This is a genomic window from Streptomyces sp. LUP30 (assembly GCF_001746365.1).
Lineage (GTDB): Bacteria > Actinomycetota > Actinomycetes > Streptomycetales > Streptomycetaceae > Streptomyces.
Genome location: NZ_MJAJ01000012.1, coordinates 57,672 through 113,578, shown reverse-complemented (window position 1 = coordinate 113,578; position 55,907 = coordinate 57,672). Strand labels below are relative to the sequence as shown.

Sequence of the window (55,907 nt, the reverse complement as noted above, 5' to 3'; positions counted from 1 at the left end):
AGCACGTCCGCGCAGAACCGCATCCCGGTGCGCGTGACGTGCCCCTCCTCCGACTGCACGAGGTGCAGCAACGGCAGGAGCGCGGACCGGGAATCGGGGTAGCGGGCGATGATCTCGCGCGCGTCCGCCTCCAGTCGGGCTCGGACGTCGTCCGGGTAGGCGGGTGCGGGCAGCTCGGGCATGCCCAGGCTGACGCCCCGCTCGGAAGAAGAGGTGGTCACCGGTCGACGCCTCCCATCACGGGGTCGATGGACGCGACGGCGACGATGACGTCGGCGACCTGGCCGCCCTCGCACATCGCCGCCATGGCCTGCAGGTTGGTGAAGGACGGGTCCCGGAAGTGGACCCGGTAGGGGCGGGTGCCTCCGTCGGAGACGGCGTGCACCCCCAGTTCGCCCTTGGGCGACTCGACCGCCGCGTACGCCTGTCCCGGCGGCACGCGGAAGCCCTCGGTGACCAGCTTGAAGTGGTGGATCAGGGCCTCCATGGAGGTGCCCATGATCTTCTTGATGTGGTCGAGGGAGTTGCCGAGACCGTCGGGGCCCAGGGCGAGCTGAGCGGGCCAGGCGATCTTCCGGTCGGCGACCATGACCGGGCCGGGCTGGAGCCGGTCCAGGCACTGCTCCACGATCCGCAGCGACTGCCGCATCTCCTCCAGGCGGATGAGGAAGCGGCCGTAGGAGTCGCAGGAGTCCGCGGTCGGGACGTCGAATTCGTACGTCTCGTAGTCGCAGTAGGGCTGTGTCTTGCGCAGGTCGTGAGGCAGGCCGGTGGAGCGCAGGATCGGGCCGGTGGCGCCGAGGGCCATGCAGCCGGCCAGGTCGAGATAGCCGACGTCCTGCATACGGGCCTTGAAGATGGGGTTCCCGGTGGCGAGCTTGTCGTACTCGGGGAGGTTCTTCTTCATCTTCTTCACGAACTCGCGGATCTGGTCCACCGCGCCGGGCGGCAGGTCCTGGGCGAGTCCGCCGGGGCGGATGTACGCGTGGTTCATCCGCAGGCCCGTGATGAGCTCGTAGATGTCGAGAATCATTTCACGATCACGGAATCCGTAGATCATGATCGTGGTGGCGCCGAGCTCCATGCCGCCGGTGGCGATGCACACCAGGTGGGACGACAGCCGGTTCAGCTCCATCAGGAGCACCCGGATGATCTTGGCGCGCTCGGTGATCTGGTCCTCGACGCCCAGGAGCTTCTCGACGGCGAGACAGTAGGCGGTCTCGTTGAAGAAGGACGTCAGGTAGTCCATGCGCGTCACGAACGTGGTGCCCTGGGTCCACGTGCGGTACTCGAGGTTCTTCTCGATGCCGGTGTGGAGGTAGCCGATGCCGCAGCGGGCCTCGGTGACCGTCTCGCCCTCGATCTCCAGGATGAGGCGGAGCACTCCGTGGGTGGAGGGGTGCTGGGGGCCCATGTTGACGACGATGCGCTCGTCGTCGGCGCGGGCCGCGGACTGCACGACCTCGTCCCAGTCGCCACCGGTGACCGTGTATACCGTGCCCTCGGTGGTCTCACGGGCGGACGCCATCGAGGAGGTGGTCCCGGAGGGACTCGATGAGGGGTGGTGGCCGGGCGACGGGTTGGGAGTGCTCATGAGTACGACCTCCGCTGGTCCGGAGCCGGGATCTGGGCGCCCTTGTACTCGACGGGGATGCCGCCGAGGGGGTAGTCCTTGCGCTGCGGATGGCCCGGCCAGTCGTCGGGCATCATGATCCGCGTCAGGGCCGGGTGACCGTCGAAGACGATTCCGAAGAAGTCGTAGGTCTCGCGCTCGTGCCAGTCGTTCGTGGGGTACACGGAGACCAGGGACGGGACGTGCGGCTCGGCGTCCGGGGCGCTGACCTCCAGGCGGATCAGCCGGTTGTGGGTGATCGAGCGCAGGTGGTAGACGGCGTGCAGCTCGCGCCCCTTGTCGTTGGGGTAGTGCACGCCGGAGACGCCGGTGCAGAGTTCGAAGCGCAGGGCCGGGTCGTCGCGCAGGGTGCGGGCGACGCGCAGCAGGTGCTCGCGCTCGACGTGGAACGTGAGCTCGCCGCGGTCGACGACCGTCTTCTCGATCGCGTTCTCCGGGAGCAGGCCCTGCTCCTCCAGCGCGCCCTCGAGTTCGTCGGCGACCTCGTCGAACCAGCCGCCGTAGGGGCGGTTCGTGGCGCCGGGAAGCCGGACCGAGCGGACCAGGCCGCCGTAGCCGGAGGTGTCTCCGCCGTTGTCGGCGCCGAACATGCCGCGCTGGACGCGGACCTCCTCCCCGCCCTGGCCGCGCTGGCCGGGGAGGTTGGAGGCGGAGAGGTCCTTCTCGGGGTTCACCCCGTTCGAGGAGCCGTTCGCGCCGTGGGTGCCGTTCGCGTCGCTCACCGCAGCAGCCCCTTCATCTCGATCATGGGCAGGGCCTTGAGCGCCGCTTCCTCCGCCTCGCGGGCCGCCTCCTCGGCGTTCACGCCCAGCTTGGTGTTCTGGATCTTCTGGTGGAGCTTGAGGATCGCGTCCATCAGCATCTCGGGGCGCGGCGGGCAGCCCGGGAGATAGATGTCGACGGGGACGATGTGATCGACGCCCTGGACGATCGCGTAGTTGTTGAACATGCCGCCGGAGGAGGCGCACACGCCCATGGAGATGACCCACTTGGGGTTCGGCATCTGGTCGTAGACCTGCCGCAGCACCGGCGCCATCTTCTGGCTCACCCGGCCTGCCACGATCATCAGGTCCGCCTGGCGGGGCGAACCGCGGAAGACCTCCATGCCGAAGCGGGCCAGGTCGTAGCGGCCCGCGCCGGTGGTCATCATCTCGATGGCGCAGCAGGCGAGGCCGAAGGTGGCGGGGAAGACGGACGCCTTGCGCACCCAGCCCGCGGCCTGCTCGACGGTGGTCAGCAGGAAGCCGCTCGGCAGTTTTTCTTCGAGTCCCATGACTTAAAGGCCCCTCAGTCCCATTCCAGGCCGCCGCGCCGCCATACGTACGCGTACGCCACGAAGACGGTGAGCACGAAGAGCAGCATCTCCACGAGCCCGAAGACACCCAGGGCGTCGAAGGTGACGGCCCAGGGGTAGAGGAAGACGATCTCGATGTCGAAGACGATGAAGAGCATCGCCGTCAGGTAGTACTTGATCGGGAAGCGCCCGCCGCCGGCCGGCGTGGGGGTCGGCTCGATTCCGCACTCATAGGCCTCGAGCTTGGCGCGGTTGTAGCGCTTCGGCCCGATCAGCGTGGCCATGACCACGGAGAAGATCGCAAAGCCTGCTCCGAGGGCTCCCAGTACGAGGATGGGCGCATAAGCGTTCACCGCTCCTCGCTCCTCTCAGTCGGCACTGACTGCTGGCGATGGCGTCGGACTCGATGCCGCCCCACCGCGCCGCCCACTCCGCCCGTCCTGACGAAGATCGCGAACATGTGAAGCAGGTCACAAGCCCAACTGCCTCGCATCCTATGCCCGCCGCTCTGTGATCTGCGACACGGGGTATTACACAAGCTTTGTGATCTCCACCACCTGACGAAGGATCATGAAGTCGTATCAGCAGTGATCTTCATACGCGAAGCGTCAGAGTGATCACAAGAAGTGACATTTTCGCTCGTCATCGCAGGCGACAGGGGGCGTCTCAATATCAAGAGGGTTCCCTTGCATGCAAATTGGAGCTGGACGCGGCGTCCTGGTAGTGACCCGCGTTCACACATCAGAGGGAGCCCCGACTCACGGTGTGGACGCGTGCACGCGTTCACGAGCGGAACGAATGGCACCGCATGCGCGGGACGCCTCCGCTCCGGTAACCGTTCCGTGACCTCCGCCACACCCGTGAGGGCCGCTTAAGAAGCGGGCTTGGCCAACGGTCGTGACCGATGGTAGGCGGCGGGCAATCCGGGCGTAACGACGAAAGCCCATGATCACAGGCTTGATCACCCGCGTCCGCAATGTCCGTTACGGCGTCAATAAAGAACGGCAGAACACGAATTTGCGGCACCCGTTGAACAACTGTGGCGCAGCACACGTTTCTTGTAGGTATGGAGGAGCCCCTGATACCGGTTGTACCCATGTCCCACACCGCTCACATACGCAGCCACCGGAAACCCCGCCGCAGCGCGTCGACGATCGCGATGCGGGCCGGAGTCGCCAGTGGTGTCCTCGGCACGCTGGCCGTCGCCGCAGCAGCAGGCACGGCCAACGCCGCCGAGCCGGTGACGCAGACGCTCGAACTGCCCGTGCTCACCGGTGACCTGGCCGCCCAGGTCGCACAGTCCGCCCAGGCCACACAGCAGGCCGCGGCGAACTACCAGCTGCACGCCGAGCGTGACGCGGCCGCCGCGGCAGCCGCCAAGGAGGCCAACAAGGACCTCGCGCACGCCAAGGCCGAGGCCAAGCAGAAGGCCGAGGCCGCCCGCAGGGCCGCCGCCGAGCGCGCCACGCGCTCCGCCGACCGGACCACGCTGTCCGCCTCGGCGAGCAGCAACACCTTCACCAGCACGAGCAGCTCCCACGCGACCGGTTCGGCCGCGGCTGTCATCGCCTTCGTGAAGGCACAGATCGGCGACGCCTACGTCTCCGGTGGCACCGGCCCCAACTCGTGGGACTGCTCGGGGCTGATGCAGACCGCCTTCAAGCAGGTGGGCATCGACCTGCCGCGCGTCTCGCAGGACCAGTCGACCGCCGGCACCCAGGTCTCCCTGGACAACCTGCAGCCGGGCGACATCCTGTACTGGGGCAGCGCGGGCAGCGCGTACCACGTGGCGGTGTACGTCGGCGACGGCATGTTCGTCGGCGCGCAGAACCCCTCCACCGGTGTGGCGGAGAAGCCGCTGTCCTACGACCCGCCGACCGGCGCGGTCCGGGTGCTCTGACACCCACTCGGCGCGCCCGTGAGGGCGCCGCACACACGCAAGGGCCGCAGCCGCTCGGGGGCAGCGGCCCTTCGGGTTGCCCCCGGCGCGGCCCGGCACGGCCCTCAGCGGGCCCTCAGCGCGCCTGAACGGGCCCGCACGGCCAGGGAGGTGGCCGAGCGGGGGCGAGCCGCCCTGAACCGGGCGGGAGCCCCGAGCCGGATGGGGGCCGCGAGTCGGATGAGGGCCCCGAGTCGGACGTGGCCACGAGTCGGAGGTGGCGCTCCGTCGCGCGCACGAGTTCCGACGCGCCAAGTCGCCGCCGCACCGGGGGCATTCATCCGGACATTCCCCCCTCCATCGGTGCATCGCCTGGGTGACCGGCACATCACGAGAGTGTCCGACATGTCGGATACATCGTCAGTGCGTGGGCAGGGGGCGGGCCGACGGGACGAAGGTCTTCGCACGCCGGGCCGCCGAGCGACGGATCCGCACCGTCCCGGTGGGAGGTCAGGCCTTGGGGGCCACCTTGCTCAGGCCGTTGATGATGCGGTCCATCGCGTCGCCGCCCGTGGGGTCCGTCAGGTTGGCGAGCATCTTCAGGGTGAACTTCATCAGCAGCGGATGGGTCAGACCGCGCTGTGCCGCGATCTTCATGACCTTCGGGTTGCCGATGAGCTTCACGAACGCCCGCCCCAGCGTGTAGTAGCCGCCGTAGGTGTCCGCGAGGATCTGCGGGTAGCGCTGCAGGGCGAGTTCGCGCTGGCCGGGGGTGGCCCGGGCATGGGCCTGAACGATGACGTCGGCGGCGATCTGGCCGGATTCCATGGCGTACGCGATGCCCTCGCCGTTGAAGGGGTTCACCAGGCCGCCGGCGTCGCCGACCAGCAGCAGCCCCTTGGTGTAGTGCGGCTTGCGGTTGAAGGCCATCGGCAGGGCCGCGCCGCGGATCGGGCCGGTCATGTTTTCGGGGGTGTACCCCCAGTCCTCCGGCATGGACGCGCACCAGGCCTTGAGGACCTCGCGCCAGTCGAGTTCCTTGAAGGAGTCGGAGGTGTTCAGCACGCCCAGGCCGACGTTGGACGTTCCGTCGCCCATGCCGAAGATCCAGCCGTAACCGGGCAGCAGCCGGTCCTCACCCGGGCCCCGGCGGTCCCACAGCTCCAGCCAGGACTCCAGATAGTCGTCCTCGTGGCGCGGAGAGGTGAAGTAGGTGCGGACCGCGACGCCCATCGGGCGGTCCTCACGGCGGTGCAGGCCCATCGCGAGGGAGAGGCGGGTGGAGTTGCCGTCGGCGGCCACCACGAGCGGGGCGCGGAAGGTGACTTCGCGCTTCTCCTCCCCCAGCTTGGCGTGCACACCGGTGATACGGCCGGTGCGTTCGTCGAGGATCGGCGCGCCGACGTTGCAGCGCTCGTAGAGGCGGGCGCCGGCCTTCTGGGCCTGCCGGGCGAGCTGCTCGTCGAAGTCGTCGCGCTTGCGGACGAGGCCGTAGTCGGGGAAGGAGGCGAGATCGGGCCAGTCGAGCTGCAACCGCACCCCGCCGCCGATGATCCTCAGGCCCTTGTTGCGCAGCCAGCCGGCTTCCTCGGAGATGTCGATGCCCATGGCCACGAGCTGCTTCGTGGCGCGCGGGGTGAGGCCGTCGCCGCAGACCTTCTCGCGCGGGAACTCGGTCTTCTCGAGGAGGAGTACGTCGAGTCCGGCCTTGGCGAGGTAGTAGGCGGTCGTGGAGCCGGCCGGTCCCGCGCCGACGACGATCACATCGGCGGTGGTCTCGGAGAAGGGCTCGGCGTGGGGCTCGTTCACGGCGGTCACGGCGGGATCTCCCCAAGTTCGGAATCTGCGTGCCGACCGGCACTGGACATGGGCAGTCTATTCAGCAGAAGTGATCACCTGGCTGAAGGGCTGCCCCGTGAACCGAGCTCTGCCCCTGGTACGGCTGCGCGTTCCGACGGACGAGGACGCGGTCGCCTGGCACCGGGTCTTCGACGACCCGGACGTGATGGAGTTCCAGGGGGGCAGATCCGCGGAACTGTCGGTCTACGAGGAGCTCACCGCCCGCCAGCGCCGGCACGACGCCGAACGCGGCTTCTGTCTGTGGACGATGCTGGACCGCGACGACCGGGTGCTCGGCTTCACCGGAGCCCAGCCGTGGCCCTGGGAGTGGGGGCCCCGGGGCGAGATCGAGATCGGATGGCGGCTCGGGCGGCAGCACTGGGGGCACGGCTATGTGACGGCGGCGGCGCAGATGACCCTGGAGCGGGTGCGGGCCGCCGGGGCCCCGGGAGTGGTGGCGATGGTCGACGCGCGCAACGAGCGGTCCATCGCCGTCACACAGCGGCTGGGGATGCGGCTCGCGGAGGTCTTCACCACCCCGGAGCCGGACCGGGAGGGGCGCTGCTACCGGCTCGTCTTGTGACCCTGCGTGGCCGTCGGCTACAGAACGACACCTGACGCTTCCGGACGGCCCCCCGGGCGGTTACCCTGCCAGTACCGCTGGGGGTGACATCTGTGCTCATTCCACCCAAAACACCCGACGTGCGTGTGCCCAGGCTGGTCGGCCTGATGGCCATGGACGCGCGCGAGGCGGCCGCTGCGCAGGGCGTGCTGCTGGCCGCACCGGACCGGCCCGACTTTCGCAACGCGGTCGTCGACCACGTCGTACGGCAGTATCCGCCGCCGGGCGTCGAGGTTCCGCGCGGCGCCGTGGTCACGGTGTGGTTCGACTTCTCCGACGGGGAGGGCGGCGGCGGCGCGGGCGTGCGCGAGCCGCGCGTGCCGAGACCAGGAGGGGGCGGGCTCCAGCGCGAACTGGACCGGTCCCACGACCCTTTCGAGACGATCGTCCGCTGACACGGGACCGGTCGGCCCCGAACCGTGCGGACCGGTCCGCACGGCCCGGACCGCACGGACCGAACCGATCAGTCCCGAACCGATCAGTCCCGGCCCGATCGGGCCGAACCGATCAGGCCGTACCGATCAGGCCTCCTTGAAGCCTCGGTGCAGGGTGACCACGCCGCCTGTCAGGTTGCGCCAGGCGACGTTCGACCAACCGGCCTTGCGCAGATGCTCGGCGAGGGCGGGCTGGTCGGGCCAGGCGCGGATCGACTCGGCCAGGTAGACATAGGCGTCGGGATTGGAGGAGACCGCGCGGGCGACCGGCGGCAGGGCCCGCATCAGGTACTCGGTGTAGACGGTCCGGAAGGGCGCCCAGGTGGGGTGCGAGAACTCGCAGATGACGACCCGGCCGCCGGGCCTGGTCACCCGGTGCATCTCACGCAGCGCCGAGTCGAAGTCCTGCACGTTGCGCAGGCCGAAGGAGATGGTGACGGCGTCGAAGGTGTCGTCCTTGAACGGCAGTCTCGTCGCGTCCCCGGCCGTGAACGGCAGCCAGGTGTGCTTCCTTTTCCCGACCTGGAGCATGCCGAGCGAGAAGTCGCAGGGGACGACGTAGGCGCCGGTCTGCGCGAAGGGGAGCGACGAGGTGGCCGTGCCGGCGGCGAGGTCAAGGACCTTCTGCGCGGGCCGGGCGTCGACCGCCTTGGCGACCTCCTTGCGCCACCTGCGGTCCTGGCCGAGGGACAGCACGTCGTTGGTCACGTCGTACCGTTCCGCCACGCGGTCGAACATCGAGGCGACTTCGTTGGGCTGCTTGTTCAGGGAAGCGCGGGTCACCCGCCCATTGTGGCAGCCCGGCCCCCGCCGGCTCACGGCAGGAGCCTCGGCTTCTTCCGCGCCGCGAGGTCCTCGACCCATCCGCACAGCAGCACGAAGACGCCGATCAGCAGCCAGCCCACGCCGAACAGGAACCACTGGCTGTCCAACGGCAGGTACGTCTCGAACGCGGGGACGTCCCAGAACCGGTCGATCAGCGGCACGGCCAGGATCAGGGCGATCTCGTGCCAGAGGTAGATCGTCACCGCCCGCGCGTTGAAGACGGTCACGATCCGGTTCGTCCGCCTGAACCGCGTGAGCCAGGCGAAGTCGATGCCGAAGTACGCCTTGGCCCACATCAGCGGCATGACGAAGCCGGCGGACCAGAAGGCCTGCGCGAGCGGGTTCTCGTCCAGGTCGTAGGTGCCGGACCCGGCCTGGTGCGTGAAGGCGTACCAGCCGCCGAACCCGATCGCCGCCAGGGACGCGAAGACGACCAGGGCCGGCTTCATCCGCTGCAGGACGCCGTCATGGTGCGCGAAACCGAGCATCCAGCAGAAGAGGTACGTCGACAGGTCCCACAGCGCGGTGCCGACGCGGTTGTCCGGGCCCGCCCACACGAAGGTCAGCACCAGGATCGGCGTGAGGGAGAGTGCCAGGAGGACGGCCGGCGCGAGCCGGAAGAGCCGCAGCAGCAGCGGCGAGAGCAGGACGAACCAGAGGTACGTCCGCAGGTACCAGAGGATCTCCCAGGCCTGCTCGCCCCAGGCGTTGCCCGGCGGGTCGCCCAGCGGCACGACCCAGTAGACGATCTCCCAGCCCGGCATCCAGTCGTGCACCAGCATCGCCAGGACGACGAAGACGCCCCAGAACCAGAACGGCGGCAGGAGCCGGCGCAGGCGGCTCCTGACCACCTTCACGGCCGGCCGCTCCAGGGATTTCGCCATCAGGGTGCCGGCCAGGCCGAACATGATCCCCATGGAGGGGAAGACCATGCCCGCCCAGGCCCAGCCGAAGGTGTGATAGGCGACGACCCTGATCAGGGCGAGGGCGCGAAGGGTGTCGAAGTAGCGGTCACGCTGGGGAGCGGCGGGCCCGACCGGTGGCGCGGCCTCCGTCGTGGGCGGAGGCGCCGTTTCCTCGACGGCGACGGCCTGCCCGTACTCCCTGGGCTCCGCCTGCTCCTGCGGATACGGCTCCTGCGGATACTGCTGGAGCCCGCCGTACTGCTGGGGTTGCCCGTACGGGGATTGCCCGTACGGGGGCTGCCCGTACTGCTGGGGTTGCCCGTACCCCTCGTACCCGTAGGGGTGCTGCGGCTGCTGACGGTACTGATCGCCGTGGCCCTGCTGGTCCCAGCTCATCGGCTCACCCCTGCCGGGGTGCCGACCTCGCCCGTGCGCTTCAGCTTCTGCCAGCGCAGACGGCCCCCGGTGAGGGCGGTGATGCAGGAGTGGATGAGGACGAGGTACATCATCTGGCGGTAGGCCAGCTGCTGCAGCGGCATCATCAGCAGGTAGCGGTACTTCTCGCGGTCCAGGCGGAACGCGTAGGCGGCGCAGCCCAGTTGGATGCCGAGGACCGCCAGCCAGGCCAGCAGGGCCGCCCGGAAGTCGATGAAGATCATCGAGTAGACGGTGAAGACGTCGATGAGCGGGGCGAAGACCGGCGTGACGATCTGGAAGAGCACCACGAGCGGCATGCCCACCCGGCCGAAGCGGCCCGAGGGCCCCTTGTCCGTCAGGGACCCGCGGTGCTTCCACAGCGCCTGCATGGTGCCGTAGGACCAGCGGTAGCGCTGGGACCACAGCTGCTTCAGCGAGCCCGGAGCCTCCGTCCAGGCCCTGGCGTGCTCCTGATAGACGACCTGCCGGCCCGCGCGGTGCATGGCGATGGTGATGTCGGTGTCCTCGGCGAGGGTGTCGTCGCTCATGCCGCCGACCTCCAGAACGGCGTCGCGGCGGAACGCCCCGATCGCGCCGGGGATGGTCGGCATGCAGCGCAGCAGGTCGTACATGCGGCGGTCGAGGTTGAAGCCCATCACGTACTCGATGTGCTGCCAGGCGCCGATGATCGTGTCGCGGTTGCCGACCTTCGCGTTGCCGGCGACCGCGCCGACCTGCGGGTTCGCGAAGGGCTGCACCAGATGGTGCACGGCCTCCGGCTCGAAGACCGTGTCGCCGTCCATCATCACGACGATGTCGTGGCTCGCGCTGCGGACGCCGTTGTTGAGGGCGGCGGGCTTGCCGGCGTTCTCCTGGCGGATGACGCGGACGTTCGTCATGCCGAGGGACGTCGCCGCCGCGCGGGCGATCTCGGAGGTGTCGTCGGTCGAGCCATCGTCCACGACGATGACCTCGATCGGGTGGGTGCTCTTCGCCAGCGACTTCAGGGTGTTGGCGATGCACTCCTTCTCGTTGTACGCCGGGACGATCACGCTCACCGGCCGGGTGATCGTCGGTCCCCAGCTGAAGCGGCGCCTGTTGCGCCGTCTGTGGTGGCGGCGCGCCAGGAGCAGCATCATCCCGAAGCGGCCGAGGACGGCCACGCCGACGACCATCAGTCCCACGGACAGCGTCGGCACGGTCCACTCGGCGAGGGTGACGGCGGCGATGAGGGCCTTGCCCTCGTAGAGGGTCACGCCGGTGGCCTCCCGGTGGGCGGCCTGCAGACGGTCGCCCGTCCCGCCCGTCCCGCCCGTCCCGTCGGGCAGTCCACCGGGCTGCTCCCCCGGCGTCCCCGGCGAGCCGCCAGTCGTCCCCGTCGTGCCGCCGGTCGTCCCTGTAGTGCCGGATGCCGCCGTCGTGCCGCGAGCCGCCGCGTTCTGCTTCTGCAGCACTCCGCTGATGGTGGTGAAGGTGTAGCCCTCGGCCTTCATCTTCTCGATGTACTTCGGCAGCGCCTCGATCGTCTGCGAGCGCTCGCCGCCGGCGTCGTGGAAGAGCACCGACGCGCCCTTGCCGGCCTTCGGCGTGGCCCACTTGACGATCTTCGAGACGCCCGGCCGCTTCCAGTCGTCGCTGTCGGTGTCGACGAAGACGCTGGTGTAGCCGTCCTCGCCGAGCTCCTTGTAGACCGGCCAGCTGTAGTCGTCGATGGCGTCGGTCTCGGAGGAGTACGGGGCCCGGAACAGCGTCGTGGTGATGCCGGCCGCGCCGGCCAGGGCCAGCTGGGTCTGCGTCATCTCGCGCCGGACCCGGGCGGGCGACTGGTAGGAGAGGTCGACGTGGGTGAAGGTGTGGATGCCCACCTCGTCGCCCTGCTGGACCATGTCCTCGACGATGCCCGGATAGCGCGAGACCATCGAGCCGACCAGGAAGAACGTGGCGGGCACGTCGTACTCCCGGAGGATCCGCAGCACTTGAGGGGTCCAGGTCGGGTTCGGGCCGTCGTCGAAGGTCAGCGCGATCGTCTTGTCCGGCACCGAGACGGTGGTGGCCCGGCCGCTGCGGAAGGTCAGGATGGGGCCGCCGTCGAGGACATCGTCGGGGACCTCGCCGGAGGCGGCCCCGGTGCGCACGCGCTGGTCGCCGCCGACCTCGGCGCGCAGATAGCCGTCGAGGAGCATCACGCTGGTGAGCGCGAGCAGAAGCAGCAGGGCGAGGATGACGCGCGGTTTCTGCAGCGCCGCGGCCCTGCCGGCCGCCCGCTCGATGCGGGTCGGGGCGCGGCGGCGGCCGCGGGAGGTGGTGGTCGTCATGGAAGTGGCTGTGCTCCGGTCAGTTGGCGGCCGTGGCGGCGGTCGCCGTCGCAGGCGCGGTCGCGGTCGGGGCCTGGCTGGGTGCCTCGCCGGTGGCGACGCCCGCGGGCGGGGCCCCGGTGGGCCGGGCGGGCGGGGTGCCGGCACGGCCCTGCGGCTGGATTCCGCCGGGGCCGGAGTTCTGGGCGTCGCGCGGGCCCCCGTTGCCGAAAGGCAGCAGCGAGGACGGGGTCAGCGAGGTGCCCCAGCCCATGAACGCGGCGCCGAGGACGGCCGCGTACGCGAGACAGCCGACGCCCAGCAGGAGACCGACCCGGCGCAGCAGCTTCGACCTGCGTCCGGAGTTGTCAACGAACACAGGCCCCTCGGCGGAGCCGTCGTCACGTTTGCGGCCGCGACGGCTGCCGCGAGCGGCGGCACGGCTTTCGATGGCAGGCTCGGATTGCATTCCCCGGATATTAGGGAGCCTTTATGTGGCGCAAACTCTGCACTGCTTGTGAGAGGCCGATGAGAAACGCGTGAACCTGTCCTTTGCCTGAGAGATTCATGGAAATCCTGCGCGACCCCGCCCGCCACGGGACGCTTGATCGTCCCTTTTGGGCAGGTGGATATCACCTTTTGCACGCTTGCGTCCATGAACCGACTGTGTGCCCACTGTTACCGCGCGATCCGCCCCCATGTGAGACATTCCCTTTTCGGAAGCACGCATTGTTTCCGGCCTGGAACAGAAGTCACGAGAGCGGGTGCATACGCAATGAGGGGTTTCCTGATGCCGACGGCCGGGGTGACCTGCCTGTTCGCCTTGGCCGTCACGGGATGCTCCACGGAATCCGGCAGCGCATCGGACGCTGCGCCCCCGGCCACCGGACGGACCGGCGGCAGTGCCGGCAGTACCTCTCCACGGGACGGCGCCGCGCCGTCGGACGCCGACGCCTCCGGCCCCTCCTACGCGCCGTACGTGAGCGCGGTGGAAGCCTCGGACAACGACTCGGCCGGCTCGCCCACGGCGTACAACCTGGCCTTCGTCATCACGGGCGGCAGCGCCTGCACACCGACGTGGAACGGCACGAACGTCATCGGCGACCCGGCCGTGAAGTCCCGCGTCTCCGCGCTGACCAAGTCCGGCGCGACGGCGCGCGTCTCCTTCGGCGGATCCTCCGGCACGGAGCTCGCGGCCTCGTGCGACAGCGTCTCCGAACTGACACAGGCGTACGGCGAGGCGCTCGACGCGGCCGGCTCCAGCCAGGCCGACTTCGACGTCGAGGGCGACGAGCTGACCGACTCCGGCTCGGTGGCCCTGCGCTCCCGGGCGATCGCCGCGCTGCAGAAGGAACGCCCCGGCCTGGAGGTCTCCTTCACTCTTCCGGTGATGCCCTCCGGGCTGGACTCCGACGGACTGGCGCTGCTGGCGTCCGCGAACAAGTACGACGTCCAGGTCTCCACCGTCAACCTCATGACGATGAACTACGGCGAGTCGTACGCCGGTGACATGGGCGGATACGCGATCACCTCGGCGACGGCGGCCCAGGCGCAGTTGAGGAAGGTCTTCGGCACGACGGACGCCGAGGCGTGGAAGGGCATGGCGCTCACGTCGATGATCGGGACCAACGACGTCGACGGCGAGACGTTCTCCCTCGCGGACGCGGCGCAGGTGCGGGCGTTCGCCGTGGAGAAGGGGATCTCCTGGGTCTCCATGTGGTCGACGTTCCGGGACCAGCAGTGCTCGGCGGCCGACTCGGCGAAGGACGACGCCCTGACGAACTGCAGTGGGGTGAAGCAGAGTTCGGGCGCGTTCGCGAAGGCGTTCTCGAAGTAGCCGACCGGTGGGCCGCAGAGGGAGGCCCGCCTCGGGAAAAGCGTTACCGGCGTCGGTACACGAGGCGGCCGTCCACCACCGTGGCGACGCACGTGCCCGCGCCGCGCTCCGCGAGCTCGGCCTCGTCCCGTACGTCGAACACGGCGAACCGGGCCGCGCTGTGCCGCTCGCGCGGGGACGCGAACTCCACCGGCAGCCCGGCGGCGTACGGGTCGAGCGAGGGCGACCCGCCGGGCCGGCCGATCCGGCCCAGGACCGCCAGGCCGGTGCGGTGCACGGCGTCCCGCACGGCACGGTTGCGCAGTTCCTCGCAGGCCGCCCGGACCGTGCCGTGCGCCAGCATGCGCTGAACCCCGCGCCGGGCGCTCGCGCCCCAGCGGGCGTCGTCCATGGCGAGCGCCGCCAACGCGTCCCCGGTCAGCGGCTCGACGCCCAGTTCGTCGGCCTCCCGCGGATCCGGGTGGTACGCCTCCTCCAGCAGCTCGTTGCCGTGCAGGTTGATCAGACCGGGCGTCAGGATGCCGGGCCACGTCCGCACCCGCGCGCCCGGGTGGGCGGCGAGGAGTTCCTCCGGCGATCCGGCGTCGGCGATCCAGGCGCCCTTGACGGCGAGCGCCCGGCCCCGGGAATCGGCGTGAACGGTCAGCATGCGAAGCCTAGTTGGACGTGAGGAGCTTCAGCTCGGGGTGCGCCGTGCCGCCCGCGATCGCCGTCGACGAGATATGGGACATGACCCGCTCGTCGACCGGGTCGTTCGCCGGGTCGTCGTGGACGACGAGGTGCTCGTACGTCGTCGCGCGCTGCGCCGGCACGCGGCCCGCCTTGCGGATCAGGTCGATGATCTCCATGCGGTTGGAGCGGTGCTTGGCGCCGGCCGACGAGACGACGTTCTCCTCCAGCATGATCGAGCCGAGGTCGTCCGCGCCGTAGTGCAGGGAGAGCTGGCCGACCTCCTTGCCCGTGGTCAGCCAGGACCCCTGGATGTGACGGACGTTGTCGAGGAACAGCCGAGCGATCGCGATCATCCGCAGGTACTCGAAGAGGGTCGCCTGGGTGCGGCCCTTCAGATGGTTGTTCTCGGGCTGGTACGTGTACGGGATGAAGGCACGGAAGCCGCCCGTGCGGTCCTGCACGTCACGGATCATCCGCAGGTGCTCGATGCGCTCGGCGTTGGTCTCGCCGGTGCCCATCAGCATCGTGGACGTCGACTCGACGCCCAGCCCGTGCGCGATCTCCATGATCTCCAGCCAGCGCTCGCCGGACTCCTTGAGCGGGGCGATGGCCTTGCGCGGACGTGCGGGGAGCAGCTCGGCGCCGGCGCCGGCGAAGGAGTCCAGGCCGGCGGCGTGGATACGGGTGATGGCCTCCTCGACCGTCACCTCCGAGATCCGCGCCATGTGCTCGACCTCGGACGCGCCCAGCGAGTGGATCACCAGCTGCGGGAACGCCTCCTTGATGGCCGCGAAGTGCTTCTCGTAGTACTCGACGCCGTAGTCCGGGTGGTGCCCGCCCTGGAACATGATCTGGGTGCCGCCGAGCTCGACGGTCTCGGCGCAGCGGCGCAGGATGTCGTCGAGGTCGCGCGTCCAGCCCTTGGCGGTGTCCTTGGGAGCCGCGTAGAAGGCGCAGAACTTGCACGCCGTGACGCACACGTTCGTGTAGTTGATGTTCCGCTCGATGATGTACGTCGCGATGTGCTCGGTTCCCGCGTACAGGCGGCGGCGTACGGCGTCGGCGGCGGCGCCGAGCGCGTGCAGGGGCGCGTCGCGGTAGAGGTCGAGCGCCTCCTCCGGAGTGATCCGCCCACCGGCGGCGGCACGGTCGAGGACGGACTGAAGGTCGGCCTTCTCGGTCACCGGGAGCGTCCCTTTCGTCAAGGGTTGTGGACGGACCCGAGCCAGCCTACGCCAGACGTTTCGACGCCCGGGCCTCAGGCCGCGTACGCGCCGACCAGCAGCCCCACGAGCGTCCCGACGAGCAGGAACGGTCCGAACGCGATCAGCGTCTTGCGTCCCGTCCGCCTCACGACGACCAGCACGCCCCCGCACAACGCCCCCGTCAGGAACGCCGCGAACGTGCCCAGCATGACCGTGGGCCAGCCGTACCAGCCGAGGACGGCGCCGGCCCCGAGCGCCAGCTTCACGTCGCCGAAGGCCATGCCTCCGGGGTTGATCAGGTGCAGGACGAGGTAACCGGCGCCGAGGGCGAGCGCGCCCAGCAGGGCCGTCGTCCAGTCGCCGGCGTGCTCGGGCAGCAGCGCGGCGGGACCCAGCAGGACCAGGGCGGCGGCCGCGAGCGGGAGGGTGAGCGGATCGGGCAGCCGGCGCACCCGCAGGTCGACGACGCCGAGCAGCACCCCGGCCGGCGCGAGCACCAGCCACACGGCCAGTTCGGGCCGGACGCCGGTGGCGAGGGCGAGCGCCGCGCAGACGACGGCGGTGAGGACGGGCAGCAGGACGCCGCCGGGGGCGTACTCCTCCGCGAGATCCGGCTCATCCGCTCCAGCCGCTCCGGCCGCTCCGGCCGCTCCGGCCGCTCCGGCCGCTCCGGCCGGTCCCGCCAGTCCTTCCGGTCCCGCCGAGCCGGGAGGACTGGCAGGACCGGCCGGTCCCGCCGAGCCGGGAGGACCGTCGCGTACGGCGCGTCCGGCGCATCGGGCGCATCGGGCCCGTCCGAGCCATCCCCGGATCGGGTGGCCGGCCGGGCAGTCCGTCCGCCAGGCGCCGTCGGCCTCCTCCCACGGCGTGGAGAACCGGTAGGCCGCCCGAGGCAGCAGTGCCCCGGCCACGGCGCCCCACAGCGCGGCGACGGCGGCCAGCGTCAGGTCGTCGGGAGGTGTGCTCATCGTCAGCGATCGTAGGGATCCGCCGGGGGCACGGCCACGGGGTCCACCCGGAAGTCGCCCCGGAAGTCGCCCCGGAAGTCGCCCGGGGGGCCTGCCCCGGTCGACGCCGACTCGACTCCCAGGTCGACGCCGACTCGACTCCTAGTCGACCCGGGACATGCGCGCGACCGGATTGCCCTCGGCCGCGCTGTCCGAGGCGTAGGTCAGGTCGTCGCCGGTCGGGGTGAGCCGGATCGTGTGGGCCGTGGGGTTGCAGCCGCCGTGGTTGCTCTTCGCGCCGACCGACGTGGCGACGACGTCCTTCTTCGTCACCTGCTTCAGCGTCAGCACGTCGAGGCAGACGCCACCGAGCACGTCCGTCTGCCGCAGCTCTCCCAACTTCTGCCCGACGTCGGCCCGTTGGACGGTCACCCGGAACGTGCCCATCGGGAGGGAGCCGCCGAGGCCGGTGCCCTGGCCCTCCCAGGTGCCGACATAGCGGGCCGGGAGCGCGGTCGGCGTCCCGCCGTCGCTGGGGGCCGGGGTCTCGGCGGCCGCAGGCGGCGAGGAGTGGGCGTCGCTGCCGGAGGCGGAGCCGTGGTCCCCGTCGCTGGGAAGCAGGTCGAACAGGAACACCGAGCCGACCGTCACCACCGCCAGCGCTCCCGCGACCGCGAGCGCGACACTGCAGCTCAGGCGTCGTCCGCGGCCGCCCTCGCCCGGCGTGGCGGTGGCCGCCACGGTGACGGACAGCCGTCCGGGGCGCCCGGCTCCGTCCACCGTCGGCTCGGCGTCCCGCGGCGCGGGCACGGCACCCGCAGCGTCAGCCGGAGCGGCGGGCGCCCGGTCCATCACCGGCGGCGGCCCGAACTCCCCCAGGGACGCCGAGGACCCGCCCCGGGACCCCGCGAACCCGCCTCCGGCCCCCGACGGTTCGCCCGACCTCACCGCCGGACTGCTGAACTCCACCGGGCCGGACACCGACGGGCTCCCCCCGGAGCCCGCCCTCACCTCCGGGCCCGCGTCCGTACCGTGGCCCGAACCCGTCGTCGCCGCCGCCCCCGTCGCCGCCCCCGGCCCCGTGCCGGTCCCCGGTTCAGCTCCCGCCCCCGTTCCCTCCAGGTTGAGGAGCTGGACGGCGCTGCGGCTCACCTGTGCCACCAGGGGGCCCGGCAGCCAGCCGGAGGCCACCAGCCGGCTCGCGCCCTCGGGTGCGAGGCGCGCGGACATGTCGGCAGGCGCCGGCCGAGCGGTCGGGTCCTTGGCGAGACATGCCTCGACCACGGCCCTCAGTTCGCCCCGCAGAGCGTCCTGCGGACTCCCCAGCTCCGGCGCCTCGTGGACGACCCGGTAGAGGAGGGCGGCCGAGGAGTCGCCCGGGAACGGGGGCTTTCCGGTGGCCGCGAACGCCAGGACCGCGCCGAGGGAGAAGACGTCGGCGGCGCCGGACGCGCCCCGGCCGAGGATCTGCTCGGGGGCCATGTAGCCGGGCGAGCCGACCGAGACGCCGGTCGAGGTGAGCGAGGCCGTGCCGTCGATCGCACGGGCGATGCCGAAGTCGATGAGCAGCGGGCCGTCGACGGTCAGCAGCACGTTGGACGGCTTCACGTCCCGGTGCACCAGGCCCAGGGCGTGCACGGTCGCCAACGCCTCCGCCAGGCCGGCGCCCAGCACGCGCACGGAGTGTTCGGGCAGCGGCCCGCCGCCGGAGGCGACCGCCGCGGCGAGCGAGGGCCCGGCCACGTAGCCGGTGGCGACCCAGGGCACCGCGGCCTCCGGGTCGGCGTCCAGGACGGGCGCGGTCCATGCGCCGCCGACCCGTCGTGCGGCCTCGACCTCACGCCGGAAGCGGGCGCGGAACTCCTCGTCCAGCGCGAGGTGCGGGTGCACGATCTTGACGGCGACCGTGCGGCCGCCGACGCTGCGGCCTAGATAGACGCGGCCCATCCCGCCGGAGCCGAGCCGGCCGAGCAGCCGGTAGGGCCCCACGGTCGTGGGTTCGTCGTCTCCGAGCGGCTGCATGGGCGTCCACCCCTCCCCCGTGAGGGCCCGCGGGCCCCGTCGACCGCGGGCCGCGGCCCGTGGCCGGATTCGGTGCCCGCGGGCTGTGCAGCAGACTACGCAGAACGGGGCTGGAGCAGTTCCACCTTGACGTCGGCCGGGAAACCCGTCGTGGGTCCGACGCGGCGGGCGAACTCGGTCACTGCGGCCAGTTGGGCCGGGCCGAACCGGAAGTCCAGGGTGGTGAAGTACTGCTCCAGGACCTGCTCGTCGAACTCCTCCCAGCGGGCCGCCTGCTCCGCGACCTTGCCGACCTCGTCCAGGGAGAGGTTGCGGGAGTCGAGGAAGGCCTGGTGGACCTGGCGGGTGATGACGGGCTCGCGCTCCAGGTACTCGCGCCGGGCCGCCCACACGGCGAAGACGAAGGGCAGGCCCGTCCACTCCTTCCAGAGCGCGCCGAGGTCGTGGACCTCCAGACCGAACCGCGGTCCGTCGAGCAGGTTGGCCCGCAGCGCCGCGTCGCCGATGAGGACGGCGGCCTCGGCCTCCTGCATCATCAGGCTGAGGTCGGGCGGGCAGGTGTAGTAGTCGGGCTGGACGCCATATCGGTCGGCCAGCAGGAGCTGGGCCAGACGCACCGAGGTGCGGGAGGTGGAGCCGAGGGCGACCCGTGCGCCGTCCAGCTCCTCCAGCGGGACCTGGCTGACGATCACACAGGACATCACCGGGCCGTCGCAGCCGACGGCGATGTCGGGGAAGGCGACCAGGTCGTCGGCGTTCTTGAGGAACTCGACGAGGGTGACGGGCCCGATGTCGAGCTCGCCGCGCACCAGCCGCTCGCTGAGCTTCTCCGGGGTGTCCTTGGTGAGCTCGAAGTCGAGGAGGGTGCCGGTTCTCGCGAGCCCCCAGTAGAGGGGCAGGCAGTTGAGGAACTGGATGTGGCCGACGCGCGGCCGGGTGCGAGAATTGTCCACATCGCGAGGCTAGACCCCTTCGGGTACTGTCGGGACTTCGCCCCCCGAGTCAACCCCTTTCCGGGATCTTCAAACGTCCGGGTGACGTGATCTTGACCTCTATTGCTTTCGGGTGCCTGCATGCTAGGCTCGCCGCAAGTTGCAGTTTGGTTTCCCTTGCAGTACAGAGCCTGCGGAGCATGTAACCGCGGGCTCTCGTCGTTTTCAGACGTATGCAGTTGTGCGGCACTTGCTTTCACGCTTGCAGGGTTCTGGAGCAGGGCAACCCTTTGGGCCCAAGGAGGGCTTATGGCTACCGGAACCGTGAAGTGGTTCAACGCCGAAAAGGGCTTTGGCTTCATCGCCCAGGAAGGCGGCGGCCCCGACGTCTTCGTCCACTACTCCGCGATCAACGCGCAGGGTTTCCGTTCGCTCGAGGAGAACCAGCAGGTCTCCTTCGACGTGACGCAGGGCCCGAAGGGTCCTCAGGCGGAGAACGTCACCCCCGTCTGATCTTCACACCCTGAGATCGCAAGTCTCTGAGAGCAGTACCCAAGGAGCCCTGTGCCTTTCGGCACGGGGCTCCTGCCTTTACGCCTCCTGCCGTTGTCAGTGCCGGCTCCTAGGCTCCCTGCCCATGACCGACATCACAGCGTCCGCCTCCGGAGTGCCCGTCCCTGCCCCCGCCCCCGCCTCCACCCCCGCCTTCGTCGCCGCCACCCGCACCTTCTACGACGCCATCGCCGAGGACTACGCCGACCACTTCCGCGACGAGCTCACCTCCAGGCCGCTGGAGCGGGCCGTCCTCGCCGTGTACGCGGAACTCGTCGGGACCGGTGGCCGGGTGGCCGACCTGGGGTGCGGTCCCGGCCGGACCACCGGACGCCTCGCCTCGCTCGGCCTCGACGTGTCCGGGCTCGACCTGTCGGAGTCGATGCTGGCGATCGCCCGGCGCGAGAACCCGGGGATCCGCTTCGAGCAGGGGTCGATGCTGAAACTGGACCTCCCCGACGGCGCCCTCGCCGGGGTCGTGTCCTTCTACTCCACCATCCACACCCCTGTGGACGAACTGCCCGCCCTCTTCACCGAGCTCCACCGCGTCCTCGCCCCGGGCGGGCACCTCCTGCTGGCCTTCCAGGTGGGCGACGAGCCCCGCCGCCACGACCGCCCCTGGGGCCGCCCGGTCACCCTCGACTTCGAGCGCCGCCGCCCGGAACAGATGGAGAAGCTGCTGGCGGGGGCCGGTTTCGCGATGCTGTCGCGCACGGTGCGCGAGCCGGACGCCGACCTCGCCGAGCGGGTCCCCCAGGCCTTCCTCATCGCCCGCAGGCCGCTCGCCCCGACGCCCTAGACGTCGCGTCCTGCGGTAGCGCAGGACAGTCGTGGGGCTCGCGTCAGGGCTGGCTCACCAGAGCGAGCGCCGCCGGGGCGGGCGGCCCGGCCGCCGTCAGCGGGCCAGATCCGTCAGCGAAGCGTGCAGCGTCTCGCGCAGCCGCCGCATCTGCTCGGGGGCGTAGGTCCAGCTGTCGTACTCGTTCTGGACGAGCAGCCGGCCACCGAAGCTGGCGACACCGATCTTGGGGGGCATGCCCGGCGCGTTGGCCGTCCCGCCGAAGCGGAGCAGTTCCAGGTCCTCGGGAACGGGGTGCGCGGGGATCCGGCCGACGTTGGAGATCCCGTAGCTGACGACCGGGACGGGCACCGCGATCCCCTGGGCGCCGGCCCTGAGCGCGGCCAGCAGGAAGCGCTCGGGGTCCCGCCGGGCCAGCGCGCCGGCAACCTGGTCGGCCACCTCCCGGCCCACGCTCTCCGGACGGTCGTCGTGGCCGACGGTCAGCGTGGTCTGCAGGCCGGTGATGCAGTTGAGCACGGTGCTCAGGGGCAGTTCGGGTGTCAACCGGGTCCGCAGATCGACTCCGTGACCGCAGGTCATCGCCAACGGCCCTTCCTCCGGTGCGAGTTGAGTGCGGACCGCGGTCAGGACCAGCCCTGCGACGAGGCTGTTGACGGTCACCTCGCGAGCCCGTGCAGCGGCCACCAGGGCGTCGGTGGTATGCGCGGCGAACTCCAGTCGGTCGACCACGAAGCGGCGCGTCGCGGCCGGCCGGTCGGGGCGCCCCACACCCGCGCACCTGGCCCTCCCGGCCACCCACCAGCGAGATCATGCGCACCATCGTCGCCAAGTCCATGGGGCTCTGACACCGCCCGTAGACGGCCGCCGGGCGGGAGACGCGAGAGGGGGGCGGCGACGCTCCCCTCTTCGCGTGCCCGCGGCTGCATCCAGATCCAGGCCCTCGTTCTGCTGCTGTCCGGCGGTGTCCGGACAGCGCGCTCAGAGGGCCCCGGCGAGGTCGAGGGCCGCGATGTGGCCGAAGGTCATCGCGGGTCCGATCGTCGAGCCCGCGCCCGCGTAGCTGTGCCCCATGACGGCCGCACCGGCGTTCCCGGCGGCGTACAGGCCCCGGACGACCGATCCGTCCGCCCGCAGCACCCGCGCGCGGGCGTCCGTGCGCAGGCCGCCCTTCGTGCCGAGGTCGCCGGGGACGATCCGGAAGGCGTAGTACGGAGGCAGCCAGAGAGGCGCGAGGCAGGAGTCGGGGAGGACGGAGGGGTCCGTGTAGTAGTGGTCGTAGGCGCTGTCGCCCCGCCGGAAGTCGGTGTCCCGGCCCTTGAGGGCGAGGGCGTTGAAGCGGTCGACCGTGGAGCGCAACGCGGCGGCCGGGACGCCGATGGACGCGGCGAGCGCGTCGAGGTTCCAGGCCTTGCGCACCGCTCCCGAGGAGTACCAGTCGGCGGGGAACGGGAGGGTCGGAGCGACGTCCTTGAAGAGGTACCGGTCCCGGTAGTTCTGGTCGACGACCAGCCACGCCGGGATGTCGGGGTCGGTGGGGTCGAGGTCGTACATCGTGTGCACCACGTCGCTGTAGGGGCCGGCCTCGTTGACGAAGCGGGAGCCGGCCCGGTTGACCAGCAGGCTGCCGGGAAGGGTGCGTTCGGCGAGACAGAAGTAGGGTTCGCCGGGGAGCGGGATCGCGGGCCCCCACCAGGCGTCGTCCATCAGCGCCACCGCCCCGCCGGCGCGCTGGCCGGCGCGGATCCCGTCCCCCGTGTTCTCCTTCGCCCCGACCGTCCACGCGGTGCCGATCGGCTGCCGCTGGTACTGGGCCCGCATCGCCGCATTGTGCTCGAACCCTCCGGAGGCCACGACGACACCGCGCCGGGCCCGCACGAGCCCCGGCGTGCCGTCGCGGGTGACGACGGCCCCCGTCACCGTGGCGCCCTCGATGTGCAGATCGGTGAGCGGGGTGTTCAGCCACACCGGCGTCCCCGCGGCGAGCAGACCGGCGCGCAGGCCCGCGGCCAGGGACTGCCCCATGGTGAGCGGCTTCTGCCCGAGCAGGGCCGCCCTGGTCCCCCGCGCCAGACATTCGGCGGCGACGGCGGCCCCTTTGACGTTCACGGCGGCCAGCGCGAGCCATTTGTAGTCCGCGCTGAACACGACCATGCCCGCGGGCACCGCCATGTACGGCGGGTTGAGGCGGGCCAGTTCGGCTCCGAGGAGGTTGCCGTCCAGCTGGTCGGGCTCGACCGAGCGGCCACCGGGCAGACCGCCCGGAAGCTCCGGGTAGTAGTCGCTGTACCCCTCCATCCAGCGGAAGCGCAGCGGGCTGTTGGCCATGACGAAGGAGAGCATGGCGGGCCCGTGAGCGAGAAAGGCGGCCTGCCGGTCCGCGGGGACGTCCGCGCCGACCACGGCCGCCAGATAGGCGGCCGCCTTGGCGGGTGTGTCCGGGACCCCGGCGGACAGGATGACGGGGTTGTTCGGGATCCAGATCCCGGCCCCCGAGCGGGCGGCGGACCCGCCGAACGTCGGCGCCTTCTCCACCACCACACAGCTGAGGCCATGCCTGGCCGCCGTCAGCGCCGCCGTCATCCCGGCGGCGCCGGAGCCGATGACGACGACGTCGTAGGCGCCGAGGTCGGGGAGGTCGGCGGCGGTCGCCGGCCGGCCGACGGCGGTCAGCGCCAGCCCCGCGCCGGCCGAGGCGCCGAGCACCGCCCGCCGGGACGGAGGGCCGGCGTGTCTCACAGGATCCGCGCTCGTGGTCATGGCCGCTCCAGCCCGCTGGGAACGAATGGATGGATTCGGGTGCGGAGACCGGAATGTCGCGCGAGGGTCTTGTGAAGTCAAGGGCCACGCGACGGCCGGAACTTCTCCCCCGGCCCCGCCCGCTCCCGCCTGTCCCGCCCGCTCCCGCCTGTCCCGCCCGCTCCCGCCCGTCCCGCCGGTCCAGCTCAAGCCCGCCGGCTCCCGCTCGCCCCACCGCAGCCCGGTCCAGCGCCCCCCTCCCGCCCGCACGCCCCTTCCACCCCTTCAGCTGCTCCCGTCCTCCCCCCTCACACCCCTCACACCCCGAGCCCGGCGGGTGCGGGGCCCAGAGGGTCCACCGTGAGGGCGGTCGGTGACCCGAGGGCCGCCTCGTACGCCGGCCGCCCGAAGGCGAACGGACCGAGCGGCAGCTCGCCCCACTCCTCGCGCTCGGGCTGGCGGAAGGCGGACCAGGCGACCGTCACGGGAGTCGTCTCGACGCGCGCCGTCAGGGGCCAACACTGCCAGATGCCGCAGAGGCAGCCGAGAAGGGGGATCCGGCCCGCCGTGCGCAGGAAGGGGGGCTCGGCGAAGTCGAGGACCCCCAGGCCCTCGTGCTGACGCCAGATCAGCTCGGCCGACTCGCGCTCCTGGTCCTCGAACTGGTCCTCCAGTTCCGGACGCCACAGCTCGCGCGTCGCCCAGGCCGTGCGGGCGCGCAGGTCGACGCCGTCGACGCGGACGCCCCAGGCCAGGGACGGGCCGCCGTCCCGGGGATAGTGGAAGAACTCGATGGCGTTCACGGCCTGCATGCTTCCCGGGCCCGGCCGCGCCCCGCCAGCCCTTTACCCCGGGTACAGGCCCTCCACCTGGTCCGCGAAGTCGCGCATGATCGCCTCGCGTCGCAGTTTCATCGAGGGCGTGAGGTGACCGGCGTACTCCGAGAAGTCGGTCGCCAGGAGCGTGAAGCGGCGGATCGACTCGGGCCGGGAGACCAGTTTGTTGGCCTCGTCGACCGCGCGCTGGAGCACGGCGTTGAGATCCTCGTCGTCGATGAGCAGCTCCGCGGGGACCGGGTGCTTGCCGTGCATCTGACGCCAGTGGGTGAGGCCGTCGGGGTCGAGGGTGAGCAGGGCGGTGACATAGGGGCGGCCGTCGCCGAGGACCATGGCCTGGGAGATCAGGGGGTGCGAGCGCAGCCAGTTCTCCAGGGGCGCGGGGGCGACGCTCTTGCCGCCGGCCGTGATGATCATTTCCTTCTTGCGGCCGGTGATCGTCAGATAGCCCTCGTCGTCCAGCTCGCCGAGGTCGCCGGTGGCCAGCCAGCCGTCGGGGGCCGCGGGCACGACCCCGCCGGCCGACGGGTCCCAGTAGCCGCGCAGGACGTGATCCCCGGCGACGAGGATCTCGCCGTCCGCCGCGATGCGGATCCTGGTGCCGGGCAGCGGCCAGCCCACCGTGCCCAGACGGGGTTTCATCGGCGGCGTCACCGTGGTCGCGCCCGTCGTCTCGGTGAGGCCGTAGCCCTCGTAGATCTCGATGCCCGCGCCGAGGTAGAACGAGGAGAGGCGGCGGCCCAGCGGGGAGCCGCCGCAGATGGCGTGGCGCACGCGCCCGCCCATCGCGTTGCGGATGCGGCGGTAGACGAGCGGGTCGTAGAAGGTGCGGGCCGCGCGCAGGGTGGCCGCCGGGCCGGAGCCGGCCCCCGTCTTGTGCGCCTCGACCGCCTCGCCGTAGCGGCGGGCCACGCCGACCGCGCGGTCGAAGGACGACACCCGGCCGCTCGCCTCCGCCTTCGCGCGGGCCGTGTTGAAGACCTTCTCCAGCATGTACGGGATGGCCAGCAGACAGGTGGGTCTGAAGGCCGCCAGATCCGGCAGGAGGTCCTCGGACTTGATGCTCGGGGCGTGGCCGAGCCGGACGCGGGCCCGGATGCAGGCGATCGCGACCATCCGGCCGAAGACATGGGACATGGGGAGGAAGAGCAGGACGGAGAGCTCGTCGTCCTTCGACTTGAAGACCGGGTAGAGGAGTTCGATCGCGTTGTCGACCTCGGCGAAGAAGTTGCCGTGGGTGAGCGCGCAGCCCTTGGGGCGGCCCGTGGTGCCGGAGGTGTAGATGAGGGTGGCGAGCGTGTCGGGGACGAGCATGCCCCGGCGGATCTCGACCTCGGCGTCCGGGACCCGCTCGCCCGCCTCGATCAGCCGGTCCACATGCCCCTTGTCCATGACCCACAGGTGGTGCAGGTCGGGCAGCCGGTCGAGTTCGGGGCCCAGGGCGGCCGCCTGACCGGCCGTCTCGGTGACCAGCACGACCGCGCCCGAGTCCTGGAGGATCCAGCGGGTCTGGAAGGTCGAGGACGTCGGATAGATGGGGACGGTGACCAGGCCGGCCGCCCAGGCCGCGAAGTCGAGCAGCGTCCACTCGTAGGTGGTGCGGGCCATGATGGCGAGCCGGTCGCCGGGGACCAGCCCCTCCGCTATCAGTCCCTTGGCCACCGCGTGGACCTGGGCGGCGAAGTGTTCCGCCGTGATGTCCGTCCAGTCGCCGTCGGGTCCCTTGCGGCTGAGGACCACCGCGTCGGGGACGGCGGCCGCGTTGTCGTAGGGCAGGTCGGCGAGCGAGCCGTAGGCCACCGGGCGCGCCAGGGCCGGGACGGACGCCTCCCGCACCGCGCCGTCCAGTCGGCGCGTCTCGGGTTCCACGAGGGTGGGGGGAGCGTCGTGGTCGGCGTAGGCCGAGCCGGCGGCTGAGGACGGGGTGGACACGGGCGGCTCCCTGGGCGTGCAGCGACGAAACTGCTTGCTGCATGACGTACGTGCTTGGCGCACCGACGCGTTCAACCGGGATGCCCGCTAAGACGAGGGTTACCGCCGGTTAGGTAGGGGATCGTACGGCTCTCAGGTGTGGGGCGTGTGCGTGTTCCGGGATGTTCCGGGGTCGGGGCTGTGCAACCTCGGGGGTTATGTGAGGGGCGCTCACGTTCGTTCCAGGATCGCGGTGACGCCCTGTCCGCCCGCCGCGCAGATCGAGATCAGCCCGCGTGCCGGGCCGCCCTGTTCGGCGAGGAGCTTGGCGAGCGTCGCCGTGATGCGGGCGCCGGTGGCCGCGAAGGGATGGCCGGTGGCGAGGGAGGAGCCGGTCACGTTGAGCTTGTCCCGGTCGACCGGGGCCAGGCCCTGCTTCTCCCAGGCCGCGAGGGTGGCCAGCACCTGGGAGGCGAACGCCTCGTGCACCTCGATCAGGTCGAAGTCCTCGATGCCCAGGCCGGCCCGCTCCAGCATGCGCGGGACCGCGTACGCGGGGGCCATCAGCAGGCCGTCCTCGCCTCCGGCCGCATCGCCGCGCACGAAGTCCACGGCCGCCGTCTCGTAGGCGGTCAGGTAGGCGAGCGGCTCCAGGCCGCGCGCTTCGGCCCACTCCTCCGAGGCGAGCAGGACGACCGCCGAACCGTCCGTCAGGGGGGTGGAGTTGCCCGCCGTCATGGTGGGCTCGGGGCCGTCCGTCCCGAACACCGGCTTCAGCCGCGCCAGTTGCTCGACGGTCGAGCCGGGGCGCAGGTTCTGGTCGCGGGTCAGGTCGCGGAAGGGGACCACCAGGTCGCCGAAGAAGCCCCGGTCGTACGCGGCGGCGAGCCGCTGGTGGCTGGTGGCCGCCAGTTCGTCCTGGTCCTGGCGTCCGACGCCCCAGGCGCGGGCGGTGACCGCCGCGTGCTCGCCCATGGACAGGCCGGTGCGCGGTTCGGCGTTGCGGGGGATCTCGGGGACCAGATGGGCGGGGCGGATCCGGGCGAGCGCCTTGAGGCGGTCTCCGGTGGACTTCGCCCGGCGGGCCTCCAGAAGGATGCGGCGCAGCCGGTCGTTGACGCCGAGGGGGGCGTCGCTCGCGGTGTCCGCGCCGCCCGCGATCGCGGACTCGGTCTGGCCGAGGGCGATCTTGTTGGCGGCGGCTATCACGGCCTGCAGGCCGGTGCCGCAGGCCTGCTGGACGTCGTAGGCGGGGGTGCGGGCGTCGAGCCTGGAGCCGAGGACGGTCTCGCGGGCCAGGTTGAAGTCCCGGCTGTGCTTGAGGACGGCCCCGGCGACGAACTCGCCCACGACGCCGGGCACGTCGAGCGCGTACCGGTTCACGAGCCCGTTCACGGCCGCCGTCAGCATGTCCTGGTTGGAGGCGGTGGCGTAGGGGCCGTCGGAGCGGGCGAAGGGGATGCGGGAGCCTCCGACGATCGCCACGCGACGGGCGCGCGGGGGCTCCAGGGGGCTCTTGCGGGCCCCTCTCAGGTAGGTCACCTTCGACGGCTCCGAGGTACTCATCTCGACCTTCTCCTCACTCTTGACCTAGACTTACCCCCGGTAACCTTACTCCGGAGTAAGTAATTTATCCTGTGCGTCAAGCCCGTGGGAGACGAGACGAACATGGCCGACCGCTATCTGAGCTTCACCGCCACCGCCCCCGGCCGGCTCCTCACCCGGCGGCTCGGCCTTCCGCAACCGGCGGCGCTCAGTCGCTGGTCGAGCGAACACCCCTGTCTCCCCGGCGACTTGCTTCACCTTACGGCCGGTGAGACCGAGGTCAGCGACCTCGCGCCGGTCCTCGCCCGCACCGGACTCCCCCTGGCCGCCCCCGCCGGGGGCCCTGCCGGGGGCCCTGGTGACGCCCCCGTCGCGGCCGTCGTCCTCGACGCCACCGGCGTCCAGGACGTCGACACGCTCGCCGAGGTCCACGCGGCCCTGCACCCGGTCGTGCGGTCGGTCGCGGCGAGCGGACGGATCGTGGTGCTCGGCTCGCCCCTGGACGCCGGGGCCGACCATCACCGGGCAGCCGCGCAGCAGGCCCTGGAGGGGTTCGTGCGCTCCCTCGGCAAGGAGATCGGACGTGGCAGGACGGTCAACCTGCTCAGGCTGACCGACGCGGTCGCCGCCGAGTCCACCCTGCGCTTCCTCCTGTCCCCCAAGTCCGCGTACGTCAGCGGTCAGGTGATCGCTGCGACGGCCGCCGGGTCCGACACCCCCGCCGACCCGTCGCTCCCCCTCGCCGGCCGCACCGCGCTCGTCACCGGCGGCGCGCGCGGCATCGGCGAGGCGGTCGCCCGGACACTGGCCCGCGACGGGGCCCATGTCGTCGTCCTGGACGTGCCGCAGGCCCAGGACGACGCCCGGCGGCTGGCCGGGCAACTGGGCGGCGCCGCGATCGCCCTCGACATCACCGCCGCCGACGCGGGCGAGCGGATCGCCGCCGAACTCCCCGACGGACTCGACGTGCTGATCCACAACGCCGGGATCACCCGGGACCGACGGCTGGTCAACATGCCCGCCGAGCGCTGGAGTTCGGTGCTGGACGTCAACCTGGCGAGCGTGCTGCGCACGACGGACGCGCTGTTCGCCAAGGGGGCCCTGCGCCGCGGCGGGCGGATCGTGGCGACGGCCTCCATCGCCGGACTCGCCGGCAACGCCGGACAGACGAACTACGGCGCGAGCAAGGCGGGGATCGCCGGACTGGTCCGCTCCCTCGCGCCGCGCGCGCTCGCCGAGCACGGGGTCACGGTGAACGCGGTGGCCCCGGGCTTCATCGAGACGAAGATGACGGCCGCGGTGCCGCTGTTCATCCGTGAGGCGGGCCGCCGGATGAACTCCCTCGCGCAGGGCGGACTGCCCGTCGACGTCGCCGAGACGACCGCGTGGCTCGCGCACCCCGCGTCCGGCGCGGTCAACGGGCAGGTCGTGCGGGTGTGCGGCCAGAGCCTGCTGGGGGCCTAGTGACCGGCGTAGTGATCACGCTGTCCGGATCCCCGTCCCTCGGCCCACGGCTCGCCCTCGGCGCGCTGTGCTCCCCGTTCAAGCGGCCCCGGCCGGGTGCGGTGTTCTCCGGTGCCGGTGACCGCCTCGTCCTGCCCGGACTGCGCGTGGACCTGGCCCGGCTCGCCGCCTACGAGCGGGTCTGCGCCTTCCCCACCGGCGAGGACGCGCTGCCGCTCACCTATCCCCACGTCCTGGGCTTCCCGCTGGCCATGCGCATCATGAGCGGCCGGGACTTCCCCCTCCCGCTGCTCGGTCTCGTCCACACGTCGATCGAGATCACCCGCCGCACGGCGCTCGCCGCCACCGGAACCTACGAACTCACCGTGTACGTCGACCGGCTGACACCGCACCGCAAGGGGACGGAGGCGGTCGTCGTGACGGAGCTGAGGGCAACTCCGGCTCACGGCACGAGCGACGGGCCGGACGTCGAGGACGAACCCGTGTGGACGTCGACGAGCACCTACCTGGCCCGCCACCGCACCGGGGCCGAGCCGGCCGCGGCCCACCCCACCCCCATGGCGGACCAGGCCACGCCCCCGCCCGGCCTGCCGACGCCCGCCGCCGGCCGGACCGCGCCCACCACGGATCCGGCCGCCCCCGCCGCGCATCGGGTCGTGCCCGCTTCCGGTGAGGCGGCCCCCGCCCGCGGGCGGGCCGAGCCCGGTCTGCTTCCCGTGCTCGACGAGTGGCGGCTCGCCGCCGACGTCGGGCGGCGATACGGCGCGGCGTCCGGCGACCGCAACCCGATCCACCTGCACGCGCTCACCGCCCGCCTCTTCGGCTTCCCCCGGGCCATCGCCCACGGCATGTGGACCGTGGCCCGCTGTCTCGCCGCCCACGGAGTGCCCCCGGCGGTGCGGGTCCGCGCGGACTTCCGGGCCCCGGTGCTGCTGCCGGGCACGGTCGTCTTCGCGGCGGACGGCAGCCGCTTCGAGCTGCGCGGAACGGGAGAGGCGGGACGGATCCATGTGAGCGGCCGAGTGGACCCGCTCGGCGACGCCGAGGGGTCGCGCCCCGCCTAGGGATCCCGCCCGCGCTCCGGCCCTGGGCGGCGGTCGCGCTCAGTCCCCCGGTGGGGTCCAGGGGCGGCCGTCCATCAGGTCGCCGAGTCCCGACCAGGCGAAGTTCATCAGCGTCGCGGCCGCCTGGCGGGAGGTGACGCCCGCGGTGGCGTTGGCCCAGGCCGCGAGGGATTCGGCGGCGCCCACCAGGGCCTCGGCGAGTCCGGCGACCTCGCGTTCGGGGAGGTCGGGGTCACGGTGGGCCTCCCGGGCCGCGACCACGATGAGCTGGGTGACGAACGCGACGATCTCCTCGCGCATCCCCGCGACCTCGGCGGCGAAGGGCTCGCCGTGGGTGCGGGCCTGGAGGTGCAGGACGGACCAGGCGTGCGGGTGTTGCGCGGTGTGCGCGAAGAACGCCCGCAGCCCTTCCCAGAGTTGACGGTCGGCGGGCAGGTCCGTGCGGACGCCGGCCCGGACGGCCTCGACGAGCGCCTTGGCCTCGCGCCGGATGCAGGCGGTGAAGAGGTCTTCCTTGGAGTTCAGGTACAGGTACACCAACGGCTTGGACACGCCTGCGAGTTCGGCGATCTCGTCCATCGACGCGGCCATGTACCCCCGGCGACCGAAGGTCTCCACGGCGGCGTCCAGCATCTGCTGCTCACGGACCGCACGCGGCATCCGTTTGGTCTTCACGGCACCCATGCGCACAGCGTAGCCAGGGCGGGGCGAACCCTGCCCCGTGCGACGGGACGGGCCGCCTCCGGGAGGTCCCCGCGGGAGGTCAGGAGGTCTGCGTCCGGCCCTGGGGGCCGGCGGTCTCGTCGGCCGTGGCGTCCTCCTGGGACCGGTTGGCCTCCAGGTTGGCCTTCATGCGGTCCACCCGCTGCACGACGTGCACCGAGGCGCGGTCGCGTTCCTTGCGCAGCACCACGAAGCTGATCGGCGCGGAGATCACCAGCGAGAGCAGCAGGACCCACATGATGTTGGAGTCGCCGAGGCCGCGCGGGACCACGCCCGAGTAGACGAGACCCCAGACGACCACGAAGCAGCCGGCGAAGACACCGAGGCGCATCAGTGTGTAGCGGAGCATGTCAATCCACTCTTCCGATTCCAAAAGGGGCCGTCATCCAGTGAAGCACGCCGGGCCGCCGGTCCCTCAGCCGCCCCCGCGGGCCTCAGCGCAGAGGAAGCAGCATGATGACGTCGTCGCGGTCGTCGCCCGGGGCGACCCGGATGGCCTCCGGGATCCGGCCGACCTCCTTGTAGCCGCAGGAGCCGTAGAAGTCCTCCAGGCCCAGTCCGCCGCGGCAGGAGAGGCGGACGGCTTCGATGCCGTCGAAGCCGCGGGCCGCGTCGGCGGCTGCCGCCAGCAGGTCGCGGCCGTAGCCCCGTCCCTGGAGCCGGGGGTGCACCATCACCGTGTAGAGCCAGACCCAGTGCTTCTGCAGCCGGTGGGCGTTGAAGGAGAAGAACGCCGTCGCGGCCACCTCGCCGGCCGCGTCCTGCCCGACGAGCAGCCGGTGGCGGCCCTCCGCCATCGCCGCGAGGTGCTTGAGGAGCTCCGGGCGGACCGTCTCGCGGTCCACCCGGCCCACGAAGCCGACGGCTCCGCCCGCGTTGGAGACGTCCGTCCACAGATCGAGGATGCCGTCGCGCAGGGCGGGCCCGACGGCGGGATCGAGAGTGAAAGTAAGGGACACAGGGCCACCCTATCCCTTACAAGCCGGTCGTTGCCCTGACAAGTCCTCCGTCGCCCTCACACCCGCATGGGCTGCGGCGACTCCCGGCGGGCCGGGTCCGGCCCGTCGTACTCGCGGATGATCTCGTACCGCGTGTTGCGCTCGACGGGCCGGAACCCGGCGTCCCGGATCAGGTCCAGCAGGTCCTCGCGGGTGAGCTTGTTCGGCGTGCCGTAGTTGTCGGCGTCGTGCGTGATCTTGTACTCGACGACCGAGCCGTCCATGTCGTCCGCGCCGTGCTGCAGGGCCAGCTGCGCGGTCTGCACGCCGTGCATCACCCAGAAGACCTTCACGTGCGGGACGTTGTCGAACAGCAGACGCGAGACGGCGAAGGTCTTGAGGGCCTCCGCGCCGGTCGCCATCTGCGTGCGCGCCTGGAGCCGGTTGCGGACCTTGCCGTCCTTCATGTCCACGAAGTCGTGCTGGTAGCGCAGCGGGATGAAGACCTGGAAGCCGTTCGTCTCGTCCTGCAGCTCGCGCAGCCGCAGGACGTGGTCGACGCGGTGGCGGGGCTCCTCGATGTGGCCGTACAGCATGGTCGACGGGGTCTTGAGCCCCTTCTCGTGCGCCAGGCGGTGGATCCGCGACCAGTCCTCCCAGTGGGTGCGGTGGTCCACGATGTGCTGGCGGACCTCCCAGTCGAAGATCTCCGCGCCGCCGCCGGTCAGCGACTCCAGACCCGCGTCGATCAGCTCGTCCAGGATCTCGGAGGCCGTGAGCCCGCTGATCGTCTCGAAGTGGTGGATCTCCGTCGCCGTGAACGCCTTGAGCGAGACGTTCGGCAGGGCCGCCTTGAGCTCGCGGAGCGAGCGCGGGTAGTAGCGCCACGGCAGGTTCGGGTGCAGGCCGTTGACGATGTGCAGCTCGGTGAGGTTCTCGCCCTCCATCGCCTTGGCGAGCTTCACCGCCTCCTCGATGCGCATCGTGTACGCGTCCTTCTCGCCCGGCTTGCGCTGGAAGGAGCAGTACGCGCAGGACGCGGTGCACACGTTCGTCATGTTGAGGTGACGGTTGACGTTGAAGTGCACGACGTCGCCGTTCTTGCGGGTGCGCACCTCGTGCGCGAGCCCGCCCAGCCAGGCCAGGTCGTCCGACTCGTACAGCGCGACGCCGTCCTCACGGGTCAGCCGCTCACCGGCCCTGACCTTCTCCTCCAGCTCGCGCTTGAGCCCGACGTCCATGCCCACACCTTTCACCGACGACCTACCGAACTACCGACGCATACCTGGCACGTGCCCACGACCGCCGACGGCTTCCCGTCGGCCTGCCGCCGGCTTCCGTGCCGACCCGACCAACCGTACGTCCCCGCCGCTACACCTCTTCCGGCAGCTCCCCGACGCGGTTCTCCCACTTGGTGGAGAGCACGATGGTGGTACGGGTCCTGGAGACGCCCTTGGTCCCGCTGAGCCGACGGATGATCTTCTCCAGACCGTCGACGTCCGTCGCCCGCACCTTGAGCATGAACGAGTCGTCGCCGGCGATGAACCAGCAGTCCTCGATCTCGCTCAGGTCCTTCAGCCGGGCCGCCACGTCCTCGTGGTCGGCCGCGTCGGAGAGGGAGATGCCGATGAGGGCGATGACGCCGAGGCCGAGCTGGGCGGCGTTCACCGTGGCGCGGTAGCCGGTGATGACCCCGGCCGCCTCCAGCCGGTTGATGCGGTCGGTGACGCTGGGTCCCGACAGACCGACGAGGCGTCCCAGCTCCGCGTAGGAGGCCCGGCCGTTCTCCCTCAGGGCCTGGATGAGCTGCCTGTCCACCGCGTCCATGCGAATCGAAGCCTTCCGGTCAGAGTTCGTGAAGAGATCAGGTACTGCGACGTGCTCAGACGGCGATCAGGTCGCCCGGGTTCCGGAAGCGCCGCCCAGCTCGCCGTCCCAGCGGCGGTAGAGCCCGTGCGCGACCCCCGCCGCGTCGAGCACGCGCCCGGCGACGAAGTCGACCAGGTCCTGGATGTGGGTGGCTCCCGCGTAGAAGGCGGGGGAGGCGGGCACGACGCTCGCGCCGGCGTCGTCCAGCGCGACCAGGTGACGCAGGGTCTGGCCGTTGAGCGGGGTCTCGCGGACGGCCACGACCAGCGGCCGCCGTTCCTTGAGCGTGACGCTCGCGGCCCGCTGGAGCAGGTCCTTCGACAGTCCGAGGGCGACCCCGGCGACACAGGCGGTCGAGGCGGGCACGATCAGCATGCCCCGCACGGGGTACGAGCCCGAGGACGGACCGGCGGCGAGATCCCCCGCGGCCCAGTGCCGCACCCGGTCGCCGCTGACGTCGACGTCGAACGCGCCCGGCTTGCCGTCGGCCCCGCGCGCGAGCCATTCCCGCAGGTCGTCCCGCCAGTGCGCGTCCCGGAAGGAGATCCCCGTCTCGTCGAGCAGCGTGAGCCGCGAGGCCCGGCTGACGACCAGGTCGACGCTGTCGCCCCCGGCGAGGAGCGCCCGCAGCACGGCGGCGGCATAGGGCGTCCCGGACGCCCCGGACACCCCCACGATCCAAGGCACGCGCTGCGTTTCTCCTGCGTTCACACCTTGAGCGTACCGGGGGGCACGGGGGTCTTCAGGACCGGACTACACCGTGAGCCCCCGCACCAGCAGGTCGACGAGCGCGCAGACGAACAGGCTGATGCCGATGAACCCGTTCGTCGAGAAGAACGCCCTGTTCAGGCGGGACAGGTCGTGCGGGCGCACGATGGAGTGCTCGTACACGAACGCGCCCCCGACGATCAGCAGCCCCAGCCAGAAGAACGCGCCGGCGTCGGTGGCCAGCGCGTACCAGACGAGCAGCGCGGTCGTCACGGCGTGGCAGACGCGCGCGCCCCGGATGGCCGCCGGGACGCCGAAGCGGGCCGGGACCGACAGGACGCCGGTCTCGCGGTCGGTCTCGACGTCCTGGCAGGCGTAGATCAGGTCGAAGCCGCCGATCCAGACGCCCACCGCCAGACCCAGGATCACCGCGTCCCAGGACCACTCGCCGGTGATCGCCAGCCAGCCGCCGATCGGGCCCATCGCCTGGGCCAGGCCCAGGATGGCCTGCGGGAAGTTCGTGAACCGCTTGCCGTAGGGGTAGACCACCATCGGGATCACCGCGACCGGGGCCAGGGCCAGGCACAGCGGGTTGAGCAGCGCCGCCGAGCCGAGGAACACGGCGACGGCGATCAGCGCGCCGGTCCAGGCGTGCCGCACCGACATCGCGCCCGTCACCAGCTCGCGCTGCGCGGTGCGCGGGTTGCGGGCGTCGATCTCGCGGTCGATGATCCGGTTGACCGCCATGGCGAAGGTGCGCAGGCCCACCATGCAGACGGTGACCAGCAGCAGTCTGCCCCAGTGGACGTTCCCGTCCAGCTCGAACATCGCCGTGAGGGCGGCGATGTAGGCGAAGGGCAGCGCGAACACCGAGTGCTCGATCATCACCAGACGCAGGAAGGCCTTGGTGCGTCCCGGTTGCTGCGGGAGCGCTGCGGAAGCGGAGCTCACAGTCCGTACTCCTTCCAGCGGCGGTCGACCTTCGCCGCCGTCTCCGGGTCGGGCAGGACCATCTCCGGCCAGCCGCCGTCCCGCGTGTACCCCTCCTCGGGCCACTTCCGCGTGGCGTCGATGCCCGCCTTGCCTCCCCAGAACTGCTGGTAGGAGGCGTGGTCCAGGTGGTCGACGGGACCTTCGACGATCGACAGGTCGCGGGCGTAGTCGGTGTTGCCGAGCGCCCGCCAGGCGACCTCGTGCAGGTCGTGGACGTCGCAGTCGGCGTCGACGACCACGATCAGCTTGGTCAGCGACATCATGTGCGCCCCCCAGACCGCGTGCATGACCTTCTGCGCGTGCTTGGGGTACTTCTTGTCGATCGAGACGATCGCGCAGTTGTGGAAGCCGCCGGCCTCGGGCAGGTGGTAGTCCACGATGTCCGGGACGATGATCTTCAGCAGCGGCAGGAAGAACCGCTCCGTGGCCCGCCCCAGGGGGCCGTCCTCCGTCGGCGGGCGCCCGACCACGATCGACTGGAGCAGCGGCCGCTTCCGCATCGTCACGCAGTCGATCGTCAGGGCCGGGAACGGCTCCTGCGGGGTGTAGAAGCCGGTGTGGTCGCCGAAGGGGCCCTCCGGGAGCATCTCGCCCGGCTCCAGCCAGCCCTCGATCACGACCTCCGCCTGCGCCGGCACCTGCAGCGGCACCGTCTTGCAGTCGACCATCTCGATCCGCTTGCCCGCGAGGAACCCGGCGAACAGGTACTCGTCGATGTCGCCGGGCAGCGGGGCGGTGGAGGCGTAGGTCACGGCGGGCGGACAGCCGAAGGCGATCGCCACGGGAAGCTTCTCGCCCTTGCGCGCGGCCACCTGGTAGTGGTTGCGGCTGTCCTTGTGGATCTGCCAGTGCATGCCGATCGTGCGCTTGTCGTGGCGCTGGAGGCGGTACAGGCCGAGGTTGCGGACGCCGCTCTCGGGGTCCTTGGTGTGGGTGAGGCCCAGATTGAAGAAGGAGCCGCCGTCCTGCGGCCAGGTGAAGAGGGCGGGCAGGGCGTCGAGGTCGACGTCGTCGCCGTGCAGGACGACCTCCTGGACGGGGGCGTCCTGGGCCTTCACCTTCTTCGGCGGGACGTGCGTCATCGCGCCGAGCTTGCCGAACGCCTCGCGCACGCCGACGAAGCCCTGCGGCAGCTCCGGCCGCAGCAACCCGCCGATCTTGTCGCTGATCTCGGCGTACGACTTCAGCCCGAGGGCCTTCAGAAGCCGCCGGTCGGTGCCGAAGACGTTCATCGCGAGGGGCATGCTGGAGCCCTTCACGTTCTCGAAGAGCAGCGCGGGGCCCCCGGACTTCTGGACCCGGTCGACGATCTCCCCGACCTCCAGATACGGATCGACCTCGGCCTTGACGCGCTTGAGGTCGCCTTCGCGTTCCAGTGCCCTGAGCAGGGAACGAAGATCGTCGTAAGCCATGTGTCCCAGTATCGGCCACCCGCTACCCTGACCCCGTCACCGGGGCCGCCCCCGCCCCCTCACCGCGTTCTGGGAGAACCCGCCACCATGCTCAGGTATCTGCCGTTCCTGCTGGTCCTGGCACTGTGGATCTACGCCTTCATCGACTGTCTGAACACCCCCGAGGAGGAGGTGCGCGGGCTGCCGAAGGTGGTCTGGGTCATCGTCATCCTGCTCTTCGGCGAGGTGCTCGTCGGCCCGGTCGCCTGGCTGGTGGCCGGCAGGGCCCGCCACGCGCCCGCGGGCGGCGGCACGGCGGCCGAGTCGCCCCGCGGCCGGCGCGCCGAGTGGGTGGCGCCGGACGACAACCCCGAGTTCCTGAAGTCCCTGAAGGACGAGACGGCCAGGAACGAGGAGAAGCTCCTCAAGGACTGGGAGGCCGACCTGCGCCGCCGCGAGGACGAGCTCAAGCGCCGCGAGGCCGGCGAGGACCCTACGGAAGGCTGACGGCGTCCACGAACGCGGCCCAGGCGCTCCGCGCGACGACGATCACCGGGCCGTCGGCCACCTTGCTGTCACGGACGGGGACGACGGCGGGGAAACCGGGGGCGACTTCGATGCAGTTGCCGCCGTTCTCGCCGCTGTAGCTGCTCTTGATCCAGGTCGCCGCGCCGAGCCGTTGGCCGCTCACGCCGACACACCCGCCACGAAGGCCGCCCAGGCCACCCGGCTCACGGCGACGACCCCGGCATCGGGGTTCTTGCTGTCACGGACGGGGACGACGGAATCGAACCCGGGGGCGACTTCGAGGCAGTTGCCGCCGTTGTCGCCGCTGTAGCTGCTCTTGATCCAGGTCGTCGCACTGAGCTCGTGCCAGTTCATAGTGCTCATACCCTTCCATCGCGTCGCTGATCAGAGCGGCGGACTCGGCGGCTGACGGCGCGTCGGCCCTGAGCACATGATAGGTCCGGTTATGGCGGGCATAGGCGGCTGGATCGTCGTTGAAATGGCCCTGGTCCAGGGATTCCGAGTACACCCACTCGTGCCCGTCCGACAGCTTGATGAGCGACATGGATGTGTTGGGGCGGATGAGGCCCGGCTCTTTCGAAGGGGCCACCTGGACCCGGACGTTGGAGAGCTGCCCGACCTTGAGAAGATGCGCGCACTGATCACGCATGACCTTCGCCCCGCCGATGACAGTGCTCAGGCAGCTCTCGTCCAGGACAGCGACATAGAGCGGTCCACCGTCGGCCAGAAAGCGCCGCTGCCTGCTGAGTCGGGCCCGGACGCGCTCCTCTGCCTCCGCGGCGCTCAGCACGCGGGAGAACAGCGCCCGCGCATAGTCCTCGGTTTGCAGCAGTCCTGGCATGACACGTTCCTGATACTCCTGTAGGGACACCGCCTCCGCGTCCATCTCGGCCCGCCGCTTGAACCAGTCCGGATGCTCCACCTGGGCATACCAGTCGACGCGCCCCCACAGCCGACCCAACGCCCCTCCCGTGCCGAGCGCTTCGTCGCATTTCTTCGCGAAGGGCTCCTGCGGGACACGCGTCCCCGCCTCCACTCTCGCCACGAGCGACCGGTCGCACGGGATCGCTTTCGCCAGCCCGTCCTGCGTCAGCAGGGCACCCTCCCGGAAGTGGCGCAACAGCTCGCCGAACAGGGCGGCGTTGGTCGTCACTTGTGCTCCCCCTCCGTGACAGACGTCCGTTGGCACGCGCCGGACATTGATACGCACCGTGCCCGCACGCGACGCTCGACACACCCAGAGTCACGAAGTCGGTACGGAGAGGGCACGGACGGGGCATGACCGAAAGCAGCGAGAGCATCGAGAGTCGGTTCGAAACGGGAACGGTCGTCTACGACCCCGCCTCGGACACCGTCGACGAGTACCAGGGCACGGCGGGCCCCTACGCACTGCTGCGTCCGCTCGGCGGGGGCCGGGAGTGGGAGGTCCGCCCGGAGTCGCTGCGTGCGGCCACCCCCGGCGAACGCCTCAGCGCGGCCGTCCGCGCCGCCAACTCCCGCTCGTTCCAGGGTGCGTCGGAGCCCCTCTCCCCCGCCCCCGTCCGGGACTGCGCGGCCTGCGCCGATCTGGCCGCCCTGCGCGACGACGCCCGCGCCCGGCACGACGGCAGCGCCGAGACCGACGCGGACGTCCTGCTGCGCCGCCACCAACGCCGTTACCACGCACCCCTGTTGGGGCTGCGCGAGTACGCGCTCGTGCCGGACGTCTCGGCCGGGGCGGAGTACGAGACGTCGTGCACCGAGTGCCGGGCCGGGTCCGGGGCACGGCAGCGCCCGGCCGAGGCGGAGGAGTGGCAGCACGGGCACACCCGGGAGACCGGGCACGCACGCTACCGCCGTTCCGTCGCCGATTACGCGGTGCTCAGCTCACGGTGATCGGGCCACCCGGCGGAGCCCGCGCGAAAACCCGTGGCGGACCACGGCGGCCGCTGCTACCTTTCCGGAGGCCGTGCGAGAGAACGAGGAGGTGGTACCCGTGAACACAGCAACGACATGGGTGCTCTCCTCCGGGGTCACGGTCGGGCGATAGGTCGTCCGGGAGCGCCGTTCCAGAGCCCTCCCGAAAGGCACGACCATGCATTTCACGTCTGAACAGCGTCTCGACGACGGCGTCCTCGAGCGCGATTTCACCCTCGGCGACATCCCCGGCATCCTCTGGACGCCCCCGTCCGCACCGGTATCCGCGTCCGCACCGGCATCCGCGCCGGTGCCTCTGATCCTGCTCGGCCACCCCGGCGGGCTGGACAGGATGCGCCCGCGACTGGCGGCCCGGGCCCGGCACTCCGCGGCGGAGGGCTTCGCCTCGGCCACCGTCGAACTCCCCGGCAGCGGGGACCGGCCCCGTCTCCCCGCCGTCGAGCAGGCCCGCGCGGACATGCGCCGGGCGCTGGAGGCGGGCGAGCCGGTCTCCGACGACATCGTCGACCGGCTCGTCCTGCCGCTGGTCGACAAGGCGGTCCCGGAATGGCAGGCCGCCCTGGACGCCCTCCTGTCACTGCCCGGGATCGACGGCCCGGTCGGGTTCTCGGGAGGAGTGATCTCCATCGGCGTACGGCTGGCGGTCGTAGAGCCGCGCATCACGGCCGCCGCTCTGTTCGCCGGGAGTTACGTGCCGCGGGCCATGTTCGAGGAGGCCCGGCGGGTCACCGTCCCGCTGCACGTCCTGCTGCAGTGGGACGACGAGGGCAACGACCGGCAGGCCGCCCTGGACCTGTTCGACGCCTTCGGCTCCAAGGAGAAGACGCTGAACGCCAACATGGGCGGCCACACCGGCGTTCCGCAGTACGCGGGCGAGGCGGCGGCCCGGTTCTTCACCCGGCACCTGACGTCGTGACGTGAGGCCGGGCCGTCCCGGCGGGCAGCGGACGCCGGAGGCCGACCAGGCCTCCGGCGTCGTCCCGAGGTGCGTCATGCGGCGGTGCGCCATGCCGCGGCGCCGTCAGAAGACGCCCTTGTAAGCCCCCCACCCGGTGGCGATCTTCACGCCGACGCCGAGCGGCCCCCTCCCGCCGCCGGTGAAGCGCCACACGTTGCCCGAGGTGTCACGGGCGATGACGTCGGCCCTGCCGTCGCCCGTGAGGTCGCCGACACCGGCCACGACGTCGAACGACGCCCCCCAGCGGGTGGCCGCCCTCACCGGGGAGGTGAATCCGCCGGCGCCGTTGCCGGAGTAGCGCCACAGAGTATTGGCCCTGTCCTGGGCGAGGAGGTCGCCGCGGCCGTCGCCGTCGAGGTCGCCGACGCCCACGATCTTCTTGTACGCCGACCAGTTCGCCGCGACGCGGACGCGTGCGGAGAGATTCCCCGTGCTCGTCCCCTTGTAGAGGAACACCTCACCGGTCGACGACTTGCGGGCGATCAGGTCCGCCAGGCCGTCACCCGAGAGGTCGCCGGGCGAGGTCAGCACGTCGTACTGGCCCCAGCCGGCGCCCAGCGAGGTGTGCGGGGCGCCGGGGGTGAATGCCTGGCCACGCTGGGTCCGGTACGCGCGCAGCTCGCCGGTGGCGAACCGGACGAGGATGTCGCCCCGGCAGTCGCCGTTCAGGTCGCCGAAGGGGACGAGGGTCGCCGTGGACGGCCAACCCGGGGCGGATATCGCCGCGTTGAAGCCGCCCGCCCCGTTGCCGGGCCGGTATGCGATCGTTCCGGACGTCGAGAGGGTCAGGGCGTCGCCGATGCCGTCGGGCGCCAGTGAGCCGCTGCTGGTGAAGTCGTGCCGCACGGCGGCGCCGGTGGAGACCGTCACCGTGCGCGACACGGTCAGCGGCGGACCGGAGCCGTCGGCCGGCGAGGCGGTCAGCCTGAAGGTGTACGTGCCGTTGGGCACGAGCGCGCCGACGGCGTCCCGTACGTCCCATCGCGCGGTGAGCGTGCCCTCGGTCTCGCCGCCGGTGTACGTACGGACCACCTGGCCCGTTGCCTTGGCGGTGAGGGTGGCGGTCCAGGAGGCGGCGGGCTTGGACAGCAGCCCGCGCCACTGCCACCACGGGGCGGTGGCCGCAGTGGTCTGCGCGGAATCGTCGGTCGCGTCGGACTCGATGACGTCGAGCGGCTGGGTGGCAGCCCCGCTGGGCACCAGATGAATGCGGCGGGCGGCGTCGACGTAGGCCGCGGGCCCGCCGAACTTGTCCACCGTCCAGGTCACCCCGCGCAGGACGGCGTCGCCCGCCGGGAGGTCGCCGATCTCATGGGTGGCGGCCGTGCCGTCGGCGAAGGCGGTGAGCAGGAGCGCTCCGGCCGAGGAGTCGTGGCGTACCAGGTAGCCGTCGCCGAGCAGCGCCTCACCGGACGGGACGGGGATGTTCCGCTTCGCCGTGCGGTCCCAGACGCCGGCCGCGGCCGTGTTGCCGCACGACCAGTAGATCCAGCGGCCCACGACCTGGAGCTCCTGGGGGACGCAGGGCGCGCCGGTGCTCACGGTGGCGGTCGCCCTGCCGGTCTTGAGGTCCTTGGCGGTGACCGTGCCTGCGCCGACGCCAGGTGTCCACAGCTCGGTGCCCCACACCGAGGCGGCCGTGACGGCCCGCGTGACGATGGGCCGGAGGTCGGTGTAGACGCCGAGGTCGCCCACGTACTGCCGGGCGGGGGAGGTGCCGTTGACGACCGCGTAGCGGCCGGTGACGTCCAGGATGCTGCCGGAGGCCGAGGGGAGGTAGAAGCCGCCCGCCGGGTCGGAGCGGTCGATGGAGGCCACAGAGGAACCGACGTCGGGGTTGGCGTCGGCGACGAATTCCACCGCGCGGCCGTCGCCGGTGGAGTACGGGCCGGCCTGCTGGTAGGTCCAGGTCCGCCGGACCGGGGCGCCCGGTGTTCCGTCGGCGGAGACCGGGCGGGTGTACAAGGCGCCCAGGAAGCTGCTGTCGGCCTCGTCGGTGGCCAGGGTGCCGTTCTGCAGGGAGAGATGGTCGATTCGCGCGGCGGCCGGCGGCACGGCGGCCACCTCCGTCAGGGTGGGCGTGCCCGCGCCCGTGTCGGTGACCTTGCGCACCGCCCAGTGGCCTGAGTCCGCGCCGCCCACGGCCAGCAGGCCGCCGTCCGGGGTCGGCGTGAGCGCGGCGCCCGCGTGCCGGAGCAGGGTGACCGCGTCGCCGCCCGTGAGGGGGACGGCGCTCAGCGGCTCACCGGACGTGTCGACGAGGTTGCGGGGCGGCGACGGGACGGAACGGGCGACCACCAGCCAGCGGCCGGCGATGCCCAGCTGCGGGGCGCCCTCGGTGCCGGGCAGCGTGATCGTCGTCTCGGGGGCGGTGAGGTCAGCCCGGTCCAGGACGTGCGCCGTGGCGCCGTACGCGTACCAGACCAGCCGGTCGGCGCTCAGGGCGACCGTGGTCGGCGCGGCGGCCACCGTCACGTCGGCGGTGACCTTCGCCCCGGCCAGGTCGACCAGCGCCAGGTGACGGGTGGCGCCGAGGGCGTAGCCGACGACGGCGGCGCCGCTGTCGCCGCCCAGGACGGCGAAGTTGGCGGTGACACCGGTCGGCCAGCCGTCGACGCGGGCGCCGTCGGCCGGTGCGCCCGCGCCGTACAGCCACAGCGAACGGTTTCCGGCGGCGTCGCGCGCCTGGGTCAGCACATGGGCTCCGTAGGTGGCCCAGTACGTGCCGTGGGTGATCGCGACGTCCGTGGCGGCGCCGGAGGCCATGTCCCTGAGGATGACCTTCGCGGTACGCGAGACGACCTCGGTCACGATGTCGGACGACGATCCGAGGAACCCGGGGATCGCGGCCTGCGAGAGGGATCCCAGCTCGGTCGTCGTACCGGTGCCGTACGACGTCCACAGCAAGCCGGAACGGCCCTCCTGGGCATGCAGATAGCCGCTCGGACCGGCGGAGTGGACGAGGTCCCGGCGGGGGACGTAGCGGTCGGACTGGAGCACCTTCTCCGCCGTGAGAGGGGCGCCGGCGCTCCCGTCCGCGGCCGCCGGGGCGGCGGTCGGGAGGAAACCGGCGGTCCCGGCGAGGACCGCGAGCGCGGCGACGAGACGGGCGGGGGTACGGCGGGCCACACGGCCTCCGGGGTGAGGAGAGACATCGGAATCGGTTCGCGACGGACGCGCCGAGGGAAGCAGTGCCGCGCCGCGGGCTGATGACCGTCCGGAAGTCGGCGGCAGACGTGCGGCCGTGATGTTCGCTCCCCCGGCACAGAACGTACACAGATAAAGCCGAGAACACACACCTGGTTTTCATGGCTTTGGCAAAAGGCGTCGGGAAACGGTCGATTCGGTTCCCGCGGCCACTGCCTGATCTCTGACGCTCCGTCAAGCAGGCGGGTGACCGCGGCGGTTCGGTGCCGACGGCCGGACGGCGCTGGGGTCAGACGCCGATGTCCTCGTTCCAGAGTGCGGGGTGCCGCCCGATGAACTCGCGCATCATCGCGACGCACTCGGCGTCTTCCAGCAGCACGATCTCCACTCCGTGCTCGGCCAGCCAGTCGTGGCCGCCGTGGAAGGTGGCCGCCTCCCCCACGACCACCCGGGAGATGCCGAACTGGCGCACCAGGCCCGAGCAGTACCAGCACGGGGAGAGCGTCGTGACCATCGTCGTACCCCGGTACGAGCGCTGCCGGCCCGCCGCGCGGAACGCGGCCGTCTCCGCGTGCGTGGAGGGATCGCCGTCCTGGACGCGCCGGTTGTGGCCGCGGCCCAGGAGCGTGCCGTCCGCGCCGTACAGGGCCGCGCCGATCGGGATGCCGCCCTCGGCGAGACCGGCCCGTGCCTCGGCGACCGCGGTGGCCAGCCAGGTCCGTGCCGTCGCCCGATCCAGAAGGTCCATGACCTCATGCTGGTGCGGCGGGCGGCACGGGGCAATGCGGACCACCCGATCGGGTCGCGCTCCCCGTGGGTCCGGCCCTGACCGCCCCGCCGCGGCGGCCACTTGAGCGGTCGGTAGCCTGGCCCGATCATCGTGGGCTCGTGGGAGGAACGTTCATGGTTGCTGCTCCGGTACTGGAGGAGCTGCGGGAGGTCTGCCAGCCGCAGGCCAAGCTGGCGAGCCGCAACGGCGAACACTGGGCGGGCCGGCTGTACATGCGGCGGATCTCCCTCCGGTTCACCCGCCAGTTGGTGCGCACCCGGGTCACCCCGGACCAGCTGACCTGGACGATGGTGGTCTGCGGAGTGCTGTCCGGGGCCGCGCTGCTGATCCCGGGTCTGGCCGGAGCCGTGCTGGCCGCCCTCCTCATGCAGCTCTTCCTGCTCTTCGACTGCGTGGACGGCGAGGTCGCCCGCTGGAAGGGCCAGAACAGCGCGTCCGGCATCTACGTCGACCGGCTCGGCGCGTACCTCGCCGACGCGGCGCTGATGACCGGCTTCGGCTTCCGCGCCGCCGAGTCCGGGCTCGGCGGCTGGGCGGGGTTCAACGGCTGGGTGTCCCTCGGGCTCGCGACCGCGCTGGGCGTCGTGCTGCTGAAGGCGTCGACCGACCTGGTGGACGTGGCCCGGGCCCGGCGTGGACTCGCCGTCGCCGACGACGAGGCGGCCGCGCCGCGCTCACAGGGCGTCGCGTCGGTGCGCCGGCTCGCCGCCGCGTTCAAGATCCACCGGGTGACCAACGGCATCGAGGCGTCCCTGGTCCTCCTCGTCGTGGCGTTCGCCGACGCGGCCACCGGCTCCGTGGACCCGACCCGCTGGGCGCTGGCCGCGATCGCCGTCATCACCTGGCTGATGGTCCCGGCCCATCTGCTGTCGATCCTGTCGTCGTCCCGGCTGCGCTGACGACGTCAAGGTAGGCGTGCAGACGGCCCGCTCCCGCGAGCATCGCGCGGGTGCGGGCCGTCAGCGTCTGCGCGCGCGCCGCCAGCGCGGACCGCAGCTCCGCCTCGCTGCCGCCCTCGCGGCGCAACTCGGCGAGCACCGGCCGGATCTGGGCGAACAGATAGTGACCGCGGCGCAGACTGTGCACGATCCGCGCGTCCCGCACGTCGGCCGGCCCGTACACCCGGTACCGCGTCCCGCGCTCGCGCGGCGGGGCGATCAGTCCGGCCGTCTCCCACACCCGCAACGCCGAGGCCCGCACGCCGAGCAGCCGGGCCACGTCCCCGATCCGCAGTCCGCCGGCGGCACGCGTCGCGTCGGCCTCGGGAACCTGACGGGCCAGTTCCTCCATGGCCTCCCCGGTGGCCCGCAGGGCGGTGCGCTCCTCGTGCAGCCCGGCATGGGCCTCGTCGACGAGGGCGAGCGCGGCCGGGACGTCCCCCGCGTGCACGGTCCGCATGATCCGCGCCGCCGTGACCGGCCCGTACCCCCGCACCAGCGCCCGGTACGCCAGCAACGCCTCCCGGTGCGCCTCCCCGAAGACCCGGTACCCGGACTCCGTACGCCCCGCCGCGGGCAGCACGCCCGCCTCCTCGTAGTTGCGGATCTGCTGCGTGGACAACCCCGCGACCCGAGCGAGATCGACGGTACGCAGCCGGCGGCCGGTCATCGCGGGGACTCCAGGAGACGGAGGAGCGGAGGGGTTCGGAGGCGAGCGTTCGGAGTACTCGGATCGGTGTCCACGCCCTCCCGCCTGTCCGCACGGCGAAGGCCGGTTCCCGTGGTCCAGGTCACTGGTCCGGGGAACCGGCCTTCGGTGTGCGCGGCGGTGTCCGGGTCAGACGCCCGCGTACGAGTGCTTGCCCGTGACGAAGATGTTGACGCCGTAGTAGTTGAACAGCCAGCAGCCGAAGGCGATCAGGGCCAGGTAGGCGGCCTTGCGGCCCTTCCAGCCGGCGGTGGCGCGGGCGTGCAGGTAGCAGGCGTAGGCGACCCAGGTGATGAACGACCAGGTCTCCTTGGGGTCCCAGCCCCAGTAGCGGCCCCACGCGTCGCCCGCCCAGATCGCGCCCGCGATGATCGTGAACGTCCACAGCGGGAAGACGGCCGCGTTGACGCGGTAGGCGAACTTGTCGAGGGAAGCGGAGGCGGGCAGCCGGTCCAGGACCGAGTTGGCGAACCTGCCCGGCTTGCCGCCGGTCGCGAGCTTGTTCTCGTAGGCGTCCTTGAACAGGTACAGGATCGTGGCGACCGCGCCGACGTAGAACACCGCGCCGCAGAAGATCGCGGTGGAGACGTGGATGTACAGCCAGTACGAGTGGAGGGCGGGGACGAGCTGGTCGCTCGCCGTGTACAGGACCGTCACCGCGAGGCCGAGGTCCAGCAGGACCGTGGTGATCAGGAACAGGCCCAGCCAGCGCACGTTCTTGCGCAGCGCCAGCAGCCCGAGGTACACGCCGACGGCCACCGTGGAGAAGGTGATGTTGAACTCGTACATGTTGCCCCACGGCGCGCGCTGCACCGAGGCCGCGCGGGCGACCACGCCGGCCAGCTCGACCAGGAACGCGAGCACCGTGAGCGAGATGGCGATCCGGCCGTACATGTCGCCCTGCTCGTCGCCGCCGTGCGCGCCCGGACCGTCGGGCACGTCACGCGCCCCGGCGGTGGAGCGCACGACGACCTGCGGGCGCTCCAGGACGGCCGTCCCGCCGTTCTGCTTGACGGTGACGGCCGGGCCCGCGCCCCTGCCGCCGGCCTTCGCCTCGGTGAGCGCGGCGGCGGTGCGGCCGACCTTGCTACGGCTGCCGAAGAGCCATTCGGCGATGTACGCGAAGAAGGCCAGGGTGTAGACGGCCATCGAGGAGTACACCAGCGTGTTGCTGATGCTCGCGAGATGCTCGTTGGTGGCGGTGGCCAGCTCGGTTGCGGCGGCGAGAGTCATTTCTCAGCCCCTTCGGCAGGTACGGCTTGGGGTTCGGGGGAATCCGAGGGACCGGGGTCGGACGCCCCGGTGGCCTGGTCGTACAGGATCCCGGCGAGGTCGCCGAGCTCCTCGGGCACCTTGGCGGACTCGCTGCGGCCGAGACCGGCCATCTCGACGACGGTCACGCCGTCGGCGCCCTTCACCGCGCGCACCCAGACCCGGCGGCGCTGGATGAACAGGGAGCCGGCCAGGCCGAAGATGGCGGTGATGGCGCCGGTGAGCGCCCAGCCGCTCGCGGGCTGCTGGGTGACCTGGAAGTTCGCCCACTGCTTGGTGCCCTCGTAGGTGACCGTGCCGGCCCCGTCGGGCAGGGTCATGGTCTCGCCGGGCTTGAGGTTGTCCCGCAGCTGCGCGCCCTTGGCGTCCTTGAACCCCTTCAGATGGGTCTTGTCGAGCTGGTACACGCTCTGCGGGATGCCCGCGTTGACACCGAGATCTCCGTGGTACGGCGTCAGGTTGAGCACCGGGTTGCCGAGCGCCGGGAACGTCGACGCCGTCTCCATGCCCTTGGTGTAGGTCGGCAGGAAGAACGCCGAGATGCCGAGCTGCTCGCTGACGCCCTTGGCGTCGCGGTAGCCGTCGAGGACCTTGACGACGCCGGTGGAGGTGACGTTGGAGTCGAGCGGCAGCAGCGGCACGGCGTCGCTGTAGACGACCTGGCCCTTGCCGTCGCGGACGGTGATGACGGGCGCGTAGCCGTGAGCGGTGAGGTAGACCTTCGAGTCGGCGATCACCAGCGGGTGGTTGACCTTGACGACGGCCTTCTCGTCCTTGCCGTAGGCGCCCACGCTGTAGGTGAGGGCTGCCTGGTAGGTGCGCGGGGTGCCCGTGTTGGGGCCCGAGGTCTCGTACGTGCCGGTGAACTTGTCCAGGGTGAAGCTGAACGGGTTCAGGTCGTCGGTGCTGAAGAGGCTGCCGGACTTGAAGTCGTTGTACTGGGTGAGGGTGTTGGAGAACCCGTCGCCCTCGACGACCAGCTTGTTGCCCTCGGCCTTGAAGAGCTGGCCCCAGGCGAAGGCGACCAGCATCACGATCAGCGCGATGTGGAAGGCGAGGTTGCCGACCTCGCGGGCGTAGCCCTTCTCGGCGGCGACGGCGTCCCCGGCGATGTGGGAGCGGAAGCGGCGCTTCTTCAGCAGGGCGAGCGCGGCCTCACGGACCTGCTCGGGCTCGGCCTCGGTGCGCCAGGTGGTGTAGGCGGGCAGCCGGGTCAGACGCCCCGGCGCGCGCGGCGGACGGCTGCGCAGCTGGCCGACGAACTGCCAGGTGCGGGGCACGATGCAGCCGATGAGGGAGACGAACAGCAGGATGTAGACCGCGGAGAACCACACCGAGCTGTAGACGTGGAAGAGGCCGAGCTTGTCGTAGACCGGCGCGAGCGTCCTGTGGGCGTCGCGGAAGTCGGCGACCTTGGTCTCGTCGGTGCCGGACTGCGGGATGAGCGAGCCGGGGATCGCGCCGAGCGCCAGCAGCAGCAGGAGCAGCAGCGCGACCCGCATGGAGGTGAGCTGCCGCCAGAACCAGCGGGTCCAGCCGATCACGCCCAGGCCGGGGGTGTTGGCGAGGGTGTCGGTGGGGGCCGTCGACAGCTGGGATCCGGCCGCGCCGAGTTCCTGCTCGTCGGAGGCGGCGGCCTCGGTCGGCACGCTGGGCGTGGTCTTGCTCATGGATCAGATCCCCACATCGAAACCGGCGGACCAGGACTGCACGTCCTGCACGAGACGATCCCACGCGCCGGTCAGCAGCAGGACACCGGTCAGGATCATCATGGTGCCGCCGATCCTCATCACCCAGACATAGTGCCGCTTGACCCAGCCGAAGGCGCCGAGGGCCTTGCGGAAGGCGACGGCGGCGAGCACGAACGGCACCCCGAGGCCGACGCAGTAGGCGACGGTCAGCAGGGCGCCGCGCCCGGCGCTGCCCTGCTGGGAGGAGAGGGCCAGCACGGAGGCGAGGGTGGGGCCGATGCACGGCACCCAGCCGATGCCGAACAGGGCGCCCAGCAGCGGGGCGCCGACGAGTCCGGTCACGGGCCTCTTGTGGATGCGGAACTCGCGCTGGGTCATCCAGGGCATCAGGCCCATGAAGAAGGCGCCCATGGCGATCATGAGGACGCCCAGCACCTTGGACAGGACGTCCTGGTTCGCCCGGAGCGTGTCGCCGAAGTAGCCGAACAGGGCCCCGCTGGAGACGAACACGAAGGTGAAGCCGAGGACGAAGAGCGAGGCGCCGGCGACCATCCGTCCGCGGCGGGCCTCGGCCAGATCGGTGCCGGCGACGCCGGTGACGTACGAGAGGTAGCCGGGGACGAGCGGCAGGACGCACGGCGAGAAGAAGGAGACGAGCCCGCCGAGCAGGGCGATGGGGAGCGCGACCAGCAACGCGCCGTTGAGCACGGTGTCGTTGTAGCCCGTGGCGGCGAGCGTGGTGAGAGCGCTCACGTCACTTCTCCGCGAGGACGGGAGCGATCATCTTGCGCAGCTTGTCCTCGCTGAGCGCGGCCAGCGAGCGGGCGGCGATCTTGCCCTTGCGGTCTATGACCAGCGTGGACGGGATGGCCTGGAGGCTGAGCGTGCCCTTCTTGAACCGCAGCAGCAGCTTGCCCTTCGGGTCGGACAGGCTGGGGTACGTGATGCCCTGCTGCTTCTCGAAGGCGAGGGCGTTCTTGTTGCTGGTGTCGAGGGTGTTGATGCCGACGAACTGCACGCCCTGGCCCTTGAGGTCGGTGGAGACCTTCTCGAAGTTCGGCGCCTCGGCCCGGCACGGGGAACACCAGGATCCCCACACGTTGAGGACGACGACCTTGCCCTGGTAGCTCTTGAGGTCGAGCTGTCCGCCGGCGACGGTCCTGCCGGACAGGTCGGGGACCGCGTCCCGCTTGCCCTGCGCGACGGTGGAGATGCCGTCCTTGCCCATCACGAAGTTGGTGTCACCGCCGCCTCCGGAGGCGCCTCCGGAGGTGCAGGCGGAGAGCAGCAGTGCGGCGACGGCCCCGCCGGCTGCCGTGGTCAGGACGGCACGGCGCGGACGGACCCGGGCAGGCGAGCGCGGAAGGGCGCGGCTGGCGGCACTCATGTGAAAAGTTTCGCATGCCCGTTCTGGGGATCTTGCCCGCCCCCCTTGCGGGGGGAAAACCGCATTTCAGGCGGCGCTCGGTGAGGCGCTGGAGCCGGCGGTGCCGGCGGTGGCGCCCGCGCTGCTGCCCGCGGTGGCGGAGCTTGCGGCCAGGAACGTCTTCCAGCCGCCGGCCGGCTTCTGCCCGACCTGGAGGGTGCGCAGCTTGTCGAGGATCTCCGGCTTCTGGACGTCGATCCAGTCCACGAACTGCCGGAAGGAGACGAGCCGCACGTCCGCGCCCTTCTCCTTCTCGCGCGCGATGTGCTTGAAGGCTTCCTCGACGGCGTCCATGTAGATGCCGCCGTTCCACTGCTCGAAGTGGTTGCCTATGAAGAAGGGGGCGCGGTTCGTCTCGTATGCCCGCTTGAATCCCTGTATGTACGCCTGGGAGGCCTGCTTCCGCCAGCCCGGGTAGTTGTGGGCGGGCGCCTTGGTCGAGTTGATCGACTGGTTGGCGAGGATGTTGTAGTCCATGGACAGCACCTGGAAGCTGTGGCCGGGGAACGGTATGGCCTGCAGCGGCAGGTCCCAGATGCCCTGCTTCTTGGTGGGCCAGACCTGGTTGCCGCCGGGCGAGGAGGCGTCGTAGCGCCAGCCGAGGGCGCGGGCGGTGGGCAGCAGGTTGTCCTGGCCGAGCAGACAGGGCGTACGGGCGCCCACGAGTTCCTTGTCGTAGTCGAAGGGCAGCGAGGGCAGGTCGGTCCAGCCGGTGTTGGTCCGCCACTCCTTCACGAACTTCTTCGCCTGGTCTATCTCGCTGCGCCACTGCGCGGGCGTCCACTTGCCGACCGAGCCGTGACCCTCACCGCAGAAGTGCCCGTTGAAGTGGGTGCCTATCTCGTGCCCTTCGAGCCAGGCCCGGCGGACGTTGGTGAGCGTCGCCTTCACGTGGTCGTCGGAGAGGTAGCCGATGTCGGAGGCGCCGCGCGGGTTGTTCGGGGGGTCGTAGAGCCGCTTCTTCGACTCGGGCAGCAGATACAGCCCCGACAGGAAGAACGTCATGCTCGCGCCGTGTTCCTTGGCGAGGTCGAGGAAGCGCGGGAAGAGCCCGTTGCCGACCTCGCCCGCGCCGTCCCAGGAGAAGATCACGAACTGCGGCGGCTCCTGGCCGGCCTCCAGCGGCACGGGCTTGGCCGGCTGGTGGGGCTGCTTGCCGGTGAAGGAGGTCGAGCCGTCACCGATGGGGCGGGCGGAGAGCTTCGACTTCGGGGTGCCGGAGGAGTTCTTCCCGGTGTCGCCGGAACCGCCGTCGTGGGAGGGCTCGTCCGAACCCGTGAGGCTTCCGCAGCCCACGAGTCCGGCGGCGGCGGCAGCACCGGCGCCGAGTCCGAGTGCTCCCCTTCGAGTGATGGCGCGCATGGCAACCCCGTTCGTCACGTTCTCTGGTGGGCACGTCACCCATTCAGAGGACATGACGAACGAGGAGGTTCCGCCAATACTTCCGGATTCCGTAACAGGCCGGTCGATTTCAGCCACCGCTCGGTCATCCGGTTTCGGTCATGACTGGGTGACCGGAGCCTACGCCCGACCTCCTGCGCGCCGAAGGCCCAGGCCCCCCGAGCGCCTACGCCCCGAACGCCTTGCCGCTGCCCGGGGCCTGGCCCTTCACCGGCTTGGCGCCGGCGCGCAGGTGAGCGGGCACCAGGTCGATGGCGGGCTCGCTGTAGCCGACGGACACGATCCGGTCGCCCCGGTACGTGAAGGTCGTCAGCGACGCGAGCGTGCACTGCCGCTTGCGCGGGTCGTGCCACAGCCGCCGACGTTCGACGTAGGACCGGACGATCCAGATCGGCAGCTGGTGACTGACGAGCACCGCCTCGTGCCCGCGGGCCGCGTCCTTGGCCGCGTCCAGCGCACCCGTCATCCGCACGACCTGGTCGACGTACGGCTCGCCCCAGGACGGCCTGAACGGGTTGACGAGGTGCTTCCAGTTCTCGGGCCGACGCAGCGCGCCGTCCCCCACGCCGAACGTCTTGCCCTGGAAGACGTTCTCCGCCTCGATGAGCCGGGCGTCCGTGCCCAGGTCGAGGCCGTGCGCCTTGGCGATCGGGGTGGCCGTCTCCTGCGCCCGCTCCAGCGGGGAGGCGACCACGTGCGTGACGTCGCGGGTGGAGAGGTGCTCCGCGACCCGGTCGGCCATCTGCCGGCCCAGATCGGAGAGGTGGTATCCGTCGAGACGGCCGTAGAGGACCCCGCCGGGGTTGTGGACCTCGCCGTGCCGCATGAGGTGGACGACGGTGATGTCCTGGTCGGCGCCGTTGTTGTCGAAGGTGCTCATTCCGCGGTGGCCTCCGCAGCCGCTCGGGCCGCCGCCGGGAGGGCGTCGGCGATTCTCTGGACGGCCGCGTCGTCGTGGGCCGTGGACACGAACCAGGACTCGAAGGACGACGGCGGCAGATAGACGCCGTTCTCCAGCAGCGCGTGGAAGAACGCCGTGTAGCGGAACGACTCCTGCGCCCGGGCGTCGTCGTAGTCCCGCACGGGCCGGTCCGTGAAGAAGACGGAGAACATGTTGGAGGCGCTCTGCAGCGTGTGCGCGACGCCCTCCTTGGCCAGCGCGCCGGAGACCAGCGCCTGGATCTGCTCGGACACGGCGTCGACCCTGGCGTACGCGGCGTCGTCGAGCAGCCGGAGCTGGGCGAGCCCGGCTGCGGTGGCGACCGGGTTCCCGGAGAGCGTGCCGGCCTGGTAGACGGGCCCGGCGGGCGCGAGGTGCGCCATCACGTCGGCGCGCCCGCCGAACGCGGCGGCGGGGAAGCCCCCTCCCATGACCTTGCCGAAGGTCATGAGGTCGGGCCGCACCCCGTCGATCCCGAACCATCCCGCCCGGGAGGTCCGGAACCCGGTCATGACCTCGTCGGAGATGAACAGCGCGCCGTTGTTGGCGCAGGCGTCCTTGAGGCCCTTGTTGAATCCGGGCATGGGCGGCACGACGCCCATGTTCCCCGGCGAGGCCTCCGTGATCACGCAGGCGATCTCGCCCGGATGCCGGTGGAAGGCCTCCTGGACGGCCTCCAGGTCGTTGTACGGCAGGACGATGGTGTCGCCGGCCTGGGCGCCCGTGACACCGGGCGTGTCGGGCAGCGCGAAGGTGGCGACGCCGGACCCGGCGGCGGCGAGCAGCGAGTCGACGTGCCCGTGGTAGCACCCGGCGAACTTGATCACCTTGGAGCGCCGGGTGAACCCTCGGGCGAGCCGGATGGCGGACATGGTCGCCTCGGTGCCGCTGGACACCAGCCGCACCTGCTCCACGGGCTCCACCCGCGCCACGATCTCCTCGGCGAGCGCGACCTCGCCCTCACCGGGCGTGCCGAAGGAGGTGCCGCGCGAGACGGCGTCCTGCACGGCCGCGATGACCTCGGGGTGCGAGTGCCCGAGGATCATGGGCCCCCAGGAACAGACGAGGTCGACGTACTCCCGCCCGTCGGCGTCCGTCAGATACGGGCCGGCGCCGGACACCATGAACCGGGGCGTTCCGCCCACGGCGCGAAAGGCGCGCACCGGCGAGTTCACCCCGCCCGGCGTGACGACGGACGCACGGTCGAACAGCGCCTGCGAGACAGGCGCATCGTATGAATAGGGCAGTTCGCTCATGACCTGCGGCTTCTCCGACCTTTTCCGACTTGCTGGACTCCGGTTGCCAGTGACCTCCCAGGGTAGGCCAGCGCCCCCGGCGACCCACGGGGGCCGTGCGGGGCGTCCCGCTCCTACTGACCGGACGGCCAGTCCCTTCTTCCGGCCCGCCTCGCATCCGCTCCGCCGCACGCGCCGCCGACCGCTTCACCATCTGCGAAACTGAGTCGGAACGGGCCTGACAGACGTAGCTCTCACCGACCGTGTGTCGAGGGGCTGCGAAGATCCTGCGGACAGGTGTTTCACCGCACGTTTCGGCGAGCGGCCGTGGGGGAGGTCACTGACACGATGATCGGGTTGCGCGGCGGGGGCCACGCGTCCTAGAAAAGCAGTCGGGTGGAGATATGCATCGCGGTGGCGGACTGGGCGAGGGGACTGACGACCTGGGTCCTCGACGTGCCCGGCGGGGAAGGCACCGGCGCGACGCGGAGGAAGCCAACGAAGCACGTCAGACGCAGGCACAAGGTGTACCGAGTGAGCCCGACCGGGTCGACCGGCGAGTCGACCAGCGGGTCGACCGCCTCCGGGCGGGGAGCGGGAACGGTGGTCGGGTGGGGGTGACGTACAAGTACTTCGGCGCGCCCGACGGTGCCACGGCGGCCCGCGTCCCGATCTCCATGCGCCCCGAGGAACTCGGCGGCGACGAGCTCGGCATGAACGGCATGTTCACCAAGATCAAGCCGGAGACGATGGCCGCGATGGTGCTGACCGGCATCGAAGGCGTCCCCCTCCACAAGGTGCCCCCGCTGGAACTGGTCGTCCTCCACCCCGACTACGCCGTGGTGAAGCTCCCCATGACGGTCGTCGACCCCCTCCGCGACATCGGCGAGGAAGCGGTCGGCGCGGCGGCGTTCATCTGGTCCACGGTGCCGGACCGGGGCGGCCCCCGGGACGCCTTCAACGTGTACCAACTCCTGCACGAATGGCAGGACTTCAGCCACCGCCTGCACGAGGCGGGGCATCAGCCCTATTGCCTGGTGTGGCCCTGAGGGGACCCGTCCCGGCGGGTCCGGCGCGGGCGCCCGTCGCCGGCGTCGCGTGTCAGGTCGCCGCGCCGGTTGCGGCTAAGGTGATTTCGATGACCAGGCCCGAGCAGCATCGCGCGGCGCCGCCCGAGCGGCGGCGGCGATGGGGGCTGCTCGTGTTCGCGGTGCTGGTCGGGTTGCTGGCCATGCACGCCCTGTCCCCCGGCGGGGCCGGTCGTGAACACCCCGGCGGCCACGCCGCCGGCCGGACCGCCGTGCCGCCGGCCGCGGCCCGTGAGATCGGCGCGGTTCGTGAAGTCGGCGCGGTTCGTGGGGTCAGCGCGCACGACGACTGCGCCGGGGACGGCGGAGGCTGCGGCGGAGGACACCTCCACCACGCCGATCCGACCTGTGCGGCGGCCGCGGTGAGCGGGACTCCCGCACTGCCCGCGCTCCTTCGCGACCCGGTCGCCGCCCCCGGCCCGGCCGACTCCCTCCGCCCGTGCGCGGCCGACGCGCCCGACGGCGCCCGCGCACCGCCCTCGCTGGCGGAACTCCAGCTCCTGCGGATCTAGACACCGCACCGCACCACGTCACCGGTACGACGACGCGGTGCGCCTCGGCACGTCCAGATCCCTTTT

Annotated in this window: 54 protein-coding genes and 1 pseudogene (1 of these 55 only partly in view); 14 read left to right on the top strand and 41 right to left on the bottom strand. The window is 71.4% G+C overall.

The genetic code is table 11. The features are described from left to right. The 5 genes in view from nuoE to BG482_RS13160 are tightly spaced (at most 14 nt apart) and all read right to left on the bottom strand, a layout consistent with a single transcriptional unit that may run on beyond the window. A protein-coding gene (gene nuoE, locus BG482_RS13180) for an NADH-quinone oxidoreductase subunit NuoE (RefSeq protein WP_069769175.1) crosses the window boundary here: on the bottom strand, positions 1-221 show its start. It extends 667 nt beyond the left edge of the window; 221 of the gene's 888 nt are visible here — the first part of the coding sequence; the start codon lies at positions 219-221; its stop codon lies off the left edge, out of view. Next, positions 218-1,594, bottom strand: coding sequence for an NADH-quinone oxidoreductase subunit D (locus tag BG482_RS13175; RefSeq protein WP_079141781.1), 1,377 nt, complete (start codon positions 1,592-1,594; stop codon positions 218-220). Before BG482_RS13175 ends, nuoE begins: the two co-directional genes overlap by 4 nt. Further along, a complete protein-coding gene (locus BG482_RS13170; protein WP_069769173.1) occupies positions 1,591-2,355 on the bottom strand; it encodes an NADH-quinone oxidoreductase subunit C in 765 nt (254 codons plus the stop codon). Before BG482_RS13170 ends, BG482_RS13175 begins: the two co-directional genes overlap by 4 nt. Beyond that, positions 2,352-2,906, bottom strand: a complete 555-nt coding sequence (locus BG482_RS13165; protein ID WP_069769172.1) for an NADH-quinone oxidoreductase subunit B family protein — start codon at positions 2,904-2,906, stop codon at positions 2,352-2,354. The genes BG482_RS13170 and BG482_RS13165 overlap by 4 nt, the downstream gene beginning before the upstream one ends. Before the next feature lie 14 nt (positions 2,907-2,920). Continuing rightward, positions 2,921-3,280 (bottom strand): NADH-quinone oxidoreductase subunit A, encoded by a 360-nt coding sequence (locus BG482_RS13160; protein ID WP_007383963.1) that lies wholly within the window; start codon positions 3,278-3,280, stop codon positions 2,921-2,923. Between the two features lie 743 nt (positions 3,281-4,023). Here BG482_RS13160 and BG482_RS13155 point away from each other — a divergent pair. Then, entirely contained in the window at positions 4,024-4,827 is an 804-nt protein-coding gene (locus tag BG482_RS13155; RefSeq protein ID WP_069769171.1) for a C40 family peptidase, read from the top strand. A gap of 489 nt (positions 4,828-5,316) precedes the next feature. On the opposite strand, the gene BG482_RS13150 is transcribed toward BG482_RS13155, so the two are convergent. Then, entirely contained in the window at positions 5,317-6,624 is a 1,308-nt protein-coding gene (locus BG482_RS13150; protein WP_370745778.1) for a geranylgeranyl reductase family protein, read from the bottom strand. 97 nt (positions 6,625-6,721) lie between these two features. On the opposite strand from BG482_RS13150, the gene BG482_RS13145 reads away from it, so the two are divergent. Then, complete coding sequence (locus BG482_RS13145) at positions 6,722-7,228, top strand: GNAT family N-acetyltransferase (RefSeq protein ID WP_069769214.1); 507 nt, start codon at positions 6,722-6,724, stop codon at positions 7,226-7,228. A 119-nt stretch (positions 7,229-7,347) separates the two neighbouring features. Next, positions 7,348-7,662 carry a PASTA domain-containing protein gene (locus BG482_RS13140; protein ID WP_069769170.1) on the top strand — a complete coding sequence of 105 codons (315 nt, stop codon included), beginning with the start codon at positions 7,348-7,350 and terminating at the stop codon, positions 7,660-7,662. 126 nt (positions 7,663-7,788) lie between these two features. Here BG482_RS13140 and BG482_RS13135 read toward each other — a convergent pair whose 3' ends face one another. The 4 genes from BG482_RS13135 to BG482_RS13120 are packed head-to-tail and all read right to left on the bottom strand — an operon-like array spanning position 7,789 to position 12,611. Next, positions 7,789-8,484, bottom strand: coding sequence for a demethylmenaquinone methyltransferase (locus BG482_RS13135; protein WP_069769169.1), 696 nt, complete (start codon positions 8,482-8,484; stop codon positions 7,789-7,791). Positions 8,485-8,516: 32 nt separating this feature from the next. Next, positions 8,517-9,827 carry an acyltransferase family protein gene (locus BG482_RS13130; RefSeq protein ID WP_069769168.1) on the bottom strand — a complete coding sequence of 437 codons (1,311 nt, stop codon included), beginning with the start codon at positions 9,825-9,827 and terminating at the stop codon, positions 8,517-8,519. Continuing rightward, a complete protein-coding gene (locus BG482_RS13125) occupies positions 9,824-12,163 on the bottom strand; it encodes a bifunctional polysaccharide deacetylase/glycosyltransferase family 2 protein (protein ID WP_069769167.1) in 2,340 nt (779 codons plus the stop codon). Before BG482_RS13125 ends, BG482_RS13130 begins: the two co-directional genes overlap by 4 nt. Positions 12,164-12,182: 19 nt before the next feature. Continuing rightward, positions 12,183-12,611 (bottom strand): hypothetical protein, encoded by a 429-nt coding sequence (locus BG482_RS13120; protein ID WP_079141780.1) that lies wholly within the window; start codon positions 12,609-12,611, stop codon positions 12,183-12,185. A gap of 306 nt (positions 12,612-12,917) precedes the next feature. On the opposite strand from BG482_RS13120, the gene BG482_RS13115 reads away from it, so the two are divergent. Further along, a complete protein-coding gene (locus BG482_RS13115) occupies positions 12,918-13,979 on the top strand; it encodes a chitinase (protein WP_069769165.1) in 1,062 nt (353 codons plus the stop codon). A gap of 43 nt (positions 13,980-14,022) precedes the next feature. Here BG482_RS13115 and BG482_RS13110 read toward each other — a convergent pair whose 3' ends face one another. The 5 genes from BG482_RS13110 to BG482_RS13090 all read right to left on the bottom strand — a co-directional run bounded on the left by BG482_RS13110 (position 14,023) and on the right by BG482_RS13090 (position 19,778). Then, a complete protein-coding gene (locus BG482_RS13110) occupies positions 14,023-14,628 on the bottom strand; it encodes a hypothetical protein (RefSeq protein WP_069769164.1) in 606 nt (201 codons plus the stop codon). Positions 14,629-14,635: 7 nt separating this feature from the next. Then, positions 14,636-15,835: a cyclic dehypoxanthinyl futalosine synthase gene (gene mqnC / locus BG482_RS13105; RefSeq protein WP_069769163.1), complete on the bottom strand. Its 1,200-nt coding sequence runs from the start codon at positions 15,833-15,835 to the stop codon at positions 14,636-14,638. Between the two features lie 74 nt (positions 15,836-15,909). Beyond that, complete coding sequence (locus BG482_RS13100; RefSeq protein ID WP_069769162.1) at positions 15,910-16,824, bottom strand: prepilin peptidase; 915 nt, start codon at positions 16,822-16,824, stop codon at positions 15,910-15,912. 141 nt (positions 16,825-16,965) lie between these two features. Further along, entirely contained in the window at positions 16,966-18,825 is a 1,860-nt protein-coding gene (locus BG482_RS13095) for a serine/threonine-protein kinase (RefSeq protein ID WP_069769161.1), read from the bottom strand. 95 nt (positions 18,826-18,920) lie between these two features. Next, on the bottom strand, positions 18,921-19,778 hold the full coding sequence (locus BG482_RS13090; protein WP_069769160.1) for a menaquinone biosynthetic enzyme MqnA/MqnD family protein: 858 nt from the start codon (positions 19,776-19,778) through the stop codon (positions 18,921-18,923). A gap of 288 nt (positions 19,779-20,066) precedes the next feature. Between BG482_RS13090 and BG482_RS13085 the strand changes: the two genes are divergently transcribed. Next, positions 20,067-20,270 carry a cold-shock protein gene (locus BG482_RS13085; protein ID WP_003974443.1) on the top strand — a complete coding sequence of 68 codons (204 nt, stop codon included), beginning with the start codon at positions 20,067-20,069 and terminating at the stop codon, positions 20,268-20,270. A 124-nt stretch (positions 20,271-20,394) separates the two neighbouring features. Next, positions 20,395-21,108 (top strand): class I SAM-dependent methyltransferase, encoded by a 714-nt coding sequence (locus BG482_RS13080; protein ID WP_079141779.1) that lies wholly within the window; start codon positions 20,395-20,397, stop codon positions 21,106-21,108. A gap of 96 nt (positions 21,109-21,204) precedes the next feature. Here BG482_RS13080 and BG482_RS13075 read toward each other — a convergent pair whose 3' ends face one another. The 5 genes from BG482_RS13075 to BG482_RS13055 form a co-directional block, all read right to left on the bottom strand. Then, a complete protein-coding gene (locus BG482_RS13075; protein ID WP_069769159.1) occupies positions 21,205-21,879 on the bottom strand; it encodes a hypothetical protein in 675 nt (224 codons plus the stop codon). Positions 21,880-22,089: 210 nt separating this feature from the next. Then, a complete protein-coding gene (gene kstD / locus BG482_RS13070; protein WP_069769158.1) occupies positions 22,090-23,868 on the bottom strand; it encodes a 3-oxosteroid 1-dehydrogenase in 1,779 nt (592 codons plus the stop codon). A gap of 296 nt (positions 23,869-24,164) precedes the next feature. Then, positions 24,165-24,659 (bottom strand): hypothetical protein, encoded by a 495-nt coding sequence (locus BG482_RS13065; protein WP_069769157.1) that lies wholly within the window; start codon positions 24,657-24,659, stop codon positions 24,165-24,167. A 33-nt stretch (positions 24,660-24,692) separates the two neighbouring features. Then, positions 24,693-26,615, bottom strand: a complete 1,923-nt coding sequence (locus BG482_RS13060; RefSeq protein ID WP_069769156.1) for a long-chain fatty acid--CoA ligase — start codon at positions 26,613-26,615, stop codon at positions 24,693-24,695. 210 nt (positions 26,616-26,825) lie between these two features. Beyond that, positions 26,826-28,160, bottom strand: coding sequence for an acetyl-CoA C-acetyltransferase (locus tag BG482_RS13055; protein WP_069769155.1), 1,335 nt, complete (start codon positions 28,158-28,160; stop codon positions 26,826-26,828). Positions 28,161-28,262: 102 nt separating this feature from the next. Between BG482_RS13055 and BG482_RS13050 the strand changes: the two genes are divergently transcribed. Both BG482_RS13050 and BG482_RS43895 read left to right on the top strand, forming a co-directional pair. Further along, complete coding sequence (locus BG482_RS13050; RefSeq protein WP_069769154.1) at positions 28,263-29,603, top strand: 3-oxoacyl-ACP reductase; 1,341 nt, start codon at positions 28,263-28,265, stop codon at positions 29,601-29,603. Continuing rightward, positions 29,603-30,667 (top strand): MaoC/PaaZ C-terminal domain-containing protein, encoded by a 1,065-nt coding sequence (locus BG482_RS43895; RefSeq protein ID WP_069769153.1) that lies wholly within the window; start codon positions 29,603-29,605, stop codon positions 30,665-30,667. The genes BG482_RS13050 and BG482_RS43895 overlap by 1 nt, the downstream gene beginning before the upstream one ends. A 39-nt stretch (positions 30,668-30,706) precedes the next feature. On the opposite strand, the gene BG482_RS13040 is transcribed toward BG482_RS43895, so the two are convergent. The 8 genes from BG482_RS13040 to BG482_RS13005 form a co-directional block, all read right to left on the bottom strand. Next, complete coding sequence (locus tag BG482_RS13040) at positions 30,707-31,351, bottom strand: TetR/AcrR family transcriptional regulator (protein WP_069769152.1); 645 nt, start codon at positions 31,349-31,351, stop codon at positions 30,707-30,709. 79 nt (positions 31,352-31,430) lie between these two features. Continuing rightward, complete coding sequence (locus BG482_RS13035; protein ID WP_069769151.1) at positions 31,431-31,739, bottom strand: DUF4229 domain-containing protein; 309 nt, start codon at positions 31,737-31,739, stop codon at positions 31,431-31,433. A gap of 85 nt (positions 31,740-31,824) precedes the next feature. Further along, positions 31,825-32,349, bottom strand: coding sequence for a GNAT family N-acetyltransferase (locus tag BG482_RS13030; RefSeq protein WP_069769150.1), 525 nt, complete (start codon positions 32,347-32,349; stop codon positions 31,825-31,827). A 56-nt stretch (positions 32,350-32,405) separates the two neighbouring features. Continuing rightward, complete coding sequence (gene mqnE, locus BG482_RS13025; protein ID WP_069769149.1) at positions 32,406-33,569, bottom strand: aminofutalosine synthase MqnE; 1,164 nt, start codon at positions 33,567-33,569, stop codon at positions 32,406-32,408. 130 nt (positions 33,570-33,699) lie between these two features. Beyond that, complete coding sequence (locus BG482_RS13020) at positions 33,700-34,155, bottom strand: Lrp/AsnC family transcriptional regulator (RefSeq protein WP_057583651.1); 456 nt, start codon at positions 34,153-34,155, stop codon at positions 33,700-33,702. 66 nt (positions 34,156-34,221) lie between these two features. Beyond that, complete coding sequence (locus tag BG482_RS13015; RefSeq protein WP_069769148.1) at positions 34,222-34,884, bottom strand: UbiX family flavin prenyltransferase; 663 nt, start codon at positions 34,882-34,884, stop codon at positions 34,222-34,224. A gap of 66 nt (positions 34,885-34,950) precedes the next feature. Then, positions 34,951-35,856: a menaquinone biosynthesis prenyltransferase MqnP gene (gene mqnP / locus BG482_RS13010; protein WP_069769147.1), complete on the bottom strand. Its 906-nt coding sequence runs from the start codon at positions 35,854-35,856 to the stop codon at positions 34,951-34,953. After that, positions 35,853-37,310, bottom strand: a complete 1,458-nt coding sequence (locus BG482_RS13005; protein WP_069769146.1) for a menaquinone biosynthesis decarboxylase — start codon at positions 37,308-37,310, stop codon at positions 35,853-35,855. The genes mqnP and BG482_RS13005 overlap by 4 nt, the downstream gene beginning before the upstream one ends. 87 nt (positions 37,311-37,397) lie before the next feature. On the opposite strand from BG482_RS13005, the gene BG482_RS13000 reads away from it, so the two are divergent. Beyond that, on the top strand, positions 37,398-37,796 hold the full coding sequence (locus BG482_RS13000) for a PLD nuclease N-terminal domain-containing protein (protein WP_069769145.1): 399 nt from the start codon (positions 37,398-37,400) through the stop codon (positions 37,794-37,796). Here BG482_RS13000 and BG482_RS45795 read toward each other — a convergent pair. From BG482_RS45795 to BG482_RS12990, 3 genes and pseudogenes are all read right to left on the bottom strand, one after another. Beyond that, entirely contained in the window at positions 37,783-37,980 is a 198-nt protein-coding gene (locus BG482_RS45795; protein WP_069769144.1) for a DUF397 domain-containing protein, read from the bottom strand. The genes BG482_RS13000 and BG482_RS45795 overlap by 14 nt on opposite strands. Then, positions 37,977-38,084 (bottom strand): annotated as a pseudogene (locus BG482_RS45125) (DUF397 domain-containing protein); the annotation flags it as partial. The gene BG482_RS45795 and the pseudogene BG482_RS45125, both read right to left, overlap by 4 nt. After that, positions 38,056-38,970 carry a helix-turn-helix transcriptional regulator gene (locus tag BG482_RS12990; RefSeq protein WP_256096344.1) on the bottom strand — a complete coding sequence of 305 codons (915 nt, stop codon included), beginning with the start codon at positions 38,968-38,970 and terminating at the stop codon, positions 38,056-38,058. The gene BG482_RS12990 and the pseudogene BG482_RS45125, both read right to left, overlap by 29 nt. A gap of 125 nt (positions 38,971-39,095) precedes the next feature. On the opposite strand from BG482_RS12990, the gene BG482_RS46115 reads away from it, so the two are divergent. Together BG482_RS46115 and BG482_RS12980 are read left to right on the top strand one after the other, a co-directional pair. Continuing rightward, positions 39,096-39,692 (top strand): hypothetical protein, encoded by a 597-nt coding sequence (locus BG482_RS46115; protein ID WP_069769143.1) that lies wholly within the window; start codon positions 39,096-39,098, stop codon positions 39,690-39,692. 199 nt (positions 39,693-39,891) lie between these two features. Next, a complete protein-coding gene (locus BG482_RS12980) occupies positions 39,892-40,650 on the top strand; it encodes a dienelactone hydrolase family protein (RefSeq protein WP_069769142.1) in 759 nt (252 codons plus the stop codon). 105 nt (positions 40,651-40,755) lie between these two features. On the opposite strand, the gene BG482_RS12975 is transcribed toward BG482_RS12980, so the two are convergent. Then, on the bottom strand, positions 40,756-43,821 hold the full coding sequence (locus BG482_RS12975; protein ID WP_069769141.1) for an FG-GAP-like repeat-containing protein: 3,066 nt from the start codon (positions 43,819-43,821) through the stop codon (positions 40,756-40,758). 307 nt (positions 43,822-44,128) lie between these two features. Then, entirely contained in the window at positions 44,129-44,587 is a 459-nt protein-coding gene (locus BG482_RS12970) for a nucleoside deaminase (RefSeq protein WP_069769140.1), read from the bottom strand. 155 nt (positions 44,588-44,742) lie between these two features. Between BG482_RS12970 and BG482_RS12965 the strand changes: the two genes are divergently transcribed. Further along, positions 44,743-45,528 carry a CDP-alcohol phosphatidyltransferase family protein gene (locus tag BG482_RS12965; protein WP_069769139.1) on the top strand — a complete coding sequence of 262 codons (786 nt, stop codon included), beginning with the start codon at positions 44,743-44,745 and terminating at the stop codon, positions 45,526-45,528. Here the strand turns inward: BG482_RS12965 and BG482_RS12960 are convergent. The 8 genes from BG482_RS12960 to hemL all read right to left on the bottom strand — a co-directional run bounded on the left by BG482_RS12960 (position 45,467) and on the right by hemL (position 54,262). Further along, positions 45,467-46,237: a MerR family transcriptional regulator gene (locus BG482_RS12960; protein WP_069769138.1), complete on the bottom strand. Its 771-nt coding sequence runs from the start codon at positions 46,235-46,237 to the stop codon at positions 45,467-45,469. The genes BG482_RS12965 and BG482_RS12960 overlap by 62 nt on opposite strands. 168 nt (positions 46,238-46,405) lie before the next feature. Beyond that, on the bottom strand, positions 46,406-47,509 hold the full coding sequence (gene ccsB, locus BG482_RS12955) for a c-type cytochrome biogenesis protein CcsB (RefSeq protein WP_069769137.1): 1,104 nt from the start codon (positions 47,507-47,509) through the stop codon (positions 46,406-46,408). Further along, positions 47,506-49,218 (bottom strand): cytochrome c biogenesis protein ResB, encoded by a 1,713-nt coding sequence (locus tag BG482_RS12950; protein WP_069769136.1) that lies wholly within the window; start codon positions 49,216-49,218, stop codon positions 47,506-47,508. Before BG482_RS12950 ends, ccsB begins: the two co-directional genes overlap by 4 nt. Positions 49,219-49,221: 3 nt before the next feature. Beyond that, positions 49,222-49,992, bottom strand: coding sequence for a cytochrome c biogenesis CcdA family protein (locus BG482_RS12945; RefSeq protein WP_069769135.1), 771 nt, complete (start codon positions 49,990-49,992; stop codon positions 49,222-49,224). 1 nt (position 49,993) lies between these two features. Then, positions 49,994-50,626: a TlpA disulfide reductase family protein gene (locus tag BG482_RS12940; RefSeq protein WP_069769134.1), complete on the bottom strand. Its 633-nt coding sequence runs from the start codon at positions 50,624-50,626 to the stop codon at positions 49,994-49,996. A 66-nt stretch (positions 50,627-50,692) separates the two neighbouring features. Next, positions 50,693-52,027, bottom strand: a complete 1,335-nt coding sequence (locus BG482_RS12935) for a hypothetical protein (RefSeq protein WP_069769133.1) — start codon at positions 52,025-52,027, stop codon at positions 50,693-50,695. Between the two features lie 205 nt (positions 52,028-52,232). After that, positions 52,233-52,946 (bottom strand): histidine phosphatase family protein, encoded by a 714-nt coding sequence (locus BG482_RS12930; protein ID WP_069769132.1) that lies wholly within the window; start codon positions 52,944-52,946, stop codon positions 52,233-52,235. After that, positions 52,943-54,262 (bottom strand): glutamate-1-semialdehyde 2,1-aminomutase, encoded by a 1,320-nt coding sequence (gene hemL, locus BG482_RS12925; RefSeq protein WP_069769131.1) that lies wholly within the window; start codon positions 54,260-54,262, stop codon positions 52,943-52,945. Before hemL ends, BG482_RS12930 begins: the two co-directional genes overlap by 4 nt. Before the next feature lie 590 nt (positions 54,263-54,852). Between hemL and BG482_RS12920 the strand changes: the two genes are divergently transcribed. Then, the gene (locus tag BG482_RS12920) at positions 54,853-55,290 is read left to right on the top strand and encodes a hypothetical protein (protein WP_010353923.1); all 438 of its coding nucleotides are present in this window, start codon (positions 54,853-54,855) and stop codon (positions 55,288-55,290) included. 89 nt (positions 55,291-55,379) lie between these two features. Next, on the top strand, positions 55,380-55,841 hold the full coding sequence (locus tag BG482_RS12915) for a DUF6153 family protein (protein ID WP_176741362.1): 462 nt from the start codon (positions 55,380-55,382) through the stop codon (positions 55,839-55,841). Positions 55,842-55,907: the final 66 nt, after the last annotated feature.

Coding starts and splice junctions, on each gene's coding strand:
- BG482_RS13175 (WP_079141781.1), bottom strand. CDS start 1,594: ATGAGCACTCCCAACCCGTCGCCCGGCCACCACCCCTCATCGAGTCCC.
- BG482_RS13165 (WP_069769172.1), bottom strand. CDS start 2,906: ATGGGACTCGAAGAAAAACTGCCGAGCGGCTTCCTGCTGACCACCGTC.
- BG482_RS13155 (WP_069769171.1), top strand. CDS start 4,024: ATGTCCCACACCGCTCACATACGCAGCCACCGGAAACCCCGCCGCAGC.
- BG482_RS13130 (WP_069769168.1), bottom strand. CDS start 9,827: ATGAGCTGGGACCAGCAGGGCCACGGCGATCAGTACCGTCAGCAGCCG.
- BG482_RS13125 (WP_069769167.1), bottom strand. CDS start 12,163: ATGACGACCACCACCTCCCGCGGCCGCCGCCGCGCCCCGACCCGCATC.
- BG482_RS13120 (WP_079141780.1), bottom strand. CDS start 12,611: ATGCAATCCGAGCCTGCCATCGAAAGCCGTGCCGCCGCTCGCGGCAGC.
- BG482_RS13115 (WP_069769165.1), top strand. CDS start 12,918: ATGAGGGGTTTCCTGATGCCGACGGCCGGGGTGACCTGCCTGTTCGCC.
- BG482_RS13110 (WP_069769164.1), bottom strand. CDS start 14,628: ATGCTGACCGTTCACGCCGATTCCCGGGGCCGGGCGCTCGCCGTCAAG.
- BG482_RS13100 (WP_069769162.1), bottom strand. CDS start 16,824: ATGAGCACACCTCCCGACGACCTGACGCTGGCCGCCGTCGCCGCGCTG.
- BG482_RS13095 (WP_069769161.1), bottom strand. CDS start 18,825: ATGCAGCCGCTCGGAGACGACGAACCCACGACCGTGGGGCCCTACCGG.
- BG482_RS13085 (WP_003974443.1), top strand. CDS start 20,067: ATGGCTACCGGAACCGTGAAGTGGTTCAACGCCGAAAAGGGCTTTGGC.
- BG482_RS13080 (WP_079141779.1), top strand. CDS start 20,395: ATGACCGACATCACAGCGTCCGCCTCCGGAGTGCCCGTCCCTGCCCCC.
- kstD (WP_069769158.1), bottom strand. CDS start 23,868: ATGACCACGAGCGCGGATCCTGTGAGACACGCCGGCCCTCCGTCCCGG.
- BG482_RS13065 (WP_069769157.1), bottom strand. CDS start 24,659: ATGCAGGCCGTGAACGCCATCGAGTTCTTCCACTATCCCCGGGACGGC.
- BG482_RS13055 (WP_069769155.1), bottom strand. CDS start 28,160: ATGAGTACCTCGGAGCCGTCGAAGGTGACCTACCTGAGAGGGGCCCGC.
- BG482_RS13050 (WP_069769154.1), top strand. CDS start 28,263: ATGGCCGACCGCTATCTGAGCTTCACCGCCACCGCCCCCGGCCGGCTC.
- BG482_RS13040 (WP_069769152.1), bottom strand. CDS start 31,351: ATGGGTGCCGTGAAGACCAAACGGATGCCGCGTGCGGTCCGTGAGCAG.
- BG482_RS13035 (WP_069769151.1), bottom strand. CDS start 31,739: ATGCTCCGCTACACACTGATGCGCCTCGGTGTCTTCGCCGGCTGCTTC.
- mqnE (WP_069769149.1), bottom strand. CDS start 33,569: ATGGACGTCGGGCTCAAGCGCGAGCTGGAGGAGAAGGTCAGGGCCGGT.
- BG482_RS13020 (WP_057583651.1), bottom strand. CDS start 34,155: ATGGACGCGGTGGACAGGCAGCTCATCCAGGCCCTGAGGGAGAACGGC.
- BG482_RS13005 (WP_069769146.1), bottom strand. CDS start 37,310: ATGGCTTACGACGATCTTCGTTCCCTGCTCAGGGCACTGGAACGCGAA.
- BG482_RS13000 (WP_069769145.1), top strand. CDS start 37,398: ATGCTCAGGTATCTGCCGTTCCTGCTGGTCCTGGCACTGTGGATCTAC.
- BG482_RS46115 (WP_069769143.1), top strand. CDS start 39,096: ATGACCGAAAGCAGCGAGAGCATCGAGAGTCGGTTCGAAACGGGAACG.
- BG482_RS12980 (WP_069769142.1), top strand. CDS start 39,892: ATGCATTTCACGTCTGAACAGCGTCTCGACGACGGCGTCCTCGAGCGC.
- BG482_RS12970 (WP_069769140.1), bottom strand. CDS start 44,587: ATGGACCTTCTGGATCGGGCGACGGCACGGACCTGGCTGGCCACCGCG.
- BG482_RS12965 (WP_069769139.1), top strand. CDS start 44,743: ATGGTTGCTGCTCCGGTACTGGAGGAGCTGCGGGAGGTCTGCCAGCCG.
- BG482_RS12960 (WP_069769138.1), bottom strand. CDS start 46,237: ATGACCGGCCGCCGGCTGCGTACCGTCGATCTCGCTCGGGTCGCGGGG.
- ccsB (WP_069769137.1), bottom strand. CDS start 47,509: ATGACTCTCGCCGCCGCAACCGAGCTGGCCACCGCCACCAACGAGCAT.
- BG482_RS12950 (WP_069769136.1), bottom strand. CDS start 49,218: ATGAGCAAGACCACGCCCAGCGTGCCGACCGAGGCCGCCGCCTCCGAC.
- BG482_RS12940 (WP_069769134.1), bottom strand. CDS start 50,626: ATGAGTGCCGCCAGCCGCGCCCTTCCGCGCTCGCCTGCCCGGGTCCGT.
- BG482_RS12935 (WP_069769133.1), bottom strand. CDS start 52,027: ATGCGCGCCATCACTCGAAGGGGAGCACTCGGACTCGGCGCCGGTGCT.
- BG482_RS12930 (WP_069769132.1), bottom strand. CDS start 52,946: ATGAGCACCTTCGACAACAACGGCGCCGACCAGGACATCACCGTCGTC.
- hemL (WP_069769131.1), bottom strand. CDS start 54,262: ATGAGCGAACTGCCCTATTCATACGATGCGCCTGTCTCGCAGGCGCTG.
- BG482_RS12915 (WP_176741362.1), top strand. CDS start 55,380: ATGACCAGGCCCGAGCAGCATCGCGCGGCGCCGCCCGAGCGGCGGCGG.